55 protein-coding genes and 1 tRNA gene (1 of these 56 only partly in view) are annotated in these 57,312 nt (G+C 56.8%); 36 read left to right on the forward strand and 20 right to left on the reverse strand.

The genetic code is table 11. The annotated features are described in order from the left end of the window. From ACT3T7_RS04010 to ACT3T7_RS04035, 6 genes are all read right to left on the reverse strand, one after another. Nucleotides 1-1,084 (reverse strand): PIN-like domain-containing protein (locus ACT3T7_RS04010; RefSeq protein ID WP_444630153.1); only part of this gene is annotated, 1,084 nt, incomplete at its 3' end. 22 nt (nt 1,085-1,106) lie between these two features. Further along, complete coding sequence (locus ACT3T7_RS04015) at nt 1,107-1,775, reverse strand: hypothetical protein (RefSeq protein ID WP_444630154.1); 669 nt, start codon at nt 1,773-1,775, stop codon at nt 1,107-1,109. 273 nt (nt 1,776-2,048) lie between these two features. Beyond that, entirely contained in the window at nt 2,049-2,918 is an 870-nt protein-coding gene (locus ACT3T7_RS04020) for a DUF7281 domain-containing protein (RefSeq protein ID WP_444630155.1), read from the reverse strand. After that, nucleotides 2,915-4,156, reverse strand: coding sequence for a hypothetical protein (locus tag ACT3T7_RS04025; RefSeq protein WP_444630156.1), 1,242 nt, complete (start codon nt 4,154-4,156; stop codon nt 2,915-2,917). Before ACT3T7_RS04025 ends, ACT3T7_RS04020 begins: the two co-directional genes overlap by 4 nt. Further along, entirely contained in the window at nt 4,153-4,782 is a 630-nt protein-coding gene (locus tag ACT3T7_RS04030; RefSeq protein ID WP_087106585.1) for a hypothetical protein, read from the reverse strand. The genes ACT3T7_RS04025 and ACT3T7_RS04030 overlap by 4 nt, the downstream gene beginning before the upstream one ends. Next, nucleotides 4,779-8,444, reverse strand: coding sequence for an ATP-binding protein (locus ACT3T7_RS04035; protein WP_444630157.1), 3,666 nt, complete (start codon nt 8,442-8,444; stop codon nt 4,779-4,781). Before ACT3T7_RS04035 ends, ACT3T7_RS04030 begins: the two co-directional genes overlap by 4 nt. A gap of 192 nt (nt 8,445-8,636) precedes the next feature. On the opposite strand from ACT3T7_RS04035, the gene ACT3T7_RS04040 reads away from it, so the two are divergent. Then, nucleotides 8,637-9,746: a pyridoxal phosphate-dependent aminotransferase gene (locus ACT3T7_RS04040; RefSeq protein WP_172118626.1), complete on the forward strand. Its 1,110-nt coding sequence runs from the start codon at nt 8,637-8,639 to the stop codon at nt 9,744-9,746. A 78-nt stretch (nt 9,747-9,824) separates the two neighbouring features. On the opposite strand, the gene ACT3T7_RS04045 is transcribed toward ACT3T7_RS04040, so the two are convergent. From ACT3T7_RS04045 to ACT3T7_RS04055, 3 genes are all read right to left on the reverse strand, one after another. After that, nucleotides 9,825-10,181, reverse strand: coding sequence for a RidA family protein (locus ACT3T7_RS04045; protein WP_087106579.1), 357 nt, complete (start codon nt 10,179-10,181; stop codon nt 9,825-9,827). Nucleotides 10,182-10,287: 106 nt separating this feature from the next. Next, nucleotides 10,288-10,878 (reverse strand): exopolysaccharide biosynthesis protein, encoded by a 591-nt coding sequence (locus tag ACT3T7_RS04050; protein ID WP_087106577.1) that lies wholly within the window; start codon nt 10,876-10,878, stop codon nt 10,288-10,290. A 259-nt stretch (nt 10,879-11,137) separates the two neighbouring features. Further along, nucleotides 11,138-11,224, reverse strand: a tRNA-Leu gene (locus ACT3T7_RS04055). 112 nt (nt 11,225-11,336) lie between these two features. On the opposite strand from ACT3T7_RS04055, the gene queA reads away from it, so the two are divergent. The 5 genes from queA (at nt 11,337) to secF (ending at nt 16,976) form a co-directional block, all read left to right on the forward strand. Continuing rightward, nucleotides 11,337-12,368 carry a tRNA preQ1(34) S-adenosylmethionine ribosyltransferase-isomerase QueA gene (gene queA / locus ACT3T7_RS04060; protein WP_193055292.1) on the forward strand — a complete coding sequence of 344 codons (1,032 nt, stop codon included), beginning with the start codon at nt 11,337-11,339 and terminating at the stop codon, nt 12,366-12,368. A gap of 73 nt (nt 12,369-12,441) precedes the next feature. After that, complete coding sequence (gene tgt / locus ACT3T7_RS04065; RefSeq protein WP_087106573.1) at nt 12,442-13,560, forward strand: tRNA guanosine(34) transglycosylase Tgt; 1,119 nt, start codon at nt 12,442-12,444, stop codon at nt 13,558-13,560. 112 nt (nt 13,561-13,672) lie between these two features. Then, nucleotides 13,673-13,999, forward strand: coding sequence for a preprotein translocase subunit YajC (gene yajC, locus ACT3T7_RS04070; protein WP_087106571.1), 327 nt, complete (start codon nt 13,673-13,675; stop codon nt 13,997-13,999). A 132-nt stretch (nt 14,000-14,131) separates the two neighbouring features. Beyond that, nucleotides 14,132-15,985 (forward strand): protein translocase subunit SecD, encoded by a 1,854-nt coding sequence (secD, locus tag ACT3T7_RS04075; protein WP_444630158.1) that lies wholly within the window; start codon nt 14,132-14,134, stop codon nt 15,983-15,985. A gap of 64 nt (nt 15,986-16,049) precedes the next feature. Further along, on the forward strand, nt 16,050-16,976 hold the full coding sequence (gene secF / locus ACT3T7_RS04080; protein WP_172118622.1) for a protein translocase subunit SecF: 927 nt from the start codon (nt 16,050-16,052) through the stop codon (nt 16,974-16,976). Between the two features lie 159 nt (nt 16,977-17,135). On the opposite strand, the gene ACT3T7_RS04085 is transcribed toward secF, so the two are convergent. Then, the gene (locus tag ACT3T7_RS04085; RefSeq protein WP_444630159.1) at nt 17,136-17,930 is read right to left on the reverse strand and encodes an inositol monophosphatase family protein; all 795 of its coding nucleotides are present in this window, start codon (nt 17,928-17,930) and stop codon (nt 17,136-17,138) included. A gap of 197 nt (nt 17,931-18,127) precedes the next feature. Between ACT3T7_RS04085 and trmJ the strand changes: the two genes are divergently transcribed. The 16 genes from trmJ to ACT3T7_RS04165 all read left to right on the forward strand — a co-directional run bounded on the left by trmJ (nt 18,128) and on the right by ACT3T7_RS04165 (nt 33,291). Then, entirely contained in the window at nt 18,128-18,865 is a 738-nt protein-coding gene (gene trmJ / locus ACT3T7_RS04090) for a tRNA (cytosine(32)/uridine(32)-2'-O)-methyltransferase TrmJ (RefSeq protein WP_444630160.1), read from the forward strand. 145 nt (nt 18,866-19,010) lie between these two features. Next, nucleotides 19,011-19,850 (forward strand): serine O-acetyltransferase, encoded by an 840-nt coding sequence (cysE, locus tag ACT3T7_RS04095; protein ID WP_444630161.1) that lies wholly within the window; start codon nt 19,011-19,013, stop codon nt 19,848-19,850. A gap of 78 nt (nt 19,851-19,928) precedes the next feature. Continuing rightward, nucleotides 19,929-20,396: a Fe-S cluster assembly transcription factor gene (locus ACT3T7_RS04100; protein WP_087106560.1), complete on the forward strand. Its 468-nt coding sequence runs from the start codon at nt 19,929-19,931 to the stop codon at nt 20,394-20,396. A gap of 54 nt (nt 20,397-20,450) precedes the next feature. After that, nucleotides 20,451-21,626 carry an aminotransferase class V-fold PLP-dependent enzyme gene (locus tag ACT3T7_RS04105; protein WP_444630162.1) on the forward strand — a complete coding sequence of 392 codons (1,176 nt, stop codon included), beginning with the start codon at nt 20,451-20,453 and terminating at the stop codon, nt 21,624-21,626. A 31-nt stretch (nt 21,627-21,657) separates the two neighbouring features. Next, on the forward strand, nt 21,658-21,984 hold the full coding sequence (locus ACT3T7_RS04110; protein WP_441678997.1) for a HesB/IscA family protein: 327 nt from the start codon (nt 21,658-21,660) through the stop codon (nt 21,982-21,984). Nucleotides 21,985-22,168: 184 nt separating this feature from the next. Continuing rightward, nucleotides 22,169-22,594 (forward strand): nucleoside-diphosphate kinase, encoded by a 426-nt coding sequence (ndk, locus tag ACT3T7_RS04115; RefSeq protein ID WP_087106555.1) that lies wholly within the window; start codon nt 22,169-22,171, stop codon nt 22,592-22,594. 83 nt (nt 22,595-22,677) lie between these two features. Beyond that, complete coding sequence (rlmN, locus tag ACT3T7_RS04120; protein WP_193055282.1) at nt 22,678-23,862, forward strand: 23S rRNA (adenine(2503)-C(2))-methyltransferase RlmN; 1,185 nt, start codon at nt 22,678-22,680, stop codon at nt 23,860-23,862. Nucleotides 23,863-23,962: 100 nt separating this feature from the next. Further along, the gene (gene pilW / locus ACT3T7_RS04125; RefSeq protein WP_172118617.1) at nt 23,963-24,700 is read left to right on the forward strand and encodes a type IV pilus biogenesis/stability protein PilW; all 738 of its coding nucleotides are present in this window, start codon (nt 23,963-23,965) and stop codon (nt 24,698-24,700) included. A 36-nt stretch (nt 24,701-24,736) separates the two neighbouring features. After that, nucleotides 24,737-25,720, forward strand: coding sequence for a RodZ domain-containing protein (locus ACT3T7_RS04130; RefSeq protein WP_172118616.1), 984 nt, complete (start codon nt 24,737-24,739; stop codon nt 25,718-25,720). 8 nt (nt 25,721-25,728) lie between these two features. After that, nucleotides 25,729-26,844 (forward strand): flavodoxin-dependent (E)-4-hydroxy-3-methylbut-2-enyl-diphosphate synthase, encoded by a 1,116-nt coding sequence (gene ispG / locus ACT3T7_RS04135; RefSeq protein ID WP_444630163.1) that lies wholly within the window; start codon nt 25,729-25,731, stop codon nt 26,842-26,844. A gap of 45 nt (nt 26,845-26,889) precedes the next feature. Continuing rightward, nucleotides 26,890-28,185, forward strand: coding sequence for a histidine--tRNA ligase (gene hisS, locus ACT3T7_RS04140; protein WP_172118614.1), 1,296 nt, complete (start codon nt 26,890-26,892; stop codon nt 28,183-28,185). Nucleotides 28,186-28,266: 81 nt separating this feature from the next. Then, nucleotides 28,267-28,923 (forward strand): YfgM family protein, encoded by a 657-nt coding sequence (locus tag ACT3T7_RS04145; protein WP_193055277.1) that lies wholly within the window; start codon nt 28,267-28,269, stop codon nt 28,921-28,923. Then, entirely contained in the window at nt 28,920-30,089 is a 1,170-nt protein-coding gene (bamB, locus tag ACT3T7_RS04150; RefSeq protein ID WP_172118612.1) for an outer membrane protein assembly factor BamB, read from the forward strand. The genes ACT3T7_RS04145 and bamB overlap by 4 nt, the downstream gene beginning before the upstream one ends. Further along, the gene (gene der, locus ACT3T7_RS04155; protein WP_172118611.1) at nt 30,086-31,489 is read left to right on the forward strand and encodes a ribosome biogenesis GTPase Der; all 1,404 of its coding nucleotides are present in this window, start codon (nt 30,086-30,088) and stop codon (nt 31,487-31,489) included. Before bamB ends, der begins: the two co-directional genes overlap by 4 nt. 177 nt (nt 31,490-31,666) lie before the next feature. After that, complete coding sequence (locus ACT3T7_RS04160) at nt 31,667-32,281, forward strand: hypothetical protein (RefSeq protein ID WP_444630164.1); 615 nt, start codon at nt 31,667-31,669, stop codon at nt 32,279-32,281. A gap of 206 nt (nt 32,282-32,487) precedes the next feature. Next, nucleotides 32,488-33,291 carry a M48 family metallopeptidase gene (locus ACT3T7_RS04165; protein ID WP_444630165.1) on the forward strand — a complete coding sequence of 268 codons (804 nt, stop codon included), beginning with the start codon at nt 32,488-32,490 and terminating at the stop codon, nt 33,289-33,291. Between the two features lie 73 nt (nt 33,292-33,364). On the opposite strand, the gene aroE is transcribed toward ACT3T7_RS04165, so the two are convergent. From aroE to ACT3T7_RS04190, 5 genes are all read right to left on the reverse strand, one after another. After that, nucleotides 33,365-34,186, reverse strand: coding sequence for a shikimate dehydrogenase (gene aroE / locus ACT3T7_RS04170; RefSeq protein ID WP_444630166.1), 822 nt, complete (start codon nt 34,184-34,186; stop codon nt 33,365-33,367). A gap of 46 nt (nt 34,187-34,232) precedes the next feature. Continuing rightward, on the reverse strand, nt 34,233-35,156 hold the full coding sequence (gene hemF / locus ACT3T7_RS04175) for an oxygen-dependent coproporphyrinogen oxidase (protein WP_444630167.1): 924 nt from the start codon (nt 35,154-35,156) through the stop codon (nt 34,233-34,235). A gap of 88 nt (nt 35,157-35,244) precedes the next feature. Continuing rightward, on the reverse strand, nt 35,245-35,802 hold the full coding sequence (locus tag ACT3T7_RS04180; RefSeq protein WP_444622305.1) for an L-threonylcarbamoyladenylate synthase: 558 nt from the start codon (nt 35,800-35,802) through the stop codon (nt 35,245-35,247). Nucleotides 35,803-35,853: 51 nt separating this feature from the next. Next, a complete protein-coding gene (gene dprA / locus ACT3T7_RS04185; RefSeq protein ID WP_444630168.1) occupies nt 35,854-36,969 on the reverse strand; it encodes a DNA-processing protein DprA in 1,116 nt (371 codons plus the stop codon). Between the two features lie 39 nt (nt 36,970-37,008). Then, complete coding sequence (locus ACT3T7_RS04190; protein WP_444630169.1) at nt 37,009-37,989, reverse strand: peptidoglycan-binding protein; 981 nt, start codon at nt 37,987-37,989, stop codon at nt 37,009-37,011. A 129-nt stretch (nt 37,990-38,118) separates the two neighbouring features. Between ACT3T7_RS04190 and def the strand changes: the two genes are divergently transcribed. From def to ACT3T7_RS04230, 8 genes are all read left to right on the forward strand, one after another. Further along, a complete protein-coding gene (def, locus tag ACT3T7_RS04195; RefSeq protein WP_172118603.1) occupies nt 38,119-38,634 on the forward strand; it encodes a peptide deformylase in 516 nt (171 codons plus the stop codon). A 190-nt stretch (nt 38,635-38,824) separates the two neighbouring features. Continuing rightward, the gene (gene fmt / locus ACT3T7_RS04200) at nt 38,825-39,811 is read left to right on the forward strand and encodes a methionyl-tRNA formyltransferase (RefSeq protein WP_444630170.1); all 987 of its coding nucleotides are present in this window, start codon (nt 38,825-38,827) and stop codon (nt 39,809-39,811) included. Further along, entirely contained in the window at nt 39,808-41,157 is a 1,350-nt protein-coding gene (gene rsmB, locus ACT3T7_RS04205) for a 16S rRNA (cytosine(967)-C(5))-methyltransferase RsmB (protein ID WP_444630171.1), read from the forward strand. The genes fmt and rsmB overlap by 4 nt, the downstream gene beginning before the upstream one ends. Nucleotides 41,158-41,207: 50 nt before the next feature. Then, nucleotides 41,208-41,414 (forward strand): dodecin, encoded by a 207-nt coding sequence (locus tag ACT3T7_RS04210; RefSeq protein ID WP_172118637.1) that lies wholly within the window; start codon nt 41,208-41,210, stop codon nt 41,412-41,414. A gap of 122 nt (nt 41,415-41,536) precedes the next feature. Beyond that, nucleotides 41,537-42,910 carry a Trk system potassium transporter TrkA gene (gene trkA, locus ACT3T7_RS04215; RefSeq protein WP_172118600.1) on the forward strand — a complete coding sequence of 458 codons (1,374 nt, stop codon included), beginning with the start codon at nt 41,537-41,539 and terminating at the stop codon, nt 42,908-42,910. Nucleotides 42,911-42,925: 15 nt separating this feature from the next. Beyond that, nucleotides 42,926-44,374 carry a TrkH family potassium uptake protein gene (locus ACT3T7_RS04220; protein ID WP_444630172.1) on the forward strand — a complete coding sequence of 483 codons (1,449 nt, stop codon included), beginning with the start codon at nt 42,926-42,928 and terminating at the stop codon, nt 44,372-44,374. A 39-nt stretch (nt 44,375-44,413) separates the two neighbouring features. Continuing rightward, nucleotides 44,414-45,667, forward strand: coding sequence for a TraB/GumN family protein (locus ACT3T7_RS04225; RefSeq protein WP_441678973.1), 1,254 nt, complete (start codon nt 44,414-44,416; stop codon nt 45,665-45,667). After that, complete coding sequence (locus ACT3T7_RS04230) at nt 45,664-46,569, forward strand: DMT family transporter (protein WP_087106509.1); 906 nt, start codon at nt 45,664-45,666, stop codon at nt 46,567-46,569. Before ACT3T7_RS04225 ends, ACT3T7_RS04230 begins: the two co-directional genes overlap by 4 nt. Here the strand turns inward: ACT3T7_RS04230 and ACT3T7_RS04235 are convergent. After that, nucleotides 46,566-47,324: a tRNA-uridine aminocarboxypropyltransferase gene (locus ACT3T7_RS04235; RefSeq protein WP_172118597.1), complete on the reverse strand. Its 759-nt coding sequence runs from the start codon at nt 47,322-47,324 to the stop codon at nt 46,566-46,568. The genes ACT3T7_RS04230 and ACT3T7_RS04235 overlap by 4 nt on opposite strands. A 169-nt stretch (nt 47,325-47,493) precedes the next feature. On the opposite strand from ACT3T7_RS04235, the gene bioB reads away from it, so the two are divergent. From bioB to bioA, 6 genes are read left to right on the forward strand one after another with little or no spacing between them, the layout of a single operon-like run. Continuing rightward, nucleotides 47,494-48,546, forward strand: a complete 1,053-nt coding sequence (bioB, locus tag ACT3T7_RS04240; protein ID WP_444630173.1) for a biotin synthase BioB — start codon at nt 47,494-47,496, stop codon at nt 48,544-48,546. Continuing rightward, nucleotides 48,533-49,678, forward strand: a complete 1,146-nt coding sequence (gene bioF / locus ACT3T7_RS04245) for an 8-amino-7-oxononanoate synthase (protein ID WP_172118595.1) — start codon at nt 48,533-48,535, stop codon at nt 49,676-49,678. Before bioB ends, bioF begins: the two co-directional genes overlap by 14 nt. Then, nucleotides 49,675-50,391, forward strand: coding sequence for an alpha/beta fold hydrolase (locus ACT3T7_RS04250; RefSeq protein WP_444630174.1), 717 nt, complete (start codon nt 49,675-49,677; stop codon nt 50,389-50,391). Before bioF ends, ACT3T7_RS04250 begins: the two co-directional genes overlap by 4 nt. Continuing rightward, complete coding sequence (locus ACT3T7_RS04255) at nt 50,388-51,179, forward strand: methyltransferase domain-containing protein (RefSeq protein ID WP_444630175.1); 792 nt, start codon at nt 50,388-50,390, stop codon at nt 51,177-51,179. The genes ACT3T7_RS04250 and ACT3T7_RS04255 overlap by 4 nt, the downstream gene beginning before the upstream one ends. After that, nucleotides 51,176-51,865, forward strand: a complete 690-nt coding sequence (bioD, locus tag ACT3T7_RS04260; RefSeq protein ID WP_444630176.1) for a dethiobiotin synthase — start codon at nt 51,176-51,178, stop codon at nt 51,863-51,865. Before ACT3T7_RS04255 ends, bioD begins: the two co-directional genes overlap by 4 nt. After that, a complete protein-coding gene (gene bioA, locus ACT3T7_RS04265; protein ID WP_444630177.1) occupies nt 51,862-53,151 on the forward strand; it encodes an adenosylmethionine--8-amino-7-oxononanoate transaminase in 1,290 nt (429 codons plus the stop codon). Before bioD ends, bioA begins: the two co-directional genes overlap by 4 nt. Before the next feature lie 4 nt (nt 53,152-53,155). Here bioA and ACT3T7_RS04270 read toward each other — a convergent pair whose 3' ends face one another. The 4 genes from ACT3T7_RS04270 to ACT3T7_RS04285 form a co-directional block, all read right to left on the reverse strand. Beyond that, on the reverse strand, nt 53,156-53,869 hold the full coding sequence (locus ACT3T7_RS04270) for an SIR2 family NAD-dependent protein deacylase (RefSeq protein ID WP_172118590.1): 714 nt from the start codon (nt 53,867-53,869) through the stop codon (nt 53,156-53,158). Between the two features lie 24 nt (nt 53,870-53,893). After that, on the reverse strand, nt 53,894-55,648 hold the full coding sequence (gene aceK / locus ACT3T7_RS04275) for a bifunctional isocitrate dehydrogenase kinase/phosphatase (RefSeq protein WP_444630178.1): 1,755 nt from the start codon (nt 55,646-55,648) through the stop codon (nt 53,894-53,896). Nucleotides 55,649-55,764: 116 nt separating this feature from the next. After that, entirely contained in the window at nt 55,765-56,601 is an 837-nt protein-coding gene (gene eutC, locus ACT3T7_RS04280; protein ID WP_444630179.1) for an ethanolamine ammonia-lyase subunit EutC, read from the reverse strand. Beyond that, a protein-coding gene (locus ACT3T7_RS04285) for an ethanolamine ammonia-lyase subunit EutB (protein ID WP_444630180.1) crosses the window boundary here: on the reverse strand, nt 56,591-57,312 show its 3' portion. The gene runs 694 nt beyond the window's last position; 722 of the gene's 1,416 nt are visible here — the last part of the coding sequence; the start codon falls outside the window, past its right edge — the gene reads right to left on this strand; it ends in the stop codon at nt 56,591-56,593. The genes eutC and ACT3T7_RS04285 overlap by 11 nt, the downstream gene beginning before the upstream one ends.

Below are 57,312 nucleotides of genomic sequence, written 5' to 3' on the forward strand. Positions count from 1 at the left end.
TGTCTTCTCTCAATAGATGTTCTTTATAATGTCGCATCTCATTTCGCATTGACTCTAGCTCATGCATCCGTTGTTGAAGCATATGGCGTTCTTCTTCATATGCCATCATTCTATGCTTACTGTGGTCGAGCTCTTTGAATAGACTATTCAGTTCATGCTTTCGTCTATTTAGATACTCCAGTTCCTTCATGCGCTTATAAGCAATCTTATCTCGCCGCTTAACTTCCCTGATCTCGGCAACGACTTCTTCGCTGACTTGCTCGTCTAGATTTTCTCTCGCCAATTCTAGAAAACGGTCAGCTTGATACATATGGAATGTATTATTTGCCCTGTCCTTAAATTCTTTGACTAACTCTGGGCGTGGACCAACAGTTTTTCCTTTAAACTTTTCCCACCAATCTTCTTTTTTGTCATCAGTAACTAATACGACACCTTTTCCTGATTCAATTGCCTTATCAATTACTTGCGACCAAACTATAAGATCACCATATTTTCGACACTTCTCAACAAATACCTCGCTATCACCAGATTTAGCTCCATCTTTGAACCCTGGCGGTATTTTTTGTTTATACCTTTCTTCGCCTTCCGTCATTAGCTCTTGTAACTTTTCTTTTTCGTAAGGCGACCCCACCCTGTTTTCGAAAATAGCCGCTATAGAATCTTTAATTTCGTCATTAGATATTCTTGTCGTATGAACAGACTTATTTTTCTTTAACTCTTCGCAAAGCTCATCAAAAACTCGACTTACTTTATCCATTGTCGCCGAACTAACAAAAGGATGCTGTCTAGCATTCTCCAAGTCACTCTTCAATGAAATGATTGATTTTGTGGTGTCATCATAAGATTTTTCTTGTTGATCAATTACGGATAAACGGTTGTTTAAGTACTCTTCTGCGGCCCTGTGTGGAAGCCAAACTCTATTTTTGATCTTCTCAAGGATACGCAGAAACTCACTTCTAGTTGTGTCTGAGTAGCGATACAAATTTAGTAGGATATTGGCATCGAAAACGAACAACGATGTGTCCCATATTTCTCTTAAGTGCCCTTCAGTCTCTTTGAAGTAGCCGGGAAATAGTTCCTTCATACTTTCTCCATCATTCAACGCCTCAATCAGCCGCCGCGTTAGCGGTCGGCTGCATTGATTTGCTAGGCTTTTCTACAACACTAGCGTGATGTTTGTTGCCCTCGCTCCATATGTAATAGGCATTTAAAAATGCAGCTAATAGCCCGATCAGCAAGACAAATATGGCAAGATATTTAGCCACTCTGTAATTAAGCTCGCCAGATTTAACGCGCTTCCATTCATGTTTTAGGAGCGGTTTACTTACCTCTCTCAAAGGCTCACAAGCCTTTCTCGCCTCTGATAATTCGTTTTTATGATAGTGCTCTCTCGTTTTATAAAGCGCTGACAAAAAGGCATCATTTAATTTTTTGCCTTTCGCATTTTTTTCACTGTCATTAATTCGAAAGATTATGTCGTTGTATGATTCGTTGACCCTTGCATATATTTCTTCAACATCTCGGGCCATCTCGAACTTATCTCGATTTTCTTCCAGTCGCGCTGAATGATGGATATACAGTGTTGATAGGTATGTAAGTGATGAAATATACCGCGCGATAGAATTTCTGAGCGAATTAATCCATTCCTGCCTAAATTCCGATATTTTATTTTCTTTTGATGCCACAAGATTTGTGAACGCGAAATATCCCGCAATTAGAGCAGCAAACATTGCTCCCAATAAAACAACAGCGTTTTTCCCAATTACTGCGTCCAATCTATTTTCCCCTCGAGAGCCTAACAGTGATTATACGGAAGGCGGCATAACCTCAATAAACGTGCCCGCTCATTCATGAGGTTATGTAGCCAGCTCATTTGACTCTACCCCATTGTTTCTGTTGTGAGCAAAGCAAAATTTGGCTGCATATCTAAAATTCGCGTGCCTGCGCGTTTTGCCGGTTTCAATCATACTTCCGCTGGCGCATCACTCAGCAATGCGCCTATGGTCGAAGGGCACAATACATGGGTCTCGCGATAAATAGGTAAGCAATTACACCAGCCCCACACAAACCATCTCCCCATCCAACCACTGCTGTTTAAGCCCCCGCTGCTTCTCCAACAACAGCATTAGGTACTCACACAATGGATGAGCAGATGGCAGCGCGGCAAGATGTTTGCGCAGCCTGCGCTGGAAAGGAAACTGCTCAGCAGGCACATGTAGCGGCGTGGCATGTTGAGTGAGCCATTCGATAGCAGGCAGGAGTATGTGGGTGGCGTTGCTGTCCAGCGCTAGCGTGACGCCTTTAACATCAAAATCACCGGCGTAGATATGCGGTCGTTGGGTTTTGCGCCAGGCCTCGGCCAACAAGGCAAAGCCGCCGCCATAGTGGCTATCGCCGCGATAGGCGACCAGCGGGTTGATGTAGCCGCTTAGCGCTGGTAGTTCCGGCGGAAATTCATAGAAGCTGTCTAGATTCTCGACCTGAATCAGGGCGCTGAATGCGCTTAGCTTTAGCATCTGTACATCCACATCGCGAATAGTGCGGAACTCGATGGCGAGCCCTGCTATTGGCTGAGGGGGAAAGCTTACAAGCACTCGTCGTGCGCGGGGGCTTTCACGGGTTGCCTTGTCTTCTTCTACACCCTCTTTTGCTTGGGCGCTGCTGGTCAGGCCGCTGAGTGAGCGGCCTAGCGGCGCTATTCGGGCGCTGTCTAATACATCGTTTATCTGCGCGAGCAGCGCGGAATCAAAACGCAGCGTTTTACTGCTTATTCGCGTAGCCAGGTCAATATCGTGCTGGTGGCACCAAGCCACCACGTCGTTTACCCATTGGCCGCGAGGCTTATCCACTATGGGCTGGCGGAGAAGTTCTCGGGCGACGTCGTTCAGCCTATTACGCGCACGGCCTGATAGGTTCATACGGAAAGCTGCAGTTCAACGTCGTGGATCAGGCGCAGGTGATTGAAGGCACTCGCCTGGCTCTCCTGCTGTTTGAGGCGAAACGCGCGCTGGTCGTTGCGCGGCAGGCCCTGGTATTCGGAAATCACCTGGAACAGCCAGATTTCATCCTGCCACTCCAGCGGGCTTTGGTGCAGGTATTCAAGGGCGCTGATCGGCTCCGCCTGGGGCTGGTCAATCACGCTTAAATAGAAGTGCTCGACATCCTGCTTGAGCGCCTGTTGTCGGGCGGCGGCCAGGCTGCTCTCCTGGGCTTGGGCGGGTGCGGCGGCTTCTACGGTTTGGGTTGTGTGGCGCGGCTGGGGTAGTTGGTGCAGCAGGTCGGCGAGTACCTGGCACTCCAGGTTGCGATCAAGCGCCGGGGCGGCAGCGGCGCTTAGCGGTGCGGCTTGGTTGACCAGCGCGGGCACGTCGCTGCGCCGGGCGTAGTTACCGGGCACAAAACCTGGGTGTTCGCGCATAAAGGCGGCCATGCCGCTGATCAGGCGGCTGCGCGCCTGCTGCTTACGAAAGCGCGCCATCAGTTCGATCAAGCGCCGCTGCACTTCGCGCAAACCGGTGTAGTGGTGGCTTAACTGCTGCTGCAGCTGGCTGATCAGTAGCTTACGCAAGCTGCCGTCGCTGCCTACCAGCTCTATCAACTCGTCAAAGTTAATCAGCGCCAGGCCATCCAGCAGCCTTGCGATCTGTTTCTGGGCGCGGTCGTTTTCGCGGATTTTATCGTTAAGCTGGCTGACGAAACCAAAGTCGCTATTTAACCGCTGCCATAAGCTGTCGATGGCATCGGCGAAGCGGCCGTTAAGGTCGTCAACTTCCTGGCGCAGGCGCATTAGCTGCTGCTCTAAACGCCAGTGCTCGCCCCGGCTGCGCGCCTCGCGGTAGCTGTGTACCAATGCGCGAATCAGCTCCAGGGTTTCCGCCACATCGGCATTCACATGGCGGCGGGTCTCGTCGGCGAGCATTTCGGCGATCAACTCGCGCACCTTTGGGGCAAGCTTCACGCCGCTCTGCTCATCCGGGCGCCACAGAATACGCGCCGCCAGCATCTTGCGCAGCGCGCTATCGCTGAGCGATTCCAGCGGCACTTCATCGCGGGTGTAGGCCTGCATCAGCGTTTCAGAATGCTTGCCCAGTAGCGCCAAGCGCTCAGCGCCTGTTTTGAGCAGGCGGCTCTCCAGCTCATTCACGCTCTTATTCACAACAGAGCCTCCTGCGTGCCTTCTTCTCCTTCGGCATCAATCGGCAGGTTTTCTTCATCGCGAATAAAGCGCACCAGGTCTACCAGGTAATCAATCTTGCCGGTGATCACAAATACCTGGCGCTCGGAATGCGGCTGGAGCAGGTAGCCGTGCTCTTTCAGGCGTTTGAAGACCTGTTTTACCTGGGCATCTAGCTGGTCGCTTTGCGAGCCAAAAAAGCTGTCGGTGGCCAGGCGTTCCAGGCGCTCGCGCAGGCTTTGGTTGTCTTCACACTTGGCGCTGAATTCGGCCGGTTTGAGTACATCGCCGGGGGCCGCCAGCGTATCGCGGCCCAGCGCTTCTTGCACCAGCTGTAGCCACTCCAGCAGCGGCAGCAGGCTGTTGAGCGTCTCACCCAGTTGGCGTGAGAGCTGATCCCGAGCGCTGTCATTGAGCTGTCGCCAGGCCAGAAAATAGACACTGCCCTCTTCATTGCTAGCCAGCCGCCGGTTAAGTGGCCGCAGATAGGTATCGATCTCCTCGCGGGTTTCTGCGTTGCTCAAGTGGCGATAGCCGCTTTCATCGCTGACCGGGCAGACAAATTCCCCGGCGAGTAACCGCTCAAGCAGTGGGCCATGTTCGATCATACCGTCACCTCCTGCTGACGTTCCTGGAGCCGCTCGGCCAAGCGGCTCAGGCGCGGTTCAATGCGTTTTAACACCCGTTTATTGGCGTTAGCGTTATCGCGGTCAATCAAGTAGCGATTGGCGAACAGCAGCAGCACGTCGGATTCAGGATTGGGGAACGCGCCGACAATATGAATGCGGTTGCTGTCACAGGCCTCAAACAGCTTTTCTACGTTGTGATAGGCCAAGGTGCCGATCTCATCGATGGGCCAGTGGATGGCGATTTCTGCGTCACCACGCAGCAGGCGGGTAAACGCCAGTAGAAATTTACACAGAATCAGGTAGGCCATGCCGTGGCTGGAAGACTCCAGCAGCTGGCGGTCGTTCTTGATCACCAGGTCCGTGCCGCCTTCGTTCAGGTGCAGCTCCAGGCGCAGCAGGCTTTCGAAGCTGTACTGCTGGTCGCTACGCAGTAAATCGACCACATCGGCCAGGGTGTTCAGGTAGTCGTCGCTGGGCAGCGTCTGGCCGGACTCACGCCACTCTTTATAGCGCTGAGCGAACAGCTTAAGCGGCTCCCAGAAGCCCAGTTCATCGATGGTGGACTGAATACGCACTTCGGCCTTGGTGATGCCTTCCAGCCGTAGGTCGTCGGCGACTTCTTCCGAAAGCCGACGGCTCTGGGCGCTGATGCGACGGTTCAAGTCGCGGAACACGGTAAAGAATTTATCCAGGTCATCGCTCAGGTTGCGGCCTTCCTGAATCAACTGCTGTTGTTGGTCTTCAAGCAGTTTGAGCATGTCGCGCAGTAGCGGCAGCTGTAGGCGCGGGTTGTCGCTTTGCAGCTTGCTGCGCTCGCTTTCCAACGCTTCAGCAAAGCCGCTGCTGGCGTCCTTGATCAGTTGGCTTTCAACCTCCAGGCAGCCCCGGCGCAGCTGCTCGATGAGCTGATGGCGACTGCCCAATGCCTGGCGGGCGCGCTCAATGCGCTCGTCCACATCGCCCAGCGGCGCCGCCAGGGCCTGGCCATCGGGTTCAATGGCGAGGCCTTCCAACTGTGTCAGCAGTGGCTTTAAGGCTTCCAGGCTGGTGTGTTCGCTTTCGCGCTGCGTTTTAAGCGTGCTGACGGTGCTTTGGTGAGTTTTACGCGCGGCCTGAAAATCGTTTTTCAGACGCTCTTTATCGCGTTGAAGCTGCTGTTCGGCTTGTTCGAGTTCGGCTTCCTGGGTAACCAGCTGCGGCTTGTGCTGCCCCCACTCCACGCGCATAAAGCGGGTGTATTCGGTGAGTTCATCCTGACGGGCGGCGGTAACGCGGATGCGCTCCTCCTGGCTTGCCAGCCGCGCCTTGGTGTCTTTTAGCTGTGCCGGGTCGACGCCCTGTTCGGCCAGCTCCTGGCTGAAGGCTTCTTCCAGCTCCGCCCGTTGGCGCTGGTGTTCGGTGTTGGCGTCGCTTAGCTGCTGCTTGTACTGGCGCAGCTGGGCATCCAGGCTGTCCAGCTGGCTTTGGCCGTCGGCTTTTAGCTCTAACAGCTGGCTTTGATGGGTTTCACCCAACGCGTTAAGGGCTTGCTGTTTCTCTTCACGCAGCTCGGTTTGTGTTTGTTCCAAGCGGGCTAACGCGGCTTGATGAGTGGCGCGGCGCTCCTGTTGATGCTTGGCGTGGCGCTCTTGCTGCTGGCGGCGCGCCTCGGTCGCAAACTCAACTTCCTGCTCGGCACGCTTATGAGCCATACGGCCCTGATCCTGAGCTTCATCGGCCTGTTGGACGCGCTCGTTATGCTGTTTAAGCGCTTTCTCGGCCGTTTGGCACTCTGCCTGCGCACGTCGTTTGGCGCTATCTGCTTCTTCGATGGCGGCGAGCAGCGTGGCTTCGTCCTGGGCGTAATCAGGCAAGGCAATGGCCGAGAGATCCAGCGCCAGCCCAAACAGGTCGTCGCTGCCGCCGTCGGCTAGTTGAGGCGCTAGATCGCGTCGTTCCAGCAATTCCGGGGCAATCACTTTGCCCAACTGCTGCTCCCAACCGGGGCGATGGTAGCGCAGAAAATGGCGCAGGCTGCCCTGTTCAGGATCACGCTGCTGGTAAAGCGCGTAGCTGCGCTGCTCGGCGCGCTCAAGCTGTTGGCGAAGCTGAACCAGTTGCTGCTCGGCATCGTCCCGGGCGCGGCGGTTGCTTTCAAACTCGCGGCGCAGGCCGTCTAGCGTGGCGGCCGATGCGCTGCGCTCCTGCTGGGCTTGATCCAGCCGCGCCTGGGCAAGCTCAGCATCAGCCGCTTCTTCAGAGGTTTGTGTTGAAAGCGAAAGCTGGGCTTTTAGCTCGGCCAGCTGCTCAACGCCCAATTCAAGCTGGGCCTGATACTCACCTTCCAGGCGCTGGCGCTCCTGTTGATAGCGCTCATTGAGCTTCTGCTCGGCCTCCCACTGCTGTTCACGGCGCAGGGCCTTCTCTTCCACCAGGGCGTCGATCAATTCCTGGGCTTCACCGGTCTGGCGGGCCAGCGCCTCGGAAAGTTCACGCAGGCGCCCATCAAGCCGCGCCTGGCTCTCTTTTACCGCTTCCTGCATCACGTTCAGGTGGGCACGCAGCTGATCGCGCTGCTCGCGCCACTGGGGCAGCGCGTTGATATCGCGCTCCAGGGCGGGCATATCCGCCTCAAAATAGTGCTCGTACTGGGTTTGCAGATCATTAAGGCGGCGCTGGGTCTGCTGTAAATCACTGACTACTTCGCTGTGGCGGTCGTTAAGCTCATCCCGCGCCTGGGCGTAGTCGCTTTCCCGCTGTTGGAAGTCGCGCTGATGGCGGGCAAGCTCGGCGTCCACATCAGCCATACGCCGCTCAGCCTGCTGGCGGTCATCTTCAAGCTGGGGCTTAAGCTGCCACAGGGTGGCATCTAAATGGGCAAGCTCGCGGTCAATCCCGGCAAGCCGGGTGAGCGACGCCTGAAGGGGCTCCAGGCGCATGGATTGGCGCATCTGGGCAATCCATTCACGCGCCTTGGTGTTACGAATCCGCGTGACCGGCAGCTCAACGCCATCCTCTTCGAAAATCGCTGCCAGCATGGTTTTGAGGGTATCCATCTTGCCCTCTTTGGCATGCACCGCCGACACCAGCTTTTCAATATGGCGAATGCGCCGCTCGGGCTTGACTAGGCTGAACTGCGCAGCGATCTGGCGCAGCTTGAGGCCGTCTCGGCTATTGCCGTGTAGCTGAGTAAAGTCGTTTTGAATCACCGAGCGAAATTCAGAGGTCGCGCCCAGCTTGGACGACACCGGCGTGCCGCTACGGCGCAGGCCGCTGGCCCACTGGGTGTAGTCGAGTGCGGTCACGCCCGCCTCGCTCTCCACCAAATAATCTTCCGGCTGATAAGGCCCGCCCACAAAGCGGTACTCTACCCCGCCTTCGGCTTTACGGGTCAGCACTGCCTGGCAGATGTTGCCCGCCTCGCGACGGTATTCATACACCAGGTAGCTGTTGCGATGCGGCAGGTAAAACGCATCAAACTTCATGCGCGTTTTGGGCACTACCTTATTGGGCAGCTCGCCATAAAACACCGGCACCAGGCGCTGAAGCGTGGTTTTACCCGAGGCGTTGGTGCCGCAAATATTGGTGTGGCCATCCACACTGAGTTCAACCACGCCTTCAAGGTGGCCGTGAATCATCACGATGCGTAGCAGGTGGGCCATGCCGTGTCCTTGATCGATAGGGTTTCGAAAACGACTATCTTGCCAGACACAATGCAAGGCGACACCTACTGGATGACTCGACTCACCGATTCACTCTCCCAAACGCTTTATGTAATCATTAACCCACTAGCGACTTAAACGCTCAGCAATTACATTCACGCCCACGCTTCACTTTCATTGCAGGAAACCGCCATGCCCCGCTACCCCGAGCACCTTACCGGCGAAGGCCCGGTTAACCCCTTTCCGGGAATTAAAGTACTTGAACGCCGCCTGGGCCGAGCGATCCCCCATCAGTTGGGTTCCAACGAAGGGCTGGACATGCCTCACCAGGCACTGCGCGAGCACTTTGGTGATGCACTGGCGGCGCACGCTTACAGCTATGGCGACGCCGAGGCGTTTGGTGTGCGCACCCGGTTAAGCGCCCAGCTGGGCACGCCTTTTGATCACCTGTTGGTTGATGCGGGTGCCGATAGCCTGATTGCGCTGGCGCTACGCACTACCTGCGAGCCCGGCGCTACGGTGGTATGCACGGCGGGCACCTATCCCACGTTTGGCTACTTTGCGAAAGGCCAAGGCTGCCGCCTGATTGAACCTGGCTACCATGAAGCGCCCGGCGTGCTGGCGCCGGACCTGGAAGCGCTGGCCACCGCCGCGCAACAGGAAAACGCCCGCCTCGTTTACCTGGCCAACCCGGATAACCCCAGCGGCCACCTGCACAGCGACAGTGCCATTATCAAGTTTCGCGAGGCGCTGCCAGATACCTGCTGGCTGCTGCTGGATGAAGCCTATGGCGATTTTCGTGATGATGCGGGAAGCGAGTTTTCGGCTAACGCGCTACCCGGCGTGATTCGCCTGCGCACGCTTTCCAAAGCCCACGGCTTAGCGGGGCTGCGCATTGGCTACGCCATTGCAGAGCCTGACGTACTGGCTATGATGATGAAGGTGCGTATTCACTACGCGGTTTCCGCACTGACGCTGGCCGCCGCCGAAGTAGTACTCGACCATCCTGAAGAAGTGCGCCAGCACGTGGCAGATGTAAAAGCCCGCCGAGAGCAGTTGGCCGAGCACTTTCGCTCTTTAGGGGCCGATGTACTGCCGAGTGCCACCAACTTTATCGGCATTCGCCTGCCCAGTGAGGAACTGGCCGTCCACGTACATCAGCAACTGCTTTCAGAAGGTGTGCTTGTCGCTCGCCTGGCGCACCCGGCGCTCGCCAACGTGATACGCATTACCGCCGTAGCGGATGCCCTGGTGCCGGGCCGGCTGGCAACGCTTGAGCAGGCTATTAAAGGGCACGCTTGATAAGGCAACTCTTTTTACAGGAAAGCCCCTGCCAAGGCAGGGGCTTTCTCGATACTAGCGCTACCCGAACGTTACAAATCAAGCGTTAGGCAGTGCCGCGATAACCATGATTTCCACTTTCCACTCAGGCTTGGCAAGCTTGGCTTCAAGCGCGGCGCGAACCGGGGTACGCCCTGCGACTACCCACGCTTCCCATGCCGCGTTCATCTGATCAAACTCGGCCATATCGGTTACCCATACCTGGGCAGAAATCAGGTGCTCTTTTGAGGACCCTGCCTGAGCCAGCAACTCATCAATGCGCGCAAGCACTTGTTCGGTCTGGCCACGCATATCTGCCGTGGCGTCGGCGGGCACTTGGCCTGCTAGATAAACCGTGCCGTTATGAATAGCCACTTGGCTCATACGTGCATTGCTTTCGTAATAAGTAATGCTCATGGAGTCTCTCCGTCATAAGAAATACAGCTGAGATTACCGCGTTTACATTTAAAATGCTTGCCTGCAAATACGCCAACTTCTTGCTGCATTCAGGCAAACGATTTACCTACCCACTGAACCCTACATACCCGATCACGAAAGGCACCGAGGCCAAAAACAGGATAGAAACCATGGCAAGCAACCCGTCTCTGGTTAAGAGCCCGGCCGCGAAGCAGGCGATAGCCGCAGATGCTATTGAACCCGACGTGGGGATGACTTCCATAAACGGCATAAAGGGTGTCACGGCCAGGATAACGGCGAGAGGCAGGTACAACCAGGGCGGCTTGACGAAAAATACCCAGCGCGGTTTGAGAAAACGCTCAACAAAGTGCACCGGTTTGCGCAGCCAGTTAATCCCTTTACAGAGTTTATGGGTAGACAGCGCTTTGCGTGAAATGAAGCCTGGCAGCCAGAGGCAATCCCGCCCCAGCATTATCTGCGCTACGAGAATAAACTCAATGAAGGCCACAATGGCAGTGACTCCCGGAATCGAGCTTGCGGGAGACGTCGAAATGAGGGCAAACATGAGCATCAGTGACGCAAAGGAGTGCGCACCAAGCTCGTCCACAAGCGACCCGATCGTTACTTTTTGCCCTTGAACCGAGTGTTCAAGGTGGTTCAGAACCTCGCTGAGTGCCCGCGTCGTGTGTTCGGCCATTATTGAGCTCCCTGCTCGCTATAAAGCGTGCCAGGCCGTTAATCAAGCACCTGTATCCATGGCATGCAATTGCCGTCTACAACAACGGCACTGTCACTGTGGAGTGTAGTTTAGATGAGTGTCATCAAATGTTAGATGTCGAGCCAATGGATGGTGTGAGAAAAGGAGGGTATGAGCAATGTTTGCAATGCTTTATGGTATTTTTTGGAATGCCAAAAACCAAAAAAGGGCCTAGCGATGAACGCTAAGCCCTAAAATTTGGTGCCGGTGGCCAGACTCGAACTGGCACACCCGTAAAGGCGGCGGATTTTGAATCCGCTGCGTCTACCAATTCCGCCACACCGGCAATGGATGCGCATTATACGGAGATAACCACGCAGGTCAATCACATTGACTGACTTTATCTAGCGAAGGGGGTATCCTATGCCGCCTGTTTGACCACCGTTAAGAGCCAACCCATGCAGCGCGCGGACTTTTATTTCGAGCTACCCGATGAGCTGATTGCTCGCTACCCTTCTGAGCAGCGCAGCGACTGTCGTTTGCTGTGCGTGGATGGCCAGAGCGGCGCGCTTGAGCATCGCCAGTTCACGGACCTTCTTGAGCGTTTAAACCCCGGCGATTTGCTGGTGTTTAATGACACACGAGTGATTCCTGCCCGCCTACACGGCCATAAAGCCAGCGGCGGCAAAGTGGAGATGCTGCTTGAGCGCCCGCTGGACAGCCACCGGGGCCTGGCACATATCCGCTCGAGCAAGTCGCCCAAGCCCGGCACCGAGCTGATCTTTGAAGGTGATATTCACGCCGTGGTAGAAGGCCGCCGCGACGCGTTGTTTGAGCTGCGCTTTTTAGGCGAGACGCCAATGATCGCGCTGCTGGAGCAGCATGGCCATATGCCACTGCCGCCTTATATCACCCGGGAAGATGAACTCAGCGACCGCGAGCGCTATCAAACCGTTTATGCCCGCCGAGATGGCGCCGTGGCCGCTCCCACGGCGGGCCTACATTTTGACCAACCACTGCTGGATGCCCTGGCTGAAAAAGGCATCAACAGCGCGTTTGTCACTCTGCATGTGGGCGCGGGTACTTTTCAGCCGGTGCGGGTGGACAATATTCTTGAACACCATATGCACAGTGAGTGGATCGAGGTGTCAGAAGCCACCTGTCAGCAGGTACGCGAGGCGCAAGCCGCAGGCAACCGGGTGATTGCCGTGGGCACCACCAGCGTGCGCTGTTTGGAAAGCGCCTGCCAGAAAAGCAGCGATGGGCAGATAGCGCCCTACAGCGGGGATACGGATATTTTCATCTACCCCGGCTACGAGTGGCGCTGTGTGGATGCGTTGATTACCAACTTCCACCTGCCGGAATCGACACTTTTGATGCTGGTGTCGGCGTTTGCCGGTTATGACACGATGATGAACGCCTACCGTGAAGCCGTTGCCGAACGCTACGCTTTCTTTAGTTATGGCGATGCGATGCTGCTCACCCGCTAAGCGCCTTTACGCTGCCCTTAGCGTTTTACCGATGATTTTTTGACGAGTTACCACAATGCGAAACGAATGCTTTATGCGCTTTGAGCGCTTGGCCGACGACGGCCGCGCTCGTCGCGGTCGCCTCCACTTCCCCCGTGGCACGGTCGAAACCCCTGCGTTTATGCCGGTGGGCACTTACGGCACGGTAAAAGGTATGACGCCGGACTCCATCAAGGAGATCGGCGCTGAAATCATTCTGGGCAACACCTTCCACCTGTGGCTGCGCCCCGGCACCGAGGTCATTGAAGCCCACGGCGACCTGCACGACTTCGCCCAGTGGGACAAGCCGATCCTCACCGACTCCGGCGGCTTTCAGGTGTTCTCATTAGGCGAGACGCGCAAGATCACCGAGCAGGGCGTGCACTTCCGCTCGCCGGTAGATGGCAGCAAGGTCTTTATGGGGCCGGAAGAGTCCATGGCCGTGCAGCGCTCGCTGGGTTCTGATGTGGTCATGATTTTTGACGAGTGCACGCCCTACCCGGCCACTTACGAGGAAGCCGAGAAATCCATGGAGCTGTCGCTACGTTGGGCCAAACGCTCACGCGATGCCCATGGTGACTCGCCTTCAGCGCTTTTCGGCATCATCCAGGGCGGTATGCACCCGGAGCTTCGCGAGCGCTCGCTCAAAGGCCTCTTGGAGATCGGCTTTGACGGCCTGGCGATTGGCGGGCTTTCCGTTGGCGAGCCCAAAGAAGAGATGATCAAGGTGCTGGATTACCTGCCCACCTGGATGCCAGACGATAAACCACGCTACCTGATGGGCGTAGGTAAACCGGAGGATCTGGTGGAAGGCGTGCGCCGGGGCGTCGACATGTTCGACTGCGTCATGCCGACCCGCAACGCACGTAATGGCCACCTGTTTACCGCTGACGGTACAGTCAAGATTCGTAATGCCAAGCATCGCCATGACACCAGCCCCCTTGAAGAGGGTTGTGACTGCTATACCTGCAAGAATTTCTCGCGCGGCTATTTGCATCACCTGGACCGCTGCAATGAAATGCTGGGCTCGATGCTCAATACCATCCATAACTTACGCTACTACCAGCGTGTAATGGCTGATTTGCGCGCGGCAATCGAAGCGGGTACATTGACGACCTTTGTGGAAGGCTTTTATGCTCGGCGCGGCCTGCCGGTGCCTCCCCTGGCCGAATAGTCATCACCCGCTCTGGCGGGTGAATCAAGGGCCGCTTATCAACATAATTGTTAATTAGCGCCCCCTCTAACCCTTTCACCCATTAAGGGTCTTAACCCAGGAGTTCTCTGCAATGCTGGATTTCTTCATCTCATCAGCCCATGCCCAAGAAGGGGCAGCTGGCGGTGGCATCGCACAAATCGTTATGTTGGTCGGCTTTGTGCTGATTTTCTATTTCCTGCTGTGGCGCCCCCAAGCTAAACGTGCCAAGCAGCACAAACAGCTGGTCACCGGCCTGGACAAAGGCGATGAAGTCGTGATCGGTGGTGGCCTGGTTGGCCGCGTCACCAAAGTCAGTGATGAATTCCTGACCCTGGAAGTATCTGAAGGCACCGAAGTCAACGTACAGAAAAACGCCGTTGCTGCCGTGCTGCCGAAGGGCACCATTAAGTCCATCTAACGCTTAAAACACCCCTGCCGATTCAGTGCCAGCCACCCCGGCAGGGGTGCCATGGTAGATACGATGGTAAATTTTGCTGTGCGTGGGGCTCCCCGCACAGCAATTCCGTTTGTAATTGAAGGCAGGGCTTGCATGCTCAACCGTTACCCCCTGTGGAAGTATCTGCTGATACTGGTCGTCCTGGTGGTTGGCCTTATCTATTCGCTTCCCAACTTATTCCCCGAAGATCCCGCTATTCAGCTCAGTAGCGCCCAAGGCGAAACGCTGAATGAGCGCCAAATTGAACGCGTTGAGAACGCACTCGGCGAAAACGGCATCGCTGTTAAAGGCGTCGAAGAAGTTAACGGCCTGTGGCTGATTCGCCTGCGTAACGACAACGACCAGCTCAATGCTCGCGATATTGCCGCCGACCTTTTAGGCAATGACGCGACGGTCGCACTAAACCTGGCAGAAGCCACGCCGGCCTGGCTGCAAGCATTTTCCGCCTCCCCCATGACACTGGGGCTTGACCTGCGCGGTGGCGTTCACTTCCTGTTGGAAGTAGATATGGAAGCGGCACTCACCCAGCGCCTGGAAGTGAATGCCAGCGCCATGCGCGAGCTGTTGCGTAGCGAGCGTATTCGTTACCGCAATACCGATGTTGAAGGCCGCTCCCTCTCCATCGACTTTGCAAGCACTGAAGACCGCGACAATGCACGCCGTTTGATCAGCCGTGACTTCCCCAACTTTGACTATACCAATGAAGGCAGCGGCCGCTCCTCCAGGCTGGTGATGGCGCTGAGCGATCAGACCATTAACGAAATTCAGGACTACGCCATCAACCAAAACTTGACCACCCTGCGTAACCGGGTGAACGAGCTGGGTGTTGCCGAGCCGATGGTGCAGCGTCAAGGTCCTAACCAGATCGTGGTTGAACTCCCCGGCGTACAGGACACAGTGGCCGCCAAACGGATCGTGGGCGCGACCGCCAACCTTGAGTTCCGCCTGGAAGCTCGTAACGACACGCCGAGTATGGAAACGGAAACTCACGTATTCCGTAATGATGCATCACGCTCTGCTGAGCTAATGCGCGATGTGATCATTACCGGCGACAGCGTTTCCAGTGCCAGCAACAGCTTTGATGAAAACGGTCGCCCGCAGGTGAATATCAACCTGGACGGCACTGGCGGCACGTTGATGAACCGCGCCACGCGCACCAACATTGGGCGCAATATGGCGGTGCTGTTTATCGAGCACAAGAGCGAAGATACGGTCGTCATTGACCCGGAGACCGGCGAAGAGACGATTGAGCGCGAGCCTTATGTAGAGCGCGGCTTGATTAGCTTGGCCACCATCCAAAGCGCGCTGGGCAACAGCTTCCGGATCACCGGGCTCGACTCTCCCACTGAAGCTGCCGAACTGTCGCTTCTGCTGCGCTCGGGTTCGCTGGCGGCGCCGATCTACTTTGTACAGGAGCGCACTATCGGCCCAAGCCTGGGTGCGGAAAACATTCAACGCGGCCTGCTCTCTGTTCAGGTGGGTCTACTGCTGCTCGTGCTGTTTATGCTGGCGCGCTATAAAGTGTTTGGCATTTTTGCCAACATTGCGCTCGCCCTTAACCTGACGATTCTGGTCGCGGTCATGTCGATGCTGGGCGCCACGCTCACCTTGCCAGGCATTGCGGGCATCGTGCTGACGCTGGGCATGGCGGTGGATGCCAACGTACTGATCTTTGAGCGAATACGTGAAGAGTTGCGTAACGGGCTGTCGATTCAGCAGGCCATTCATGCAGGCTACGAGCGCGCCTTTACCTCGATTGTCGATGCCAATATTACCACGCTGTTAGTGGCGATCATTCTGTTCTCGATTGGCACCGGCCCGGTCAAAGGCTTTGCGGTCACACTGTCTATCGGCATCTTGACGTCCATGTTCACCGCGCTAATGGTGACACGTGCCTTGGTCAACCTGACCTATGGCAGTAGACCCGTCAAAAAGCTATGGATCTGAAGAACATGGATTTAAAAAGCATGGATCTGAACCACGTGCTCAGCCCCGAATGCAAGAGGTGGCAATGAAACCCCTATCACAACTGCAAATCGACTTTATGGGGCGACGCAACATTGCGTTTATCGCCTCTGCCGTGATGCTCATCGTGTCGATTGGCGCCCTGCTCTCCCAACAGCTCAACCTGGGACTCGACTTCACTGGCGGCACACTGATCGAAGTTCGCTACGGCGCCGCACCCTCGCTGGATGCCATTCGCCTTCTGCTGGTAGAAAGCGGCTTCCAGGATGTTTCTGTACAAACGTTCGGCGCATCAACCGAGGTGCTTATTCGCCTGCAACAGGCCTTTGATCCTGACGTTGGCAGCGACGTTGTCAACCTGCTAAGTGCCAGCGGAGACAGCGTTACTCTGGTGCGCGCTGAATTTGTTGGCGCCCAGGTGGGCGATCAGCTGCGCGATCAAAGCGGCCTTGGCCTGCTGGTCGCGCTCGGTGTGGTCATGCTGTATGTCGCTTTCCGCTTCCAGTACAAGTTTGCCATCGGTGCGCTGTTGGCGCTGCTTCACGATGTGATTATCGTCGTGGGCGTGTTCGCACTCTTTCATCTTGAGTTCGACCTGACCGTGCTGGCGGCGATTCTGGCGGTTATCGGCTACTCATTGAACGACACAATCGTCGTCTATGACCGTATTCGTGAGAATATCCGTACGTCACGTATCGACGATATGACGCAGATCATCAACGAAGCCATCAACGCCACGCTATCGCGCACGCTGGCAACCTCCGGCACGACCATGCTGGTACTGTTTGCCCTGTTAATCCTCGGTGGCGATATGATCGAGAACTTCGCTATCGCCTTGCTGATCGGTATTGGCGTCGGCACGTTCTCCTCCATCTACATCTCTGGCGCGCTGCTTCTGCCGCTCAAGCTTTCGCGTGAGGACTTGATCCCCACCAAAAAAGAGCTTGATGAAGAGGAAGAAGAGCTGCCGTAACAAACCGTTCTTGTATAACGACAAAAGGCTCTGCCGGGATAACCCGGCAGAGCCTTTTTAGTGGTTGGCTGGCAACCTGGAACGTCTACCACTCAACATTCACAGCGTGCTATTAACTACCAGCCATTCATTTCCAACTATTCATTTACTACCAGCCCATCAAAAATGCGGCGCCAGTTGTTTGATCAGCGCCTTGTAAAGACGTGGACCAGCGGCCATCAGTTGGCCTTCCACCTTAACGCTCGGCTGACCATCGGGCGTGCCCATTAGCGCACCGGCTTCTTTCAAAAACAGCGTACCCACCTGCATATCCTGCTCTTCCATACCCAGCACAAAGGCGCTGTCCACTCGGCCGCTGGCCAGCTCACACATGTCCAGCAGGCCACAGCCCGTCGCGACAAGAGTTTCTACCTGAGGTGCAAGTTGTTGGGTAACGGTAAGAAATGCCGGCAAGTTGCCAGGACGCAGCCACGCTTCGGGCAGGCTCATGGCTAAACGCGTACCGGTAATCGCGGTGGGTTTGCTAACCCGCATACGCTTGCCATTGTGTTGAGCGCCACGACCACGGCTGGCGATATATTCATCATCGCCAAACGGTGAGATAACCACCGCGTGTTCCGGGCGGCCTTTAACCAGACACACCACTGAGAGAGCAAAGCCTTTACCCGCTACCGCTAAATTAGAGTAGCCATGAATGGGTTCGATCTTCCAAACGGTCTCACTACCTTCGTCTTCACCCGCTTTATGCGAGGTGTAGCGACCCACATAGCCGTGCTGGGGGTAGCCACGCTCCAACTGATGGACAATGGTCGCCTCGGCCTTGCGCGCCGTGTCTTCAAGCAGACGGTCAAGATTGGATTCTTCATGAGCGTTTTCGATACGCTCACGAACACGTTGAAACTGTTCAACTGCGCTGCGCGCTGCGCGCAACGTAAATTGGACCATCGGATTCATGATCGGGCCTTGTCACAGTGATGTTAAAGAACGTTAGGCGAAGGAATAATTGCCTATGGCGCGCAATTCTAGCAGACCCCTCTCGGGCACGCTATCGACTCGTGCTAAACTGCTCGTTTTCCGCGTTTGTTCGCTATGTTCAGTATCAAGCCCTGTTCTTCATCAAGCCCTGTTCACATTTATCGAGCCCTATCATTATGCTTGAGCGCATTCGTATCGTTTTAATCGGCACCAGCCATCCAGGCAACATCGGCGGCGTTGCTCGCGCCATGCACAATATGGGTCTGGCCGATTTGGCGCTGGTAGCTCCGCGCTGCGAGATCATTACTCAGGACAGCATTTCGCGCGCTTCCGGCGCGGATCATCTACTCCATCAGGCCAGCGTACATCCAACGCTTGAAGACGCCGTTGCCGACTGCACGCTGGCCGTTGGCGCGAGTGCGCGCTCACGCACCCTGCCCTGGCCCATGCTGTCACCGCGCGAACTGGCAGACCGCCTACCCAGCGAATGTCAGGCATCAACATCACGCGTCGCACTGGTGTTTGGCCGGGAGGATAGCGGCCTGACCAACGCCGAGCTGCAGCGTTGCCATGCCCATGTCCATATCCCCACCAATGCTGACTTTAGCTCGCTAAATTTGGCCGCCGCCGTACAGGTGCTTGCCTACGAGAGCCGCATGGCCTGGTTAAGCCAGCAGGACGCAGCGCCCACGCCTGATGCTGATGATGAGCTAGTGCCCCACGAAGAACTGGAGCGTTATTTCGAGCATCTGGAGCGCACACTGATTACCATTGAATTTCATGACCCGGCCCAACCTCGTCAGCTGATGGCGCGGCTACGCAGGCTCTATTTGCGCGCCCGCCCCGAAAAAATGGAGATGAACATTTTACGCGGCATTTTAACCGCAACGGAAAAATCAGCAGACAAACAATAACCGGCATCCGCAAACCTGGGGTGAGGCATAACTTGAAGTTACGCACCCGCGCCCCAACCTCGCTATCCTGCTAACGATGAACGATGCGTTACGTCATCCGCGATGCCTTAAATGACCGCGTGCCAGCCCTGACCAAGGATCACTCATGTTCCAACGCCTACGTGAAGACATTAACAGCGTATTTGACCGCGACCCGGCGGCCCGCAATTTTTTAGAGGTACTGACCAACTACCCCGGCCTTCACGCGCTGTTAATTCATCGTTGCGGTCACTGGCTATGGAAAAAAAACCTGAAATGGCTGGCCCGTACGCTGTCGACGTTTTCCCGCTGGCTGACCGGCATCGAAATTCATCCAGGGGCCACTATCGGTAGGCGCTTTTTTATTGATCACGGCATGGGGGTCGTGATTGGAGAAACCGCGCAGGTTGGTGACAACGTAACGCTGTATCAGGGCGTCACACTCGGCGGCACCAGTTGGAACAAGGGCAAGCGCCACCCCACACTTGGGGATGGCGTCATTGTCGGCGCGGGAGCCAAGATTCTCGGCCCCTTTACCGTGGGTGCGGGTGCAAAGGTTGGCTCGAACGCGGTGGTCACCAAGGAAGTACCGCCTGGCGCGACGGTGGTGGGCATTCCCGGCAAGATTGTTAAACGCACCGACCCCGATGTTGAAGAAGCGCTAGAGGTAGACCCGGTTCGTCGCGAGGCCATCTGCCAAAAATTTGGTTTTGACGCCTACGGTGTCAGCCAGGACATGCCCGACCCGGTGGCCCGCTCCATGCAGGCAATGCTGGATCACATGCACGCAGTGGATGAGCGCATTGAACGCATGTGCTCAACGCTGCGTAAGCTTGATGGCAGTTACCATGAAGGAAGCCTGCCCGCGCTGCGTGATGAGGACTTCGCCGATATCCTGGATGAAAACGATACCGGTTGCGCGCCCAAAAACTCAGATGACAACACGCCGCCTCCGGCTAAAGGTTGACCAAACTACTCAGGCTTTCCCATAATGGCAGCACATTTGCCGGGAGCACGCTGAACGCTCAGTGTCGAGGTGCCTGTCATGCGTTTAACTACCAAAGGCCGTTACGCCGTTACCGCCATGCTCGACCTGGCGCTGAACGGCGAGCTCAGCCCGACCAGTCTGGGGGATATTTCGCAGCGTCAGGGGATTTCCCTCTCCTATCTTGAGCAGCTGTTTGCGCGCCTGCGCCGCTCAGGTCTTGTCCGCAGCGTTCGCGGCCCGGGCGGCGGCTATTTGCTGGCCAAACCAGCGGCCGATATTAGCGTTTCAGCGGTCATTGATGCCGTTGATGAAACGGTAGATGCCACCCGCTGCCAAGGATTATCCGACTGTCAGCAGGGAAGCACCTGCCTGACCCACCACTTGTGGTGCGAACTATCCGGCCAGATTCGACATTTTCTTGATGACATCACCCTTGCCCAATTGATGCAGCGCCCCGATGTTCTACGTATCGCCTCGCGGCAAAAAAATCGCGTTGAAGCGGGTATTCTCGCCTCATCACCGTAATGGCCAAGGGCGTTATTACCGCTGCCCTGGCGCTATTAAATTAAGCGGGTCTTCATGACAACGACAACCACACCTTCACTGCCTATTTATCTGGATTACGCCGCCACTACGCCGGTGGATGCCCGCGTGGCCGAGGTTATGCAGCGCTATCTGACCGCTGACCAGCTATTTGCCAACCCTGCCTCGCGCAGCCATATGCTAGGCTGGCAGGCCGAACAAGTGGTGGAGCAGGCGCGTCGCCAGGTAGCCGATACCATTGGCGCCGACCCGCGTGAAATTGTCTGGACCAGCGGTGCAACAGAAGCTGACAACCTGGCGCTGATTGGCTACCTGCGTGCCAACCGCGAACGCGGCATGCACCTGGTCACGTCTACCATTGAGCATAAGGCAATCGTTGATACGGCGGTTGCGCTTGAGCGAGAAGGCTTTGACGTTACCTGGCTTACGCCCGCACACGACGGTACCATTTCGCCGGAGATGCTACGTGCTGCCATGCGTGATGACACCGCGCTGGTTTCATTAATGGCGGTCAACAATGAGCTAGGCAGCATTAACGATATTGCCGCGCTCGCCGAGGTCGCTCATGAATTTGGCGCGGTTTTCCATACCGATGCAGCTCAGGCCGTTGGCCGAATCCCGTTGGACGTGGTGGCGCAAAAGATCGATTTAATGTCCCTTTCCGGACATAAAACCTATGGCCCCAAAGGAGTGGGCGCGCTGTATGTAAAACGCCACCCGGACATTCGCCTTGAGGCATTGATTCACGGTGGCGGGCATGAGCGCGGCATGCGCTCCGGCACCCTCCCAACGCATCAAATTGCCGGGATGGGTGAAGCATTTTTGTTAATACAAAAAGAGCATACTAACGATCAGGCACATATCACGCACCTACAACAGCGCTTTTTAAAGGGGCTTGAAACGCTGGATGGCGTGGTGGCCAATACTCCGCTTGACCGCGCAGTACCCAATATCTTGAACCTCGCGTTTGAAGGCATCGACGGTGAGTCGCTGTTGATGGCCCTGCGCGATGTGGCCGTTTCTACCGGCTCCGCTTGCAACTCGGCAAGCGTTGACCCCTCTTACGTCTTACTTGGGGTAGGCGTTCCGCGCACGCTAGCACTTTCATCGCTACGCTTTAGTTTTGGACGCTTCACCACGCAAGACGATATTGATCACGCGCTAACCCTCATTCGCCATGCGGTGAGCGGTTTACGAACACTGCCACGCTAAGCGGCTAGCGCTTTTACAAGGAGCACGCCTTATGTCAACACTCAACATTACCCCAGCTGCCGCACAACAGATCCGCCATGTGCTTGATGAACGTGGCCAAGGCCTGGGTCTGCGTGTGTCGGTCAAGCCCAGCGGCTGCTCGGGCTACAGCTATGTGCTGGACTTTGCCGATGAAGTCGGTAGTGACGAAGTTCTCTTTGAAGATCACGGCGCCAGCGTTTATGTGGCACCTGATGCACTTGAGATGCTGGATGGTAGCGAAGTGGACTATGTCAGCGAAGGGCTGAACCGCTTTTTCAAGTTCAACAACCCAAATGTTAAAGATGAATGCGGCTGCGGTGAAAGCTTTACGGTGTAAACCGTAGGCGCCAATGTCATCATCGGTATTCAACCCCCGCTTGAGGCGCTATAATCGCGCCCACTCGGTAATCGGTGGACACTACCGTCATTTTGCCGAAACGATTTTCCTTCGCCGCCCCGGTTTGCCGAGGCGGCAATTTCTGCTTTATCCCTTTCTCTAAAGGCCTCAAGGAGATATTTACATGGCTACTGAACGCACTCTGTCTATCATCAAGCCCGATGCCGTTGCCAAAAACGCCATTGGCGACATCATCGCTCGCTTTGAAAAAGCCGGCCTGCAGGTTGTTGCCGCTAAAATGACCCACCTTTCTGAAGAGAAAGCGGGCGGTTTCTACGCCGAGCACAAAGAGCGTCCGTTCTTTAAAGACCTGGTAGGCTTCATGACGTCCGGCCCGGTGGTTGTTCAAGTACTTGAAGGTGAAGGCGCGATTGCCAAAAACCGTGACCTGATGGGTGCTACCAACCCTAAAGAAGCGGCTCCGGGCACTATTCGTGCTGACTTCGCGGAAACAATCGACGCTAACGCTGTCCATGGTTCCGATTCTGCAGAAAGCGCTGCGCGCGAAATTAGCTACTTCTTCGGTAATGACGAAATCTGCCCGCGCTAATTTTTAGCGGCGCCGTTTCAACATTCGTTGCCGGCCATTTTCGCGGGGGCCTGGCCCCCGCCCTTTCTAGAACGCTGACCACCATGACCACCACCGTAGCCCAACATACGCCCGCTCCCCAATCTGCGCCTGACAGTGAAACGCCAGCGGCAAAAGCGCCTGAGCGCCAGAACCTGCTTGGCATGTCGCGCGAACAGATGGAAGCGTTCTTTTTGTCGATTGGCGAGAAGAAATTCCGCGCCGCTCAGTTGATGAAGTGGATCCACCAGGAAGGTAGCGATGACTTCACCGCGATGACCAACCTGTCCAAACCGTTGCGCGAAAAGCTGGCAAAAGTGGCCGAAATTCGTGGTCCCAGCGTTATTTACGAAGGCACCTCAGCCGACGGTACCCGTAAGTGGGTATTAGAAGTAGAGGATGGCAGCTACGTTGAAACCGTGCTGATTCCCGCTGAAAACGGCAAGCGGCGCACGCTGTGCGTCTCTTCTCAAGTGGGCTGCTCGCTAGACTGTAGTTTCTGCTCCACCGGCAAACAGGGCTTTCAGCGTAACCTTACCGCCGCCGAAATCATTGGCCAGGTATGGGTTGCACAGCGCAGCGTCGGGCCGCGCCGTGACACCGCTAACCGCCCGGTTACCAACGTGGTCATGATGGGTATGGGCGAACCCCTGCTCAACTTTGACAACGTAGTGCCGGCCATGAAGTTAATGCTGGATGACAACGGCTACGGGCTCTCCAAGCGTCGCGTTACGCTGTCGACCTCAGGCGTTGTGCCGATGATCGACAAACTGGGCGACGAAATGGACGTAAGCCTGGCTATTTCGCTGCATGCCTCGACTGACGAGCTGCGCAATGAACTGGTGCCGATCAACCGCAAATACAACATCCAAATGTTGCTGGATGCGTGTCATCGCTACCTGTCCAAGTGCCCGGACAATCGCCAGGTCACTATTGAATACACCCTGATCAAGGATGTTAACGACCAGCAAGAGCATGCCGAACAGCTCGCCGCGCTGCTTAAAGAGTTGCCCTGTAAGATTAATTTGATACCGTTTAACCCGTTTCCTAACTCAGGATATGAAAAACCATCACGCAACCAGGTCATGCGCTTTCAACAGTGGCTGTATGATTTGGAGTATAACGCGACGGTTCGTATGACTCGGGGTGAGGATATCGACGCAGCCTGCGGTCAGTTAGTGGGACGCGTGAAAGACCGGACAAAGCGTAGCGCTCGCTATATCCAATCGGTACAGATTGACGCTGACTAAACGGTGCTTATCTTGACTTCCGACGAGCACAGCGCTTTGATGGACACGGTTTATTCGTTGTGCCGGCGGTTAGTTAGCTATTTACACCATGAGGATCAACATGATCTGTCACTACAGGCGTTTTAACCCGTTTAGGGTGCCCATGTTCGCTGTACTGTTGAGCAGCGTATGGCTCGCCGGTTGTGCCACATCAAACACGTTACCCTCTCAGGCAAGCAATGACGCCAAGGATGCCTATACGCAGCTCGGCGTTGCCTACCTGGAGCGCAACAATCTCCCACGGGCGCGCGCCGCCCTGGGTCACGCGCTGGAGATCGACCCGCACCATGCCAAAGCATTGCAGGCCTTAGCCATGGTCTATCAACAGCAGGGCGACATCGAACTTGCCGACCAATATTTTAAACAAGCGATCGACGCCGACCCGACATTTACCCGTGCCCGCAATAATTACGCGGCATTTTTGTATCAGCAGGGGCATATTGCTGCCGCTTGCGATCAGTTGGAAAACGCATCTAACGATGCCCAGTACGCCAACCGTGCCCAGCTTTTTACCAACCTGGGCCAATGTTATTTGGCGCTGGAAGAATTTGATAAAGCGCGTGGGCGTTTAGCCCGCGCGCAGCGTATCGACCCGCGGCAGTCGCGAGGGTACTTGACGTTAGCCGAACTGGAAGTTTCACAGGGCAATTACCATGAGGCCTGGTCACCGTTGCACACCTATTTGCAGTTGGCCGGGCCAGACCGGGCAGCGCTGGAAATGGCAATTGATATCGCTCATGCCCAAGGCGACCATGCCACGGCAGCCGATTACCAGCGCCAGCTTGGCCTTATGAACTGACGCCCTGACCACTTAATTTTTTAAGGATGCTCAGCCATGAGCGACACACAGTTACAAGATAGCGTTACTTCCTCCCGTACCACCTCCTCTCCCGGCGAGATGCTCTTGCGCCAACGAGAAGAGCTCGGCGTGCCCATTGGAGAGGCGGCGCGCGCGCTTAATTTACGCCCGGCCGTCGTTGATGGCCTTGAGCATGATCATTATGACGAAATTCCAGTTATTGCTTACCGTCGTGGCTACCTGCGCTCCTACGCCAAATACCTGGGTCTGAGCGAGCATATGATCCTGGACGCTTACCAGGAGCGCTATGGCGCCGCGGATGCCGAGCGAAAAGTTATTCCGGTGGCGGTTAGTCGGCCCCCCTCAAAGCTGGGCGCCTGGCTATTTAAGCTGGTGACCTTGCTGGTGATTGCTGGCCTGATCGGCGTAACCGTCATGTGGTGGCAGAGCCGTGGTGGCAGCGAGCCGCCTGGCTTTAATGAGACGTCCAGCGTTGAAGAAGGTAGCGAAGTACCGCCGGTATCGGATACCGGCGCTGAGCCCACGCCGCCTCAGCAGCCCGCCATCACCTCGCCTGCCCAGCCGGAAAACGATACGGCCACGGGTGATACCGCTGGTAATAGTGAAACGCTGCCTACCGATAACGCGGAGCAGACCGCGACAGTCGACGAGTCTGCCGCGCTTGATATTGCGGCAGATACAGATGCGACCAATACTGATGCAGCAGACGCTGATGAAGGTGCCACCGAGGAAGCGGCAACGGCCCCGGCAGGCAACCCAGGCCAGATGGAGCTCACGTTTAACGAGCAGTCCTGGACTGAAATTTTCGATGCCAACAATCAACGTGTATTTGTTGGCTTACAAACGCCCGGCACCAATGTAACCGTTGAAGGTGTGCCGCCGTTTCGTTTAACCGTAGGAAACGCCACTGGCGTCGTACTGCGTTACCAAGGTGAGCAGATCAACCTTGCAGAACGCGCAGGCGCCAACAATGTCGCCCGATTCACCCTGGGAGAGTGACCCGTCTTATGCACGCCCCTTCTCCGATAAAACGCCGCCAGTCCCGCCAGATTCACGTCGGCAGTGTGGCGGTAGGCGGAAATGCACCTATTTCCGTACAGAGCATGACCAACACCAACACGCTGGACGTGGCGGCTACCGTTGGACAGATTCAGCAGTTGGAAAAAGCCGGTGCTGACATCGTACGCGTCTCCGTACCGGACATGGACGCTGCGGAAGCCTTTGGCAAAATCAAGCAGCAGGTGGGTGTGCCGTTGGTGGCCGACATTCACTTTGACTACAAGATCGCCCTGCGCGTCGCGGAGCTAGGCGTTGACTGCCTGCGCATCAACCCCGGCAATATTGGCCGTGAAGACCGCGTACGCGCGGTGGTGAGTGCCGCACGCGATAACGGCATTCCTATCCGCATTGGTGTTAACGCCGGTTCGTTGGAAAAAGACCTTCAGAAAAAGTATGGCGAGCCCACGCCTGCCGCGCTGGTAGAATCCGCCATGCGCCATATCGACCACCTGGATCGGCTCGATTTTCAAGAGTACAAGGTCAGCGTAAAAGCCTCTGATGTGTTTATGGCCGTCGCGGCTTACCGTGACCTTGCCACGCGCATTGAGCAGCCGCTTCACTTGGGTATTACCGAAGCAGGCGGGCTGCGCTCGGGCACCGTTAAGTCGTCTATTGGCCTGGGTATGCTGCTGATGGACGGCATCGGCGACACGATTCGTGTGTCACTTGCCGCCGACCCGATAGAAGAGATTAAAGTCGGCTTTGATATGCTCAAAAGCCTGCGCCTGCGCGCCAAGGGCATCAACTTTATTGCCTGCCCCAGCTGCTCACGCCAAAACTTTGACGTTATCAGCACCATGAATCAGCTTGAAGAGCGCCTGGAAGACATCATGACGCCGCTGGATGTTTCGGTGATTGGCTGCGTCGTTAACGGCCCGGGTGAAGCAAAAGAGACCGATATTGGCCTGACCGGCGGCAGCCCCGCCAACCTGGTGTATATCGACGGCAAACCGGCCAGCAAACTGCGTAATGACCACCTGGTGGATGATCTTGAGCGGATGATCCGCGAAAAAGTGCACCAAAAACAGCAGCAAGAAGATGACATGATCGCCCGCAGCGTTTAATGCCGGGGCCATGCATCAGCCAGGATGCAGAACGAGGAGTTTTCATTGAGCAAGTCCGCTGTTAAAAAGATTCAAGCCATCCGTGGTATGAACGACCTGTTGCCCAGCGATAGTCCTCGCTGGCAATTTTTTGAGACCAAAGTACGTCAGTTAATGCATCGCTACGGCTTCGATGAAATTCGCACGCCGATTGTCGAGCAAACAGCGCTGTTCGCCCGCTCGATTGGTGAAGTGACCGATATCGTCGAAAAAGAGATGTACACCTTCGACGACCGCAACGGCGATAGCCTGACACTGCGTCCTGAAGGCACTGCCAGCTGCGTGCGCGCAGCGATGGAACACGGCCTGCTCTACAACCAGACCCAACGGCTTTGGTACCAGGGTCCGATGTTTCGTCACGAGCGCCCTCAAAAAGGCCGCTATCGTCAGTTTCATCAGGTAGGTGTTGAGACATACGGCTTTGAAGGGCCGGATATCGATGCCGAAGTGATTCTGCTCTCGGCGCGCCTGTGGAAAGAGCTAGGCCTGTTTGAGCATGTCACGCTTGAGCTTAACTCGCTGGGTTCGTCCGAGGCGCGCGCCGCCTACCGCGATAAGTTGGTGACCTACTTTGAGCAGCACCGCGAGATTCTCGACGAGGACTCCCAGCGCCGTTTGATCACTAACCCGCTGCGCATTCTGGACTCTAAAAACCCGGCCATGGCGGACATGCTTAACGGCGCCCCGCAGCTCATGGATCATCTTGATGATGCGTCACGCGAACACTTCGAGCAGCTGAAAGCCATGCTGGATGCGGCGGGTATCCCCTTTGTGATCAACCCTCGCCTGGTGCGCGGGCTCGACTACTACTGCCGTACGGTGTTCGAATGGACCACCAGTGCGCTGGGTAGCCAAGGCACGGTATGTGCTGGCGGTCGTTACGATGGCATGGTGGAACAGCTGGGCGGCAAACCGACCCCGGCGGTTGGGTTCGCCATGGGTATTGAGCGGTTAATCCTGTTGCTGGAGACGCTAAACCTGGTGCCGGACGAAGCCCTGGGCGGCTGCGATGTCTATCTCCTGCCTATGGACGATAATGCAACGATTGCCGCGCTCACGCTTGCCGAACAGCTGCGTAGTGAGCTTCCCGACTTGCGCCTTCAACTGCACTGCGGCGGTGGTAGCTTTAAGAGCCGCATGAAAAAGGCCGATAAAAGCGCTGCGCCCATCGCCATCCTGCTGGGCGAGGACGAACTGGCCGAACACGCCGCCACGCTTAAGTTCTTGCGCGATGACCGCGAACAGCAGCGCGTGAGCCAAGCGGCACTTTCTGCCACGCTAGGCGACCTGCTGGCCCACTAAGCCAACCGAACAGGCGCTGTGCGCTTACAAATAACTAATCGCCGCTGTGCTGCGGCGATTTTATGCAATAGGAGGCCGCCCGTGGCGGATCGAAGCGAAGAAGAGCAGCTGGACATCGTTAAGCGCTGGTGGAAAGAGAATGGAACCTCTCTGATTGCAGGTGCCGCTCTTGCTGCTGCGGGCGTCTTTGGCTGGAATGCATGGCAAAACTATCAGCAAGGCCAGTCGGAAGCCGCCTCAGTGCGCTACCAGCAATTGGTCAACGTTGCCACGGCCAACGAGCTGGATGAGCAGCAAACGGCCAGCGCCCGCGAGCTCATTAGCGAGCTTACCGACGATTACGGCAAAACGCTCTATGCTGAATTGGCGCTGCTTATGGACGCTCGGTTAGCTGTACAACAGGGCGATATCGATGCGGCAAAAGTCTCTCTTGAGCAGGTAGCTGATAACTCATCGCGTCGCTATGTGCAAAGCCTGGCCTGGCTGCGTCTGGCACGCATTGAGGTCGCCAACGGTAATCCTGAAGCGGCACTTGCTTTACTGGATGAGCCGATCAGCGAAGCCCTGGCGGCGCAGCAAGCCAACGTCCGCGGTGACGCCTACGCAGCCTTAGGGCAAACCGATCAGGCGCGGAGCGCTTGGCAAAACGCGCAGGAACTTGCAGAGAGCCTCGACCAAACGCTTTACGGCGTACCATTCAAGCTTGACGATCTTGGCGCCGAGGAGGCGACACAATGATGAATCTGCGTCTTTCCAAACAGATCATGCGCGTGACGCTAGGTGCGGTAGCCATTGCTCTACTGGCAGGTTGTGCCAATAAAGGCGAACCCGCGTATACGCCCAAAGAGCTGCGTAGCTTTGATGAAACATCAAATCTGACCACCCAGTGGCGCCAGAATATCGGCAGCGGCCTGGGCCGTGCGCGTTACCCTATCGCCCCTTCCCGTGAAGGCAGCACGATCTTTGCCGCCGATGCACAAGGCCTGGTCATGGCGTTAAACGCTAATACCGGTAATCGTGAGTGGCGCGTAGAGCTTGATACACCGATCTCCAGCGCACTGACCGCGATTGCAGGCCAGGTCTACCTGGGCACTCGCAACGGTGAAGTGATTGCACTGGATCAACGCGATGGCAGCGTCAGCTGGCGCTCCAGAGTATCCAGCGAAGTACTGGCCGCGCCTCAAGCCAACCAGCAATTGCTGGTCGTCCAAAGCGTTGATGGTCAGATAACGGCGCTAGACCGCACCAACGGTCAGGAGCGCTGGGTTTATACCAGTTCTCAGCCTGCCCTTACCCTTCGCGGTACCGGGACGCCGATGGTCATTGACCCGGTCACTTTCGTCGGCCTCGCAAATGGACGCCTGGCCACGCTTGATAACCGTAGCGGCCAGCCGCTGTGGGATATGCAAATCGCCACCCCCAGTGGCCGTAGCGAAGTTGAGCGACTGGTCGATATTGCCGGCCAGCCGCTGATTACGCCTGACGGCCGCCTGTTTGTCACCAGTTACAACGGTCGCGTGGTGGCACTGGAAGCCACACGCGGCAGCGTACTCTGGGAAAGTAATCTCTCTAGCCGCCATTCACCGCTGATGGTGGGTAACTATCTTTATGTGGTTACCGACGACAGCCACCTCGTCGCGCTTGATGCCGAAAATGGCCAAGAAATATGGCGTAACAATGAACTTGAAGATCGCTGGCTTACCGCCCCAGCCTTTGCTGATGGCCGTATCGTGGTTGGCGATTTTGAAGGTTATGTCCATTTGATCGACGCGCGTGAAGGTAACATCGTGGGCCGCACCCGGGTGCATAAATCCGGCATTAGCGTGTCCCCCATTACTGATGGCAGCACCATTCATGTCCAGGCCGACAATGGTCGTCTGGAAACCCTGGAAGTCACTCCATGACACCCGTCATTGCTTTGGTCGGTCGCCCCAATGTGGGCAAATCGACACTGTTTAACCGCCTAACGCGTTCGCGTGATGCACTCGTGGCCGACTTTCCCGGCCTCACCCGCGACCGCAAGTATGGCAACGGCATGCTGGGCGGCAAAGCCTATACGGTGATTGATACCGGCGGTATCAGTGGTGATGAGGAAGGCATTGATGCGGCGATGGCAGAACAGTCGCTTGCCGCGATTGATGAAGCCGATATTGTCCTGTTCCTGGTCGATGCCCGTGCCGGGCTTAACGTAGCGGATGAAGCGATTGCCAACCACCTACGCGTTAACCAGAAAAAAACCTGGTTGGTGGTGAACAAGACCGATGGTCTGGAAGAGCACTCGGCCATGGCCGACTTCTGGAAGCTGGGCCTTGGCGACCCTTGGGCCATTGCTGCCGCGCACGGACGTAACGTTTCAACGCTGATTGATACCGTGCTTGAGCCGTTTCCCGAGCGCGACCCCAGCATTCCAGCGGATATCGGTTCCAAAGGCATCCGCATTGGGGTCATTGGTCGCCCCAACGTGGGCAAATCCACGCTGGTCAACCGCCTACTGGGTGAAGATCGTGTCGTGGTGTTCGATGAAGCCGGTACCACGCGTGATGCTATCGAGATTCCTTTCGAGCGCCGCGGCAAGCCGTATGTGTTGATCGACACCGCCGGTATTCGCCGCCGCAAGAACGTTAGCGAGATTGCCGAGAAGTTTTCCATTATCAAAACCCTTGACGCGATTAAAGAGTGTCATGTGGCGGTGATGGTACTGGATGCCCGCAGCGGCCTGGTTGAGCAGGATCTTCACCTGTTAGATTACGTGCTAACAACGGGGCGTGCGCTGGTACTGGCGATCAACAAGTGGGATGGTCTGGAGAGCGAAGCAAAAGACAAGATGCGTGCCGATATCAAGCGCCGCCTGGGCTTTGCCGACTACGCTGAAATGCACTTTATTTCAGCTCTGCACGGCACGGCAGTGGGTGATCTATACCCCTCCATTGAGCGGGCATTTAATGCGGCCAACGCACACTGGTCGACCAACCGGTTGACGACCCTGTTACAGGATGCGGTCAGCCAGCACCAGCCCCCGATGGTTAACGGGCGGCGTATTAAGCTGCGTATGGCCCACCAGGGCGGCAGTAATCCACCGATTATCGTTGTGCACGGTAATCAGACCGCGTCGGTTCCTGAAGCGTATCGCCGCTATCTGATCAATACTTTCCGTAAAGTGTTGAAGGTGCGCGGCACGCCCATGCGGTTTGAGTTCCGCTCAGGCGATAACCCGTTTGACTCTATGGCCGGGGCCAGTGATAAAGAGAAAGCCAAAAAGCGCGAGCTTACCCGCACCAAAGATGCGCGGAAAAGCCGTCGCTAAACGCTCCATGCGCTATCCCGCAGTAATAACGCCTGCTTGTTTAAGCAGGCGTTTTTTGTTTTAAGCTAACATGTGCAAATTTGCTTGACAGAAACCAGCGCGGCCCCTCAAATAGCCGCGCTTCTCGCTCATGCTCCCCGGCGCTTGCCGCCACCACCCTTCTCAGGAGGGAACCTTATGTTATATGCCGTTCGTCACTGGCGCTGGCTTGTGATGCTGAGTTTGGCAAGCCTGCTTACCGGCTGCCTTGCACTCCCCCAAACGGGGCTATTTGCCTTTCGCTTGGCCATTACCTCACTCGGCGTGGAGAATGTACGTATTGGCCCCTACTCCGTTGACGCAGGCCTGGACACCAGCGATTTGACCAGCCTGCTGGCTTCAAGCCTGGGCATGGGTAGCCTGCCGGTTCAGGCAACACTCGCAATGGGCCTTGGGCTGCCTGCGGGAATGCCGGCAGTAGCCATGTCAGGCTTTAACTGGACGCTGGACATGCCAGGTGTTGACCCCGTGGAAGGGGAGTATACCCAGGATGTTTCATTAACCTCGGGCGACGGCGCCAATCTACGCCTGCCGGTGGCATTTGATATCCTGGGCACCGATGCCCAAAAAATGGCGCCAATGCTGAACCTGGTCCAGCAGCTCGCCTCTCAAGGCGAACTACCCGCAGGCAGTGAGCTTGCGATCACGCCGGGCGATTTACGCGGCCTAGGCATGACGCTACCGGCGGGACTGCTCACACCGACCATTCGCCTTAATGTGGGTGAAGATGGTCAGCTAATCCCTCAGCGTTAAGCTGTTTCTGCCAGGCATGGAAACAGAGGCTAGCCAATGCTCCACGTGGTCAAGTCATCTGGTTAAATGTCGGCTCAGTTCAGCGTTTATCCCTAGCCTCAATCCCTGTCCTCAAGTGCATTAAGTGACAACAAGGGGATTGATTTACCCTGCACAGTGGTTATCTTGTGTGCATGGAATTCAATAATCTTTAAGGAAATCACCTCATGCGTTGGCTTCGTCCCTTTGCTGTTACTGCGCTATGCGCTTCTTTAGCGGCCTGTTCAACGTCCCCTACCGGACGCTCGCAATTATTGCTGCTTTCCGATGACCAGCTTAACGAGATGGGCCAGCAGGCATTCGCCCAGTACCAGCAGGATGTTCCTACCGCAGGCCAGGCAAGCCACCGCTATGTGCAGTGCATCACCAATGCCATCGTGGATGTATTACCGGCTGAACAGCGTAACCTTGACTGGCAAATCCGGGTATTTGAAGCCGAACAGCCCAACGCCTTCGCACTGCCTGGCGGTTATATGGGGGTCAATACCGGCATGCTGACTATTGCCACCAACCAGGATCAACTGGCCTCCGTGGTAGGCCATGAAATTGGTCACGTACTTGCCCGCCACGCCAATGAGCGGGCATCGACCGAAAACGCCACGTCGCTAGGGCTTTCGGTTATTTCCAGCGCATCGGGTATGCAAACCCCTGGCGGACAACAGCTGATGGGCGTGCTGGGAATGGGCGCGCAATACGGCATTGCCTTGCCGTTCTCACGTAGCCATGAAAGCGAAGCAGATGTGATTGGCCTGGACCTGATGGCACAGGCAGGCTTTGACCCGCGTCAAAGCGTTACGCTCTGGGAAAACATGCAGGCCGCCTCGGGCGGTGGCGCGCCACCGGCATGGATGTCGACGCACCCAAGCCAGGGACAGCGTATTGAGGGCCTACAAGCCAATATGGACACAGCGCTTGCCACCTACGAGCAGGCGCGCAACAGCGGGCACACGCCTAACTGCCAGCGCCCGTAACCCTTTGCTTTAATTTTTAACGATAAAGGGCCGAGCCATCTCGGCCCTTTTTTTGATGAACACATGCAAGCGGCTAACCCGCGTTAAGCATTCTGCGCAGCATCTGGCGTACCTGGGCCGTCTCGGGGCGCACATTTCGCCATAGATAAAATGCTTCGGCGGCTTGCTCTACCAGCATCCCCAGGCCATCCAAGCGCTGGGCGCCATGCGTTCCTGCCCACTTCAAGAAGACCGTTTGCGTAGCGCCATACATCATGTCGTAGGCCCATGCATCGTTTGCAAATAGATGACCCGGCAGTGGGGGTAGATCGCCCGTTAGGCTGGCACTGGTTCCATTGATCACGACACTAAAAGGGCCTTTAGCTGCCTTAAACCCTCCACCGTGGATCTCGCCCAAATCAGCAAAATCATCGGCCAACTGTTGAGCTTTTTCAGCCGTTCGGTTAACGACCACCACCTCGCCAGGCTTTTCTGCGAGTAATGGCTCTAAAATTCCCCGCACGGCTCCACCAGCGCCCACCACCAGGATGCGCTTATCGGCAAGTGCTACACGGTTATATGCAAGGTCGCGTAACAAGCCAACACCATCGGTATTATCGCCGTAAGTAAGACCATTGCCTCCGACTATCAGCGTATTCACCGCGCCAGCCCGCTGGGCACGCCTGCTCAGGGTATCGCAGAGCGCAAACGCCTCCTCCTTAAAGGGTACGGTAACGTTGGCCCCTCGCCCGCCTTTATCAACAAACGTTCGCCAAGCATCGGTGAAACCATCCAACGGCGCTAGTTGTGCTGTATATTCAATTTTTTGCTGTGTTTGCAGGGCAAATTCGTTATGAATGAGGGGGGATTTTGAGTGCTCAATGGGATTACCCAATACGCAGTAAAGGTCACTCATCAACTCGTTCCTGTACGCTGTTTTATATTTCTGTGGATCACGATGTTTAAGCCCTATCCGACACGTTGAGCCAGTCTCTTGGCGCCAGGTAATCATTTAGCGTGGCTTCAGCGCTCCCAGGGGCAGGCGTATAGGCATACTCCCAACGCGCCAGTGGTGGCATCGACATTAAAATTGACTCAGTGCGCCCGCCACTTTGTAAGCCAAACAGCGTTCCTCGGTCCCATACGAGGTTAAATTCTACATAGCGGCCGCGACGATAGAGCTGGAACGCTCGCTCACGCTCGCCCCAAGCAGCCACTTTGCGGCGCTTAACAATCGGCACGTAAGCCTCTAAAAAGCTATCGCCCACGGCGCGTTGAAAGGCGAAACACTCCTCGAAACTGCCAGCATTCAAATCATCGAAAAACAGCCCGCCCACCCCACGGGTCTCATCACGGTGCTTTAAATAAAAGTACTCATCGCACCACGCTTTATAGCGGTCATAAACAGCATCGCCAAAAGGGTCACAGGCGGCTTTGGCCACCTGGTGCCAGTGCACAACGTCCTCAAGCACCGGGTAATAGGGCGTTAAGTCAAAGCCTCCACCAAACCACCAGACGGGAGTTTCGCCCTCTTTTTCAGCAATAAAAAAGCGTACGTTGCCGTGGCTGGTAGGGACATGCGGGTTTTCAGGATGTAGCACCCAAGAAACTCCAACCGCATGAAAGCTGCGACCGGCAAGCTCCGGCCGGGCTGCCGTTGCCGAGGGCGGCAGTTGAGCACCATACACATGGGAAAAGTTGACGCCGCCTTTTTCAAAGACACCGCCCTGCTCAATCACGCGTGAGCGTCCGCCACCGCCCTCTTCACGCTGCCAACTGTCCTCCTTAAACGCAGCTTTACCATCAGCCGCGGCCAGCCCCTCACACAGCCGGTCTTGAAGGCCGAGCAGGTACTGCTTAACGTCGTCTAAATGCTCGTGCGCCACGATGACTCCCGTTCAAAATTCTTACTACACAGTAATCTTCACCATAGCGCGTTTAAGCACTTGGTACTTAAGCCGTTTACTTATCTATTTAAGCGCGCATTACCTGGCCACTGGCTAAATCACGGATGGTGCTGGGTCGTGGATTCCCGCCCAGCTCGCCCGCTACTATCGCGGCGACTTCCTGCCCAAAAATAGCGGCGACTTCTTCATCGCTCATGGCAGGTGCCTCACCCGCACGATTGGCCGATGTCGACACCAGTGGCCCGCCAAACGCTTCGCATAACGCTTTCATTAAGGGGTGGTCGGTCACGCGTAAGGCCACGCGTTGATGAGCACCGCGAACCAGCGCATGGCTGCGACCGTTATCCGGCACCAGCCAGGTGTTAGGGCCAGGCCAACTGGCCGCAAGTGGAGCATGCAGTTCAAGCGGCAATTGGTTTAGCCAAGGCTGAAACTGCTGGATACTGGCCGCCACCAAAATAATGCCTTTGGAAGGGTCGCGCTCTTTCATGCGCATTAACCGGGTAAGCGCTTCATCATTATCCGGGTCACAGCTAAGCCCCCACACGGCTTCGGTGGGGCACGCAATAACACCGCCAGCATGCAGTGCATGAATGGCAACTTCGAGGTCGACAGCCGGTTTCATTGGCTCTCCTGCTCTACAAGCAATTAGCGATAAGAGAATGCTCACATCCTATCATGGCCTGGGTAAGCGTACCCAACCACCCACCTGCTGAGCGACCCATCCATCAAGCTCCAGCATCAATAGCCGCTGCTGGCAACTGCTGACAGACTCCCCGGTATGCTGAACCAGTGAATCAAGCGGCACCGGCGTTGCCGATAAAACGTTAAGCAGCTCATCAGGCAGTGGTTCGCCTGGTGGCGCCATTGATCCTGAAGGGGGAGACGAAGCCTTCACGGACGCGGGTAAAAAGCTACCCGCCCACTGCTGCAACTCTTCAAGCATATCGTCGACATGGCGCACCAGCGTTGCGCCATTCCGCAACAAGTGCAAGCAGCCTTGAGCCTGAACATTGTGCAAAGACCCAGGCAGGGCAAAAAGCTCCTTGTTCTGCTCCAGGGCCAAGCGAGCACTCACCAACGAGCCGCTTTTCTCGGTGGCTTCGATCACTAACGTACCCAATGAAAGCCCGGTCACAATCCGGTTGCGGCGCGGGAAGAACGCGGGGCGCGCCTTGGTGCCCGGCGGATGCTCTGACAACAATAGCCCGCCAGGCGCACAGCTCAATTGCTCATGCAGGTCGCGATGTCGAGCCGGATAAATAACGTCCACGCCGCAGCCTAATACCGCAATACTGCTTCCACCGGCACTTAGTGCGGCGCGCTGAGCGATGCCATCAATGCCCAGCGCCATACCGCTGACCACGCACCAGCCTCGGCGAGCCAGTTCCCGCGCAAAGCCCTGGGCATTGGCATTACCTTCCGAGGTGGGTTTGCGGGTTCCCACCATGGCAATCCTTGGCCCTTCAAGCGCCTGTAAATCCCCTTGGGCCCAAAGAATGGCGGGCGGGTCCGGTAGCTCGTTGAGCAGCTCAGGCCAGGCCGGGTGGTGACGATGCAGAATATGTCGCGCTGGTCCGCTCTGCTGCCATGCCCGCGCATCGTCTACGCATCGCTGAAGTGGGCTGCGCTCAGGGTGCTCAAGCCACAGCCGTAAGGCGCTGGCGGCGTTAGCGGGCAGTGTCGCCAGCCAACCTTCCGGCCAGCGCGGCTGGCGTGCCACCATCTGGGTAATGCGCAGTGCGCCCATGCCCGGCAAGGCGTTGACCACTAACCACTCACTGGTATTCATCGACGCTCCTCAACGTGCATGCTGAATATCCCCATTGCGTTATAAATCCGGAGTCACCACACGATCACCCACTTCCAGCATGCTGGACGCTTGCATCACCAGCGCATAACTCACCTGCTGGTAAGGCTTCACTACCATTGCCCAGCCCGCTGGGCTCGGTGGCAACGGCGTTACTACTTGGCGACGCGCGTCGAAAACAGTTTCGCTGGGCGAATTCACTTGAAGCAGATGCCCTGGCTCCAGGCCGTCTTGCGCGCCTACATCCAAAGCAATGATGTGCAAGGCACCTATAAAACGTACGCCGCCGGGCACGGCGAGAATACGACCGTTTATTGCACTGCTCGGCAAGCGGGGTTGAAGCGCCGTTCGAGGCGCATCGGGTTCCAGGGCAAGAATAAGATCGTTACTACGCACCTCTTGATGAGCGCTAAGCACTTCCAGCAGGGCAATATCCTCCTCACTGCGTACAAGGCGAGCTTCGCCGATGTGACTTAACGCCTGCCCCAACACCGCGCCGTCGTCAGCGGTATAGGTCTGTGTCTGACGATAAATACCGAAGGTGGCAAGGCCCGTCGTTGCTCTATTCGTTACGCTGCTCGGTACGCTTTCCAGTGCGTGGCTCGGCATAGCGCCACGGGCGTAAATCCGGTCACCTGCACCGTTGATCAATCGCTGGTGCTCGCCAGCCAACACATAGGCCATCTCAGGCTGGCGCGCTCCGGCTTCTATTACTCGGTGTTCACGCCAAAAGGCGTTAAGGCTTTCAAGCGAGAGTGTGCCGAGCTCACTTACCCTCGCGTCGAGCGCTCCATCGGGCATTGGCAAGGTGCGTATTTGGGGAGAAAGCGTCACCACCGGCAGCGTTTCAGCGCCAACGGCGTGAAGACTTATTAACAACCCAGACAGCAGGCTTACTACCCTCTTGAGCACGTCACAAAGCGCGTTTTGTCTTGCCGCGCGGCGCATAAAGTTGGCTAGCACTATCCCGTACTCCGTGAAGGATGTTTCAATCATTTTCATGGCGCTTCACCGCATGTGCTGATGCCCAGGAGCGCTGCCAGCGTGATATAGTGGCGATTAGCAAAGTACCAGGCCGCCGCTATCCGGCCTGATTATCCAAGATTTAGCTTAACGATGACGGTAATCCCCATGGCCAAACTTCCTATTCTCGAATTCCCCGATGAGCGCCTGCGCACCAAGGCGGTACCGGTGGAAACCGTTGACGACGAGGTCCGCCAGCTTGTCGACGATATGTTAGAGACCATGTACGACGCGCGTGGCATTGGCCTTGCAGCCACCCAAATTGATGTCCATCGTCGTATCGTCGTCATGGACGTAAGCGAAGATAACTCGCAGCCGCTGGTGCTGATCAACCCTCGCTATACGCCGGTCGGCGAAGACCAAGAGCCGCTTTCTGAAGGCTGCTTGTCGATTCCCGAGCACTACGCGGAAGTGCCGCGCTACCTTACGGTAAAACTCAACGCGCTTGACCGTAACGGCGAGGCGTATGAGCTTGAGGCCGATGGCCTGCTGGCGCACTGCATTCAACACGAGTACGACCACCTTGAAGGTGTACTGTTTGTTGATTATCTTTCGCCGCTAAAGCGCGACCGCATCATGAAAAAAATGCAGAAACGTCATAAGCTGATGAAAGACGACGCTTAACAGCCATCCGTTTTAGCACAGTTTACTTCGGTTTTTGTAGAAGTTTTGTAAGTGAGCGTATTTATAACGCTTAAGGCCGAGAAGCCTGGTACTCCATACAACGGTACAACAGCCGTTGTATACCCTGCTTCTCGGCCTTTATTGTTGCCCCAGGCTTTCTCATTTCTCCTGTTACCAGGTACCTGTTGTCATGTCACAGTTGCGCGTTGTTTTTGCTGGCACGCCTGATTTCGCTGCCTCAAGCCTTGCGGCCCTACTGGCTAGCAAACATAAGGTAGTGGCGGTTTATACCCAACCCGACCGCCCGGCAGGTCGTGGTCGCAAACTCACGCCAAGCCCCGTTAAAAAGCTTGCTCTTGAGCATGCGCTTCCGGTCTACCAGCCACAAACGCTAAAAGACCCGGCCGCTCAAGCGGAGCTTGCCGCTTTAAACGCCGATATTATGGTGGTCGTGGCGTACGGTTTATTGCTGCCCCAGGCAGTATTGGACACACCGCGCCTGGGGTGCATTAATGTCCACGCCTCACTGCTACCCCGCTGGCGCGGTGCCGCCCCGATTCAGCGCGCGATTGAAGCCGGTGATAACGCCTCGGGCGTTACCATCATGCAAATGGATGCAGGGCTTGATACCGGCGCCATGCTGCACGAAGTACGCACCCCGATCACCGAGCAAACCACCGGTGGCGACCTGCATGACCGCCTGGCGCTTCAAGGCGCCACTGCGCTCACCAGCGTGCTGGATAAACTGGCCAACGGTAACGCCAATGCGACACCCCAGCCGGAAGAAGGCGTTACCTACGCCACCAAGCTCAGCAAAGCAGAGGCCGAGCTGGACTTCACTCAGCCTGCTGAACGCCTTGCGCGTAAAATCCGCGCCTTTAACCCCTGGCCGGTGGCGTGGTGTCAGATGGGTGATGACCGCTTGCGCTTACTCATGGCAAGCGTTGCAGCCGGTGAACAGGGCGCAACGCCGCCCGGCACGCTGCTTGAAAACGGTGAAGACCATCTGCGTATTGCCTGTGGCCCGGAAGGCCGCGAGGTTTTATGTATCAGCAGCGCCCAACTTCCTGGCGGCAAGGCCATGGCTGTGCGCGACTTACTCAACGCCCGCCATGCCCGATTGACGCCCGGTAACCGCCTTGGTCAGCCTGAATCCCAGCAAGGAGACGCTTTATGAGTCAGCAACGCTCACAACACGGTAAACGCGCATCAAGCAATAGCGGCCAGGACGTGCGCGCCGCCGCCGCCCGTGCGTTAGCGCCGGTTATTTCTCAGCAAGGCTCACTGGCCGCGCTGGATGAGAACAGTGTCGTTGCCCGCGACCGGGGCCTTTTAAAAGAGCTCTGCTTTGGCACCTGTCGCCAGCTTCCACGTTTGGAAGCGCTGGCTAACAGCCTGCTAAAGCAGCCCTTTAAAAAGCGTGACAGTGATATTCACGCCCTGCTGCTGCTGGGTATTTATCAGTTGCTGTATATGCGTATTCCCGCCCACGCAGCCGTCGGCGAAACCGCCGGTGCCGCGCGCTTGTTGGGTAAAGAGTGGGCGACCCGCGTACTGAATGGCTGCCTGCGCCGCCTACAGCGCGAGTCCGATGAACTTCAGGCCGCCGTTGATAAGGATGAGAGTATTGCGCTGGCCCACCCCCGCTGGCTGCTGGAGGCACTACGCACCGCCTGGCCGGAGCAGTGGCGGGCAATTGTTGAGGCAAATAATCAGCCTGGCCCCATGACGCTGCGCGTCAATCAGCATCACAATGACCGCGAAGCCTATATAGAACGGCTGACCGAACAAGGCTTAAGCGGTGAACTCTGCGCCCACTCGCCGGATGGCATTACCCTTAACACGCCCTGCGATGTCACCCTGCTACCCGGATTTTCCGAGGGCCACGTTAGCGTACAGGATGAGGCAGCCCAGCTGTGTGCTGCGCTACTTGGCCCGGCCCTGGCACCTCGCCCCGGTGCGCAGGTATTGGATGCCTGTAGCGCGCCTGGCGGCAAAACGGCCCACTTGCTTGAGCAGTTCGATATTGCGCTGACCGCCCTGGATAGCGATAACCAACGCCTTTCGCGAGTAGAAAGCACGCTAGAGCGATTGGGGCTATCCGCCACGCTTCAGAATGTGGATGCCACTCAGCGCGACTGGTGGAACGGCACACCGTTTGAGGCTATTCTGCTTGACGCTCCTTGCTCGGGCACCGGCGTTATACGGCGCCATCCGGATATCAAAACACTGCGACGCAAAGAGGACATCCGCAAGCTGGCCAAGCTACAGCAGCAGCTACTGGACAATTTATGGCCCATGCTGCGCGAAGGCGGCACGCTGTTATACGCCACCTGCTCGGTACTGCCTGAGGAGAATGCCCAACAGATCGAGGCCTTCCTGGCGCGCACACCTGATGCCAAAGTGACCACGCCCAGCGATGTGGCCTGGGGTATCCAAAGCGGTCAGGGCCGCCAGCTATTTCCAGAGCAAGGACGTCATGACGGCTTTTTTTATGCCAGGCTTGAGAAGCAGTCTGCCTAGGCGCGTTCTGGTGCCAAGGCAGTGAACTCATGACTAAGGATGGAGATACCATGACTCACCACACCTACAAGCACATAGAAATCACCGGCTCTTCCGAGAAAGGCATCGAGGAAGCCGTGCAGAATGCAATCGCCAAGGCATCCGAGTCTATCCAGCACATGCGCTGGCTAGAAGTGACCGATACACGTGGCCATATTGAAGACGGCCGCGTGGCCCACTGGCAGGTCACCGTTAAAGTCGGTTTCACGCTGGAATAATCCTTACCTGCATTTCGACGGCGGCTGGTTTACACTGGCCGCCGTCTTTATTGCAGCGCATTACGTTAGATATACAACGCTACCTATTGCGCTGGCGCTTTCAATGGAACCGATGCTCAGTAATGAAAATCATCATTCTCGGCGCCGGCCAGGTCGGCGGCACCCTGGCGGAGCACCTCGCCCGCGAGGAAAATGACATCACCGTTGTCGATACCGACGCCAATAAGCTGCGCGAGCTGCACACCAAGCTCGATATTCGTACCGTCACCGGCGCGGGTTCCTACCCTATCGTTCTGCGGCAGGCTGGCTGCGAAGATGCTGACATGTTAATTGCGGTGACCAACAGCGACGAAGTCAACATGATCGCCTGTCAGGTCGCGCATACGCTGTTCCGCACGCCTACCAAAATTGCCCGGGTGCGTGCCACGCCCTATCTAACCCGAAAGGGGCTTTTTGCCCACGAAGCGATCCCCATTGATGTATTGATCAGCCCCGAACAGGTGGTCACCGATCACGTCCGCCGCTTGATTGAGCACCCCGGTGCGTTGCAGGTGCTGGACTTTGCGGATGGCCTGGTGCAGCTAGTGGCGGTGAAAGCGGTGTATGGCGGGCCACTGGTGGGTCAGGACCTGGCCTTTTTGCGCAGTCATATGCCCAACGTGGATACTCGCGTCGCGGCTATTTATCGGCGTAACCGGCCCCTCATCCCCCGCGGCGACACGGTCATTGAAGCCGACGATGAGGTGTTTTTCCTTGCTGCCAGGAGAGACATTCGCGCGGTCATGAGCGAGCTTCGGCGAATCGAACGAGGCTTTCGCCGCGTCGTCATTGCGGGCGGCGGCAACATTGGCGAACGCTTGGCCGAGCATCTGGAACACAGCCATCAGGTCAAGATTATCGAGCATAGCCTTGAGCGCTGTACCACGCTCTCCGAACGGCTTGACCGCACCGTCGTGCTTCACGGCAGCGCGACCAGCAAGCGGCTTCTGGAAGAAGAGAACATTGAAGACTGCGACATTTTCTGCGCGCTGACCAATGACGACGAAGTCAATATCATGTCGTCGCTGCTGGCCAAACGGCTGGGGGCCAAGAAGGTGCTTACGCTGATCAACAACGCCGCTTACGTAGACCTCGTTCAAGGTGGCGAGATCGATATCGCGATTTCGCCCCAGCAGGCCACCATTGGCAGCCTGTTAACCCACGTACGCCGAGGCGATATCGTCAATGTGCATTCACTACGCCGAGGAGCGGCAGAAGCCATTGAAGCCATTGCTCATGGCGACAAACACTCTTCGAAAGTTGTCGGTCGTACCGTTCGCGAGATCGGCCTGCCCGAGGGCACCACGATCGGGGCGATTGTGCGCGGCAAGGACGTCATTATCGCTCATGGGGATGTCACGGTGGAGAGCGGCGATCACGTGATTCTGTTTGTGATCGATAAGCGCCGCATCCGCGATGTCGAGCGTATGTTCCAGGTCGGTTTGACGTTCTTTTAGGAGCATGCACCTACCATGAGTCTGCGGGTCATTTTACGCATTTTAGGGCTGCTGCTGATGCTGTTCAGCCTGACGATGCTCCCCCCCATTTTGATTTCCCTGTGGTTTCGCGATGGGGTCTGGTACGCATTTATGATCGGTATCGCCATTACGGTGATCACCGGCTTAACCTTGTACCTACCCAATCGCCGTGCCCACAAAGAGCTACGCATCCGTGATGGTTTTTTAATCGCGGCGATGTTCTGGACGGTCCTGGCGCTGTTTGGTTCGCTACCGCTGATGCTGTTTGGCGATACGTCGCTGAGCATTACCGATGCGGTGTTTGAATCGTTTTCAGGCCTGACCACGACAGGCGCCACGGTGATTACGGGGATCGACTTTTTGCCCAAATCGATTCTCTACTATCGCCAACAGTTGCAGTGGCTTGGCGGGATGGGGATTGTGGTGCTGGCCGTCGCGATTCTGCCTACGCTTGGGGTCGGCGGCATGGCGCTTTACCGCACCGAAATTCCAGGACCTCTGAAAGACTCCAAACTAACGCCACGAATCACCGAAACGGCCAAAGCGCTTTGGTACATCTACGCCACTCTCACCATGGCCTGCATGGTGGCCTATATGCTGGCCGGCATGGATTGGTTTGATGCCATAGGGCACAGTTTCTCTACCGTGGCGATTGGCGGTTTTTCTACTCATGATGCCAGCATCGGTTACTTCAACAGCGCAGCGATTGAGCTGATTTGCGCGGCTTTTATACTCATTTCCGCGTTCAGTTTTAGCCTGCACTTTATCGCCTGGCGTGAAAAGCGCTTGCTGCACTACTTCCAAGACCCGGAAGCACGCTTTTTAATGCTGTTTCTGGCAGGACTTGTCACGATTACCGCGATTACCCTGTGGCTGACACACACCTACGATACGCTAAGCGGCTTGCGCTACGCGCTTTTCGAGGTGGTGTCCGTCGCGACCACAGCAGGCTTTTCCGTCGCCGATTTCTCGGCCTGGCCTGGCGCTATCCCTTTTTTACTGTTTATTGCCGCCTTTGTGGGCGGCTGCTCCGGTTCAACAGCAGGGGGCATGAAGGTCATCCGGATTATCCTGATTCTCAAGCAGGGCATGCGCGAGGTTATGCGCTTGATCCATCCCAATGCGGTTATCGCGGTTAAAGTCGGCAAAGTGAGTGTACCCGACAGCATCGCCCAGGCCGTTTGGGGGTTCTTCTCCGCCTACGTCATGCTGTTCTTTTTAATGCTGATGGGCGTTATGGCGACCGGCGTGGATCAGGTCACCGCCTGGTCGACCGTGGGGTCAGCGCTTAATAACCTTGGCCCGGCACTCGGAGAAGCCAGCGGCAACTACGGCGAGCTACCTGATCTTGCCAAATGGATACTGGTGCTTGCCATGCTGCTGGGCCGCCTGGAAATTTTTACCGTGTTAGTGTTATTTACGCCCGCTTTTTGGCGGCGCTAATTCGGATGATGCCGTTTACTATTTGAGTTGAGACACCTAATGACCCAAGACGACACCACCCCGCTAGCCACGGCGTCTGACGCACCACCCGCCACTAGCGGGCCGCTGAAAACGGTTACCGTGGGCGGTACTACCTACACTTTTCTGGGTACAGCGCACGTGTCGGCACAAAGTGCTGACGATGTAAAAATGCTGGCTGACAGCGGGCTTTATGACGCCGTAGCAATTGAGCTGTGCGACGCCCGCCATCACAGCATGACGAACCCGGATGCCATGGGTGAGCAGGACCTTTTCCAGGTATTCAAGCAGGGCAAAGCGGGTATGGTCGCGGCAAGCCTGGCACTGGGCGCTTTTCAACAGCGCATCGCTGAGCAGTCCGGCATTGAGCCAGGTGCCGAGATGCGCGCCGCGCTTGAAGAGTGCCGTAACCGTAACTTGCCGCTTTTACTGGTTGACCGCGATGTCGGGATAACGCTTAAGCGCATCTACCGCAACGTGCCCTGGTGGCAACGCTTTTCACTCTTTTCAGGCCTGATTGGCAGCGTACTATCGCGCCAGGACGTATCCAAGGAAGAGATCGAAAAGCTAAAAGAAGGCGATATGCTGGAAGCCACGTTTAGCGAGTTTGCCGCTGAATCTGAAGCCCTTTACACCCCACTGATTCGCGAGCGCGACCGCTACATGGTGCTACGTCTTGCCGAACAGGCGCCACCTGGGCGCTTCAAGAACGTGTTAGTGGTGCTGGGCGCTGGCCACCTGAAAGGCACCGTTGAGCACCTGGAAGCACCATTACCCGAGAACCCAACGGTAGAGCGCGAAGCGTTGGAAGCTTCACCGCCGCCCTCCAAACTCTGGAAAGCCTTGCCTTGGCTGATTACCGCGCTGGTCATTACCGGCTTTGCCATTGGCTTCTCACGCAATACCGACTTGGGTTGGCAGTTGGTGCTGGAGTGGTTCTTGATCAACGGGATTCTGTCCGGCGGGGCGACCATTATTGCGCTTGCCCACCCGGTCACCGTTATTACCACTTTCTTTGCCGCCCCGCTTACCTCGCTTAATCCAACGATTGGGGCCGGTTTTGTCGCCGCCGGGGTGGAGCTTTACATGCGCAAGCCCAAGGTGCGCGACTTCGCCTCGCTACGTCAGGATGTCACCCACCTCAAAGGGTGGTGGAAAAACCGGGTGTCGCGCACGCTGCTGGTGTTTATCCTCGCCACGCTCGGCTCAGCCGTGGGCACTTGGGTCGCAGGCTTTCGAATTGCAGGTGCCTTGTTTGGTAGTGGTGCGGCGTGAGTACGCTTAAGCGTTCGCCCTGGCAGGCAGATGCCCTGCTGTTGCTGGTAACCATACTAGCGGCGGGCGGATGGATTTTCTCCAAGGAAGCGCTAGCCGGTATGCCGCCGCTGCTGTTTATCGGCACACGCTTTTTGCTGGCTGGGCTCATCCTGCTGGGCTTTGCCTGGCCCGCCTTAAGCGCTATGCCAGCACGGCGTATTCGGCGCGGTATTTTTGTGGGCTTTCTGTTTAGCGGCGCCATTGGCTTCTGGATCATGGGGCTTGCGACGTCAAATCACCTGGGCGAAAGTGCGTTTATCAATAGCCTGGGGATATTGCTGGTGCCTATCGTTGCCAAGCTGCTGTTTGGCGACAGACCACCACGCACCACCTGGATCGCCCTGCCCGTTGCCCTGCTGGGCTTCGCATTACTCTCCCTTAATGCTGGTTTCAAGGTAGAAACCAGCCAGCTTTTGATGGTCTGCGCAGCACTCTGCTTTGCGTTACTCATCAATATTAATACCCGCGTCGTGCGAAACGTAGCCGCCCTGCCGCTCACCACACTTCAGCTGTTATCCGTGGGCACCGTATTAACCCTGGTGTCCTTTATGTTTGAGCGCCAGCCCGTGGCGCTTAACACGTCTATTCTGGGCTGGTTTATGGCCAGTGTTCTATTGGCAAGCGCCCTGCGGTTTTTCCTGCAAATTACCGCCCAGGGAATGACCACGCCAAGCCACGCCTCGGTGGTATTGATGCTGGAAGCGGTATGGACCGCATTATTTGCCGCTTGGTGGTTTGGCGAAGTTATGGCGCCGCTACAGCTACTCGGCTGCGGGCTAATTTTTACCGCCCTGCTGATTAACCGCTGGTACTGGGTGCGCAAGATACTCCTGCGTTGGCTACCCGGCGCTGCCCGCTAGCGACTCTCTTCCAACTCTTCAAACTCTTCCTTTCGTGCTAACAGGCGTGTCATTGCCTCAGTGGGTTCTGCAATTTTCTTGTAGAACCGGCTGGCGGCGTAGCTATCGTTAAACACATCGAAGTAGTCATCCAGCACGGCCGCCGCGTTGTTGTCGCCTCCTTGGCGCAACAGCTCAATGGCCACTTCTGCCGTACATAAATGCGCTTTCGAGGCGGGCTTACGCAACCGGTAGCGGGTTTCTCGCTCGGTATGCAATGGCAATACCGGCAACGCATCCAGGTACGCACTCTTGCGAAACATGCGCCGCGCCTGCCGCCATGTACCATCCAGAATGATAAACACAGGAATACGCGACGCCTGTTTGGCGCTGTGTACGGCGTCCATTCCCACCACCCGGTCGGCATAATCGGGCTGGTCATCCGGGAAGATGACAAAGGGCACGTAGCGCGGGTCTGCCAAAAGCTCGGTTAACTGCGCATCCGGCACCGTTCGGTACCAAGTGAATACCTGCGTTTGCGCCAGAACGTCCCCTATCAACCGGCCCGTATTGGTCGGCTTATAGTGTTCCAGCGGATGCGTCAGCAGCCATACCTGGGCGTGGCTGTCGGCCTTCACCTGGTACGGACAAAGGCAATTTAGCGCGGGCAAATTGCAGCCCTCACAGCGTATGACAAAACTGCCCCGCGCCTTGAACTCACGCCGCGGTGGGCGAGGATGACCAGCGACAGAATCACATTCAGTTGAGGCAGGCATCCGCGCTCCAAAGGTAATCAACAGGATGAAAAAGGGCGCAGAGTATAAAGCAGTGCTTGATCATTGACGAATCCAGCACCACCGTAAACCTTTTTAACTTTCCTAGTTGACATAGCAAACGCTTCGTCGCTAGAGTCTTGTCAACTTTTTATATAAATATGGTTTACCAATGATCGCAACTGCTGCCCCGCGCAATGACTGGACGCTTGAAGAAATCAACGCCCTGTTTGCCCTGCCGTTTAACGATTTACTGTTCCAGGCCCAGCAGGTGCACCGAGCGCATTTCGACCCTAACGCGGTCCAGGTATCAACCTTGCTGTCGATTAAAACCGGTGCCTGCCCCGAAGACTGTAAGTACTGCCCGCAATCGGGACACTACACCACACAGCTTGAAAAAGAGAAGTTGTTGGAAATCGAAAAGGTGGTGGAACAGGCCCAGGCCGCTAAGCAGGCTGGCGCCAGCCGTTTCTGCATGGGCGCGGCCTGGCGCAGCCCCCGGGACAAGGACCTGCTCGTTGTCGAAGAGATGGTCCGCCAGGTAAAGGCGCTGGGGCTTGAAACCTGCATGACGTTAGGCATGGTCAACGACCAACAGGCTACCCGTTTGGCAGCCGCCGGGCTTGATTACTACAACCACAACCTGGACACGTCTCCCGACTACTACGGCGAAATCATCACCACGCGCACCTACAGTGACCGCTTGGAAACCCTGGCGACTGTTCGTGAGGCGGGCATGAAGGTCTGCTCCGGCGGCATTTTGGGCATGGGGGAAGGTGCTCAGGATAGAAGCGCCTTGCTGCAACAACTGGCCAAACTCAGCCCGCACCCGGAATCGGTGCCGATTAACATGCTGGTCAAAGTGCCCGGCACGCCACTTGAGAACGTGGAAGACCTCGACCCGCTGGAGTTTATCCGCGCCATTGCCGTAGCGCGCATCACGATGCCCCAAAGCCATGTACGGCTTTCCGCCGGGCGCGAGCAGATGAGCGAATCCACCCAAGCGCTGGCGTTTCTGGCCGGTGCCAACTCCATCTTCTACGGCGACAAGCTGCTAACGACCAGCAACCCCCAGGCCACGCGAGACAGGGCCCTGTTTGCCAAGCTAGGCCTGCATCCAGAAACGCGCGAAACCTGTGAAAGCGAGGCCGCGCAAAGTGAGCGCTTGGCTCAGCAGCAGCTTAACCAGCGCGTCGCTGAGCTTGCGGTGGATGCCAGTGTCTGAGGCGTGGCATCAACGTCTAGCCAAGGCGCGGGCGGTTCGTCAGCACGCCCAGCAGTGGCGCACTCGCCGTACCCGACAGCCACACCTGGTGAATTTCGCAGACAATGATTATCTTGGCCTGGCAACCGACCCTCGCGTTCAGGCAGCCCAAGCCGAAGGCGCTCGCCGATTTGGCGCCGGGGCTGGCGCATCGCATCTGGTGAACGGCCACCACGCGATTCACGATGCCCTGGAAGACGCCCTGGCAGTCTGGACAGGCCGCGAGCGAGCCGTGCTGTTCTCCACCGGCTATATGGCAAACCTGGGCGTGCTACAGGCGCTAGCCGATACCCACACGGCCATTTTTCACGACCGGCTCAATCACGCCTCACTGCTGGATGGAAGCGCGCTGAGCGGCGCCCGCTCACAGCGCTACCACCATAACGATAGTGACGACTTGAGCCGCCTGCTGGCGCGCAGCCGCTGTACCCACAAGCTGGTAGTGAGCGACGGTGTCTTCAGCATGGATGGCGATGTGGCCGATATTGAAGCGCTGGTGCGGGTAAGCCAACAGCATGCTGCCTGGCTAATGATTGATGATGCCCACGGCCTTGGCGTTATAGGCAATAACGGCAGCGGCTGTGTGGGCACACGCTGGGGAAGTGACCAGGTGCCGATTCTGGTCGGGACACTGGGCAAAGCGCTGGGCACTGCCGGTGCGTTTGTTGCAGGCGATGCACAGTTGATCGACCATCTGACCCAGTTCGCCAGAAGCTATATCTATACCACCGCACAACCGCCCGGCGTTAGCGCCGCGACGCTGGAAGCGCTTGCGATTGTCCAGCGCGAGCCCGAGCACCGCCTGCGCCTTGCGCGTCATATAGACTACTTTCGTGAAGGGGCTCTACGGCTGAACCTGCCGCTGGGTGAATCGCGCACGCCCATTCAACCGCTGTATCTGGGAGGCGAGTCGCGCGTGCTGCAGTGGGCCGAAAAGCTGTATCAAGCGGGAATTGACGTTGGCGCAATTCGTCCACCCACCGTGCCCAGGGATGAGTCTCGCCTGCGCATTACGCTCAGCGCTCGCCATTCGCGTAGTGATATCGACCGGCTTCTCGAAACGCTGGCGGCCTGCCACTTGGAGGCATTATGACGCGCCTGGTACTGCTTTCAGGCTGGGGAATTGACCGGCGCATCTGGCGGCCGCTGCACCCTTACTGGCCCACCAACGTCGAGGTTGCCGCCGTTGATTGGCCTGGTTACGGCGAGGTTCCTGCACTGCCTGCCAACGCTTCCCTGAGTGAGCTTGCCACGGCCATGGCAAGCCGTCTGCCCAGCGATGCGGTTTGGGTCGGATGGTCGCTGGGCGGCCTGCTGGCGACGGCGCTGCTTGACTATCTTCCTGCGCCACAGGGGCTACTACTGCTAGGAGCAGGTGCCAGGTTCTGCACGCCGGATAGCGCGATGTCAGCAGCGCTTGCCGACTTCCAGGCCATCTTTGCGCACCGTGGCGATGCCGCGTGGCGTCACTTTCTGCGCTGGCAGGCTCAAGGAGAGCCCGCACCATATCAGGTTAACGCACAGCTGCGTGCCCTGCTTGGCAGTACGCCCCCGGCTGACCGCACCACGCTTTCTGCAGGCCTTCACTGGCTGGCCACGCTGGATAATCGTCGACGTCTTAACACATCGCCATGCCCAGTGGTTCATCTCGTGGGCGAGCATGACCCGCTGATCAGCGCTATTGAGTGCCAGCGGACGCTAACACTTGAACGCGGCGGCCACTGCCCAATGCTCTCGCAACCAGCGCATTTGGCGTCACTGCTCACCGCTCAAGCCACTGCGCTATCTGCCAGGGAAATGGCATGAGTTCGATCCCCCCTCAGTTACGGCGGCCCAGCGCCGACTGGCAGGCCCGAGTGGCGCACGCTTTTTCCCGGGCAGCACCGCAATACGATGCACTGGCCAGCGCCCAACGCCATATCGGTGAAACGCTATGGAACGACTTGCCATCTGAGGCTAGCCATATACTCGACCTAGGCTGCGGTACTGGCTATTGGTCGCAGCGACTAGCCGAACGCTACCCCCATGGACACGTCACGGGGCTGGACATTGCGCCGGGCATGCTGGAGCACGCTCGCTCGCGCCACGGCGACCACATCGCCTGGCAGCCAGGCAGTGCCGAGTCGTTGCCCATCCCTTGCTACCTATTCGACCTGGTGTTTTCCAACCTGGCCATTCAGTGGTGCTGCGACACACTGGCCGTCATGCAGTCGCTGTATCGAGTGCTGGCGCCAGGCGGCCTGGCGTACATCAGTACGCTATTACCCGGCACGTTGGCCGAAGTGGCTTTCGCCTGGCAGCGCTCAAGCGCGCTGTTAACGACGCCCTCCTACCGCCTGGTTAACGATGCTATTCACAAAAGCGGCCTGCGCTGCACTCACCAAGCGACCCGCGTGGAAACCTTCTTTTATCCTGACATCAAGGCCGTTATGGCTTCCATCAAGGGGGTTGGCGCACAAGTGGCCAGGCCCAACGCCATGCTCACCCGGGCGGACCTGGCAGCGGCTGCCACGCGCTTTGAGCAGCTTCGTAAGCGCCAAGGGCTTCCGGTCAGCTATCACTGCCTGAACCTGCAGCTGGAGAAACCCCGATGAAGCGCTTTTTTGTTACCGGTACCGACACCGATGCGGGAAAAACGCTGATTGGAAGCGCGCTTCTTTATGCCGCCCGATGCCAGCAGTTGAGCACCTTAGGGCTTAAACCCATCGCCTCTGGCAGCTCGCTAACGACGAAAGGGCTGCGCAATGGCGATGCCTTGGCACTGCAGCAGCAGTGTGAACCGCCGGTTGACTACGCCACGGTTAATCCAATGGCCTTTGAGCCTGCGATAGCACCTCACCTGGCCGCACAGGAGGCAGGCCAGATGCTAAGCGTGCCTGAGGTTGCCCACTGGCTGCGTGACACCCTTGGCCAGACGCCGAGGGCGTTCACTCTGATTGAGGGTGCGGGCGGCTGGCGCGTGCCGATCAACGAACAGGAGGATTTTGCCGACATCGCCATCGCGCTGAGGCTGCCGGTGATCCTGGTGGTTGGTTTAAAGCTCGGCTGCCTGAACCATGCCCGCTTAGCGGCCGACGCCATTCGCGCCGATGGTCTGACGCTTGCGGGCTGGGCAGGCAGTGTGATTGACCCCGCCTTTGCGGCGGATACTACCCGTTTCACGGCCAACATGGCCCACCTTAACGCCAGGCTGGCAGCGCCCTGCCTGGGCATTGTGCCGCATTTGACAACGCCCGATGCGGCCACCGCCCACCGCTATCTCTCGTTGGAGGCATTATGAACTCGCCAGTCTGGCACCCCTACGCACATCTTAAAACCCAGCCGCCCGCCCCCAGGGTGGTCGGCGGTAGCGGCGCCTATTTTGAGTTGGAAAGCGGCGAGCGCCTGCTGGATGCTACCTGCTCCTGGTGGTGCATGATTCACGGTTACGGCCATCCGCGCCTGGTGGCGGCCATTCGCGAGCAGGCGGAAACACTCTGCCATGTGATGCTCGGCGGGCTCACCCATGACCCCGCCGACCAGTTGGCGCGTGAGCTGGTCCGCATCACGCCCGACGGGCTTAATCACGTCTTCTACTCTGACAGCGGCTCGGTAGGCATGGAGGTAGCGATGAAAATGGCGCTGCAGTACCACGTGCTTACCGGGCAACCGAAAAAGCGCAAAATGCTCTCGCTAATGAAGGCCTATCACGGAGATACCACAGGCTGCATGGCCGTGTGCGACCCAGAAGAAGGCATGCACAGCCTGTTTTCAAGCCTGCTGCCCCAGCACCATTTTGCGCCTGCGCCAACCGCTCCTTTTAACGCAACGCAAGCGCAGGTCGCCGCCGATTTAGATGCGCTAGGCGAGGTGCTTGAGCGTCACCATCAGGACATTGCTGCGCTGCTGATGGAGCCGCTGCTGCAGGCTGCAGGTGGGCTGAACATGACCTCCCCGAATTATTTGCGCGGCGCCCGAGCCCTGTGTGACGCATTTAACGTGGTGCTGATCTTTGATGAGGTTGCCACGGGGTTTGGCCGCACCGGCAAACTATTTGCCGCCGATCACGCCAACGTTACCCCGGATATCATGGGGCTTTCCAAAGGGCTAACTGGCGGCTATTTGGGCCACGCCGCCACGCTTGCGACCGACCGCATTCACGACGCTTTTATCGGTGACAGCGCACAGCACGCTTTTATGCATGGCCCAACGTTTATGGGCAATCCCTTGGCGTGCCGGGTAGCACTGGAAAGCCTGGCGGTATTTGAAGAGGAAAACTATCCTGGAAAAATAGCGCTCTTAAACCGGTTACTGTGCCGCGCCTTACTGGAGGATCAAGCGCTCATGGCGCACCCAGAGGTTGCCGATGTGCGCATACTGGGTGCCACGGCCGTTATTGAAGCGCACTCGGAAGCAGCGTTAACAGGCGTTGCCACGTTTGCCCGTGCGCAGGGTGTTTGGCTACGCCCGATTGGGCGCTGGCTATATACCATGCCCGCCTATATTACCTCTGAGCAGCAGATAACCCACATTACTGATGTCATGAAGGCCTGGTTTCTGAAATCGTCACCCCGCTTGTCAGGCTAAAGCGTTAAGGCAGTGTTAGCGCACCTTCTCTTTTCCAGCGCTCTACCAGCGCGGGCACGCCTTCCCCGGCAGTGGCATTAATCGCCAGTACACCGGGTGGGCTTAAGGCATCCGCATCCGGGTCAACCAGTGCGCAGGGCGTGTCGTAGTCGATATACGAGAGCAGCGAGGCGGCGGGCATCACCGCAAGCGAGGTTCCGACGACCAGCAGAAAATCCGCTTGGCTGGCTAGTTCGCAGGCCTCTTCAAACAGCGGCACGGCCTCGCCAAACCAGACCACGTCAGGGCGCAGCTGGCTGCCCTTATCGCACATATCACCCAACGCAATACCGCCTTTAACGAGCGGATAGCGCATGCGCTCATCCGCGCTGGAGCGGGCATTTAAAATTTCGCCATGCAGGTGGATCACATCGCTGGAACCTGCCCGCTCATGTAGATCATCAATATTTTGAGTGATAACGGTAACCTTGAACCCCGCCTGCTCCAGGCTTGCCAGCGCCCTGTGCGCGGCATTGGGCTGGGCACTGCGAATCTGCTCTCGGCGCTGATCATAAAACGTCAGTACGCGCTGGGGGTCGCGCTGCCAGCCTTGCGGCGTTGCCACCTCTTCAACCGGGTGGTCTTCCCATAAGCCATCGCTTGCGCGGAATGTCTTGATACCACTTTCGGCGCTGATCCCCGAGCCGGTAAATACCACCAGATGGCGCGCTGTCGTCATGATTACCTCGCTGCTTTACCGCGGTTACTGTTCAGCGTCTACAAAGCGCTGCTCGTTTCCATAAGGGTACACGTCAATGATACGGCCATCGACAATGGCCTGCTGCAGGCCCTGCCAGTAGCTAACCTCAAACAGCTCCGGGTGAAGCTGTTTAAACACCCGCAGCCGCTCCGGGTTGGCAAACATGAACGGGCCAAACTCCTCGGGAAAGATATCGTTCGGGCCAATGGAGAAGCTTTCATTTCCACCGCTCAGGTAATCATCACCACTCGAGGCCGGGATAGCGCGAAAGTGGCACTCAGTGAGGTAACACACCTCATCGTAGTCGTAAAAAATCACCCGCCCCTGGCGCGTAACGCCAAAGTTTTTGAGCAACATATCGCCTGGGAAAATATTGGCGGCGGCCATCTGCTTTATGGCATCGCCATAGTCCTTGAGCACCGCTAACTGCGCCTCATCGTCACACTGCTCCAGATAGATATTCAGCGGCGTCATCATGCGCTCGGTATAGCAGTGCTTGATGACGACTTTCTCGCCTTTCAGCGACACGGTAGAGGGGGCAACTTCCAACAGGTGAGCCAAGCATTCCGGGTCGAAATGGTCGTTATGCACGGTGAAGTTAGAAAATTCCTGGGTATCGGCCATGCGGCCTACCCGGTCGTGGCGCTTCACCAAATGATACTTTTCGCGCACGATATCAGGTGTCACGTCCTTGGCAGGGTCAAAGGTGTCTTTAATGATCTTGAATACCGTACGCGCACTTGGCAGTACAAACACAGCCATCACCATCCCGCGCACGCCGGGGGCGATAATAAACACGTCCTCGCGCTTGGCGACCTGCTGATTAAGTGCGCGAAAGAACTCGGTTTTACCATGTTTAAAAAAACCAATGGCCGCGTAAAGCTCACCGGCTGGCTTATGGGGCATTAAGCGCTGCAGGTAACCCACACACTCATTCGGCACCGCGACATCCACTTGAAAATACGCCCGGCTGAACGAGAAAATAATGGCTACATCGTCAGGCGTAATCAGTACGGTATCCAGATGAAGCCGGGGAAAGCCCTCAGTGTTCTGTTCGGCATGCTCCTGGTGGCGTACCGGCAAGACCAGCGGCACTTGTTCCCCGCCGCCGGTGACTCGTCCCACCAGGTATGCCCCTTTATTGCGGTAAAAAACGCTGTGAAGAAGCTCTATAGTGGCGTCCTTGGCCTGCCATATAGTGTCTGGCAACGTTTTGTCTAATAGTGCGGCACCCAAGCGAGTATCTCGTGCCATATCGGCAAACGGGTTGTGCAAGGCAGCGCCTTCCAGTGCCCAGCGCAAAGCCGCCTGCCAATCCCCATCAATGGAACGGCGTCGGCACAATTCAATGCCTGAACGCTGCGCGGCCTTCTTTCGTGAGCTGATCACAAACATCCACTCATTGCGAATATGGCGATGCTTGAAAATGGCGCAAAAGAGCGAGTTAAAAAAAGTTTCAGCCAGTTCAACGTCCAGCCGCGGACGAATTAGCTCGGCATAGTGGCTACGCGCTTCACGCCAGACCTCGCAATGGGTTAATAACCCATTTGAAAACGTACGCTTGAGACGCTCAACCGCGTCATCCACCTGCTGCTGATAGAGATTAATCCGCGCAATGGACGCTTGCTGGCTCTCCCGCCAGGCACCTTCTTGAAAGCGGCGTTGTGCATCCAGGGTGATCGCTTTAAAGCGGGTACGGTACGCTTCAAAGCCATGCAAAATGGTCGCGGCCAAGCGATAGGCAGGCGTGGTGTTCACAAGCGGGACTCTTGTCGCTTTTTGATCAGCCTATAGGATGAAACGCCATGAAGCCATTCAGCAAAGGCGCTTTATTGAATAAGTGAGTAGCCTCGTCACGTCGTGCGGCATAAGCGCTAATCAGCGACCAAAAAGTTTTTCGTTGCGCCCGGGGCGGCTGCGTCGCCTTCAAGTACGCTGTCTTCACTGCGATCTTTTAATTTAACGCCCGATACTTTCAGCTTACGGGCGTCTTTAAGCAGTAAAAAGAGTCGCCGGGCTGCCTCCGCCATGTTCAAGCCCGCTGGGCGCACGTTGGAAATGCAGTTGCGCCGGTCATCCTTAAGCCCCGGCTCGGGCGCCCAGGTCATGTAAAGCCCGAGGCTATCCGGCGAGCTAAGCCCGGGCCGCTCACCAATCATCACCAGTACCGCATCGGCATTGAGCAGCGCGCCAATTTCATCACCAATCGCCACCCGTCCTTGCTCGACGATAGCGAGCGGCGCTAACTGCCACTCAGCGTTGTCCTGCTCAAACTGCTGATAAAGCGCTTTTAAAAATGGCTGGCTGTTCTGCTGGACCGCCAGAGCAGAAAGTCCATCGACGATCACCACAGCCAAATCCACGCGTGATGGCGACGTTTGGGCATTGTGTAAGCGCTCCCGCGAATCATCATTTAACCGGCGGCCAACATCGGGGCGCTGGAGATACATGGCGCGGCCCTCCACTTGGCTGTGCAAGCGAAGCGGCTCATGTTCAAGCGCAAAGGCTTCTTGCAACTGCTGAGCCAGCGCCTCGACGTCCAGCGGGGCATGCACCGCATCCTGCGCCTGAGCGTGGGCCAATTGAAACTCCAGCAGCTTACCGGTAGGCAGGCTGACGCCCGCCCGGCCCAAGCCGATACGCGCATCGGTAAATGCACGCAGCCGTTCCCAAGGGTTCTCTACAACAGTAGGCGTTGGGTTAGATGTCATGGCGTGGCTCCCTGGGCAAGTGGCGCAGGCTGTTAGCGAACGCAGCGGGCACCTGGTCGTTTAGCGTGTGTGTTTTCACATCGTTGAAAATCTGCATCTCATCAAGCCAGCGCTCAAACTCCGGCGCGGCTTTTAGCCCAAGCACGCGGCGGGCGTAGAGCGCGTCGTGAAACGAGGTGGTCTGGTAATTGAGCATAATGTCGTCAGACCCCGGAATGCCCATCACGAAATTGCAGCCCGCTACGCCCAACAGGGTCAGCAGGTTGTCCATATCGTTCTGGTCGGCTTCAGCATGGTTGGTGTAGCAAACATCACAGCCCATGGGCACGCCCAAAAGCTTGCCGCAGAAATGGTCCTCAAGCCCTGCCCGGGTGATCTCTTTACCATCGAACAAGTACTCGGGGCCGATAAACCCCACCACCGTATTGACCAACAACGGGCTGAATTTGCGCGCCACCGCATAGGCACGCGCCTCGCAGGTCTGCTGGTCAAGCCCATGATGAGCATCCGCGGAGAGCGAACTGCCCTGGCCAGTTTCAAAGTACATGACGTTGCGCCCCACCGTGCCCCGATTAAGCGACTGGGCAGCCGCTTCGGCTTCGGCCAGCGTGCTTAAATCAAACCCGAAGCTGCGGTTGGTGGCTTCGGTACCGCCAATCGACTGAAACACCAGGTCCACCGGGGCGCCCTGCTCAATGGCTTCCAACGTAT

This window comes from Halomonas sp. 111, assembly GCF_052379685.1.
Classification (GTDB): Bacteria; Pseudomonadota; Gammaproteobacteria; order Pseudomonadales; family Halomonadaceae; genus Vreelandella; species Vreelandella citrativorans.

Coding starts and splice junctions, on each gene's coding strand:
- def (WP_172118603.1), top strand. CDS start 38,119: ATGGCCAAACTTCCTATTCTCGAATTCCCCGATGAGCGCCTGCGCACC.
- bioA (WP_444630177.1), top strand. CDS start 51,862: ATGAACTCGCCAGTCTGGCACCCCTACGCACATCTTAAAACCCAGCCG.
- ACT3T7_RS04100 (WP_087106560.1), top strand. CDS start 19,929: ATGCGTTTAACTACCAAAGGCCGTTACGCCGTTACCGCCATGCTCGAC.
- ACT3T7_RS04180 (WP_444622305.1), bottom strand. CDS start 35,802: ATGAAACCGGCTGTCGACCTCGAAGTTGCCATTCATGCACTGCATGCT.
- bamB (WP_172118612.1), top strand. CDS start 28,920: ATGATGAATCTGCGTCTTTCCAAACAGATCATGCGCGTGACGCTAGGT.
- secD (WP_444630158.1), top strand. CDS start 14,132: ATGCTCAACCGTTACCCCCTGTGGAAGTATCTGCTGATACTGGTCGTC.
- queA (WP_193055292.1), top strand. CDS start 11,337: ATGCAGCGCGCGGACTTTTATTTCGAGCTACCCGATGAGCTGATTGCT.
- ACT3T7_RS04190 (WP_444630169.1), bottom strand. CDS start 37,989: ATGAAAATGATTGAAACATCCTTCACGGAGTACGGGATAGTGCTAGCC.
- dprA (WP_444630168.1), bottom strand. CDS start 36,969: ATGAATACCAGTGAGTGGTTAGTGGTCAACGCCTTGCCGGGCATGGGC.
- ACT3T7_RS04225 (WP_441678973.1), top strand. CDS start 44,414: ATGACCCAAGACGACACCACCCCGCTAGCCACGGCGTCTGACGCACCA.
- rlmN (WP_193055282.1), top strand. CDS start 22,678: ATGACCACCACCGTAGCCCAACATACGCCCGCTCCCCAATCTGCGCCT.
- ACT3T7_RS04110 (WP_441678997.1), top strand. CDS start 21,658: ATGTCAACACTCAACATTACCCCAGCTGCCGCACAACAGATCCGCCAT.
- ACT3T7_RS04020 (WP_444630155.1), bottom strand. CDS start 2,918: ATGAACCTATCAGGCCGTGCGCGTAATAGGCTGAACGACGTCGCCCGA.
- bioF (WP_172118595.1), top strand. CDS start 48,533: ATGCCAGTGTCTGAGGCGTGGCATCAACGTCTAGCCAAGGCGCGGGCG.
- cysE (WP_444630161.1), top strand. CDS start 19,011: ATGTTCCAACGCCTACGTGAAGACATTAACAGCGTATTTGACCGCGAC.
- ACT3T7_RS04050 (WP_087106577.1), bottom strand. CDS start 10,878: ATGGCCGAACACACGACGCGGGCACTCAGCGAGGTTCTGAACCACCTT.
- eutC (WP_444630179.1), bottom strand. CDS start 56,601: ATGACATCTAACCCAACGCCTACTGTTGTAGAGAACCCTTGGGAACGG.
- ndk (WP_087106555.1), top strand. CDS start 22,169: ATGGCTACTGAACGCACTCTGTCTATCATCAAGCCCGATGCCGTTGCC.
- secF (WP_172118622.1), top strand. CDS start 16,050: ATGAAACCCCTATCACAACTGCAAATCGACTTTATGGGGCGACGCAAC.
- trkA (WP_172118600.1), top strand. CDS start 41,537: ATGAAAATCATCATTCTCGGCGCCGGCCAGGTCGGCGGCACCCTGGCG.
- ACT3T7_RS04045 (WP_087106579.1), bottom strand. CDS start 10,181: ATGAGCATTACTTATTACGAAAGCAATGCACGTATGAGCCAAGTGGCT.
- fmt (WP_444630170.1), top strand. CDS start 38,825: ATGTCACAGTTGCGCGTTGTTTTTGCTGGCACGCCTGATTTCGCTGCC.
- bioD (WP_444630176.1), top strand. CDS start 51,176: ATGAAGCGCTTTTTTGTTACCGGTACCGACACCGATGCGGGAAAAACG.
- ACT3T7_RS04235 (WP_172118597.1), bottom strand. CDS start 47,324: ATGCCTGCCTCAACTGAATGTGATTCTGTCGCTGGTCATCCTCGCCCA.
- ACT3T7_RS04035 (WP_444630157.1), bottom strand. CDS start 8,444: ATGGCCCACCTGCTACGCATCGTGATGATTCACGGCCACCTTGAAGGC.
- ACT3T7_RS04040 (WP_172118626.1), top strand. CDS start 8,637: ATGCCCCGCTACCCCGAGCACCTTACCGGCGAAGGCCCGGTTAACCCC.
- ACT3T7_RS04255 (WP_444630175.1), top strand. CDS start 50,388: ATGAGTTCGATCCCCCCTCAGTTACGGCGGCCCAGCGCCGACTGGCAG.
- pilW (WP_172118617.1), top strand. CDS start 23,963: ATGATCTGTCACTACAGGCGTTTTAACCCGTTTAGGGTGCCCATGTTC.
- aroE (WP_444630166.1), bottom strand. CDS start 34,186: ATGAGTGACCTTTACTGCGTATTGGGTAATCCCATTGAGCACTCAAAA.
- ispG (WP_444630163.1), top strand. CDS start 25,729: ATGCACGCCCCTTCTCCGATAAAACGCCGCCAGTCCCGCCAGATTCAC.
- ACT3T7_RS04130 (WP_172118616.1), top strand. CDS start 24,737: ATGAGCGACACACAGTTACAAGATAGCGTTACTTCCTCCCGTACCACC.
- ACT3T7_RS04030 (WP_087106585.1), bottom strand. CDS start 4,782: ATGATCGAACATGGCCCACTGCTTGAGCGGTTACTCGCCGGGGAATTT.
- ACT3T7_RS04085 (WP_444630159.1), bottom strand. CDS start 17,930: ATGAATCCGATGGTCCAATTTACGTTGCGCGCAGCGCGCAGCGCAGTT.
- rsmB (WP_444630171.1), top strand. CDS start 39,808: ATGAGTCAGCAACGCTCACAACACGGTAAACGCGCATCAAGCAATAGC.
- ACT3T7_RS04210 (WP_172118637.1), top strand. CDS start 41,208: ATGACTCACCACACCTACAAGCACATAGAAATCACCGGCTCTTCCGAG.
- bioB (WP_444630173.1), top strand. CDS start 47,494: ATGATCGCAACTGCTGCCCCGCGCAATGACTGGACGCTTGAAGAAATC.
- ACT3T7_RS04160 (WP_444630164.1), top strand. CDS start 31,667: ATGTTATATGCCGTTCGTCACTGGCGCTGGCTTGTGATGCTGAGTTTG.
- yajC (WP_087106571.1), top strand. CDS start 13,673: ATGCTGGATTTCTTCATCTCATCAGCCCATGCCCAAGAAGGGGCAGCT.
- der (WP_172118611.1), top strand. CDS start 30,086: ATGACACCCGTCATTGCTTTGGTCGGTCGCCCCAATGTGGGCAAATCG.
- ACT3T7_RS04165 (WP_444630165.1), top strand. CDS start 32,488: ATGCGTTGGCTTCGTCCCTTTGCTGTTACTGCGCTATGCGCTTCTTTA.
- ACT3T7_RS04105 (WP_444630162.1), top strand. CDS start 20,451: ATGACAACGACAACCACACCTTCACTGCCTATTTATCTGGATTACGCC.
- ACT3T7_RS04220 (WP_444630172.1), top strand. CDS start 42,926: ATGAGTCTGCGGGTCATTTTACGCATTTTAGGGCTGCTGCTGATGCTG.
- tgt (WP_087106573.1), top strand. CDS start 12,442: ATGCGCTTTGAGCGCTTGGCCGACGACGGCCGCGCTCGTCGCGGTCGC.
- trmJ (WP_444630160.1), top strand. CDS start 18,128: ATGCTTGAGCGCATTCGTATCGTTTTAATCGGCACCAGCCATCCAGGC.
- ACT3T7_RS04250 (WP_444630174.1), top strand. CDS start 49,675: ATGACGCGCCTGGTACTGCTTTCAGGCTGGGGAATTGACCGGCGCATC.
- ACT3T7_RS04270 (WP_172118590.1), bottom strand. CDS start 53,869: ATGACGACAGCGCGCCATCTGGTGGTATTTACCGGCTCGGGGATCAGC.